42 protein-coding genes and 2 pseudogenes are annotated in these 57,671 nt (G+C 72.8%); 23 read left to right on the plus strand and 21 right to left on the minus strand.

Features of this window, described 5'->3' with window-relative positions; all coding sequences use genetic code 11:
* Positions 1-231: 231 nt before the first annotated feature.
* Positions 232-1,404 (minus strand): xylose isomerase, encoded by a 1,173-nt coding sequence (gene xylA / locus ACFXDE_RS25490; RefSeq protein ID WP_380497071.1) that lies wholly within the window; start codon positions 1,402-1,404, stop codon positions 232-234.
* Between the two features lie 95 nt (positions 1,405-1,499).
* Between xylA and xylB the strand changes: the two genes are divergently transcribed.
* Complete coding sequence (xylB, locus tag ACFXDE_RS25495) at positions 1,500-2,930, plus strand: xylulokinase (protein WP_380497072.1); 1,431 nt, start codon at positions 1,500-1,502, stop codon at positions 2,928-2,930.
* A gap of 69 nt (positions 2,931-2,999) precedes the next feature.
* Positions 3,000-4,201, plus strand: a pseudogene (locus tag ACFXDE_RS25500) (ROK family protein).
* A gap of 21 nt (positions 4,202-4,222) precedes the next feature.
* On the opposite strand, the gene ACFXDE_RS25505 reads toward ACFXDE_RS25500, so the two are convergent.
* Positions 4,223-6,226, minus strand: coding sequence for a beta-galactosidase trimerization domain-containing protein (locus tag ACFXDE_RS25505; RefSeq protein WP_380497074.1), 2,004 nt, complete (start codon positions 6,224-6,226; stop codon positions 4,223-4,225).
* Between the two features lie 272 nt (positions 6,227-6,498).
* Between ACFXDE_RS25505 and ACFXDE_RS25510 the strand changes: the two genes are divergently transcribed.
* Positions 6,499-7,539 carry a sugar ABC transporter substrate-binding protein gene (locus ACFXDE_RS25510; RefSeq protein WP_380497076.1) on the plus strand — a complete coding sequence of 347 codons (1,041 nt, stop codon included), beginning with the start codon at positions 6,499-6,501 and terminating at the stop codon, positions 7,537-7,539.
* Between the two features lie 42 nt (positions 7,540-7,581).
* Positions 7,582-9,378 carry an alpha-L-fucosidase gene (locus ACFXDE_RS25515; protein ID WP_380497077.1) on the plus strand — a complete coding sequence of 599 codons (1,797 nt, stop codon included), beginning with the start codon at positions 7,582-7,584 and terminating at the stop codon, positions 9,376-9,378.
* Positions 9,379-9,458: 80 nt separating this feature from the next.
* Here the strand turns inward: ACFXDE_RS25515 and ACFXDE_RS25520 are convergent, their stop codons facing one another.
* Positions 9,459-11,471 (minus strand): alpha-L-fucosidase, encoded by a 2,013-nt coding sequence (locus ACFXDE_RS25520; RefSeq protein ID WP_380497078.1) that lies wholly within the window; start codon positions 11,469-11,471, stop codon positions 9,459-9,461.
* Positions 11,472-11,871: 400 nt separating this feature from the next.
* Complete coding sequence (locus ACFXDE_RS25525; RefSeq protein ID WP_380497079.1) at positions 11,872-12,462, minus strand: TetR/AcrR family transcriptional regulator; 591 nt, start codon at positions 12,460-12,462, stop codon at positions 11,872-11,874.
* 154 nt (positions 12,463-12,616) lie between these two features.
* On the opposite strand from ACFXDE_RS25525, the gene ACFXDE_RS25530 reads away from it, so the two are divergent.
* Entirely contained in the window at positions 12,617-13,153 is a 537-nt protein-coding gene (locus tag ACFXDE_RS25530) for an NAD(P)H-dependent oxidoreductase (RefSeq protein ID WP_380497081.1), read from the plus strand.
* A 54-nt stretch (positions 13,154-13,207) separates the two neighbouring features.
* Here the strand turns inward: ACFXDE_RS25530 and ACFXDE_RS25535 are convergent, their stop codons facing one another.
* From ACFXDE_RS25535 to ACFXDE_RS25575, 9 genes are all read right to left on the minus strand, one after another.
* Complete coding sequence (locus tag ACFXDE_RS25535; protein WP_380449036.1) at positions 13,208-13,918, minus strand: FadR/GntR family transcriptional regulator; 711 nt, start codon at positions 13,916-13,918, stop codon at positions 13,208-13,210.
* 96 nt (positions 13,919-14,014) lie between these two features.
* A complete protein-coding gene (locus ACFXDE_RS25540; RefSeq protein WP_380446208.1) occupies positions 14,015-14,326 on the minus strand; it encodes an L-rhamnose mutarotase in 312 nt (103 codons plus the stop codon).
* Positions 14,323-15,003 (minus strand): lactate utilization protein C, encoded by a 681-nt coding sequence (locus ACFXDE_RS25545; RefSeq protein ID WP_380497082.1) that lies wholly within the window; start codon positions 15,001-15,003, stop codon positions 14,323-14,325. Before ACFXDE_RS25545 ends, ACFXDE_RS25540 begins: the two co-directional genes overlap by 4 nt.
* Entirely contained in the window at positions 15,000-16,484 is a 1,485-nt protein-coding gene (locus ACFXDE_RS25550; protein ID WP_380497083.1) for a lactate utilization protein B, read from the minus strand. Before ACFXDE_RS25550 ends, ACFXDE_RS25545 begins: the two co-directional genes overlap by 4 nt.
* A complete protein-coding gene (locus ACFXDE_RS25555) occupies positions 16,481-17,221 on the minus strand; it encodes a (Fe-S)-binding protein (protein ID WP_380497084.1) in 741 nt (246 codons plus the stop codon). The genes ACFXDE_RS25550 and ACFXDE_RS25555 overlap by 4 nt, the downstream gene beginning before the upstream one ends.
* A complete protein-coding gene (locus tag ACFXDE_RS25560; protein ID WP_380497085.1) occupies positions 17,221-18,219 on the minus strand; it encodes an aldo/keto reductase in 999 nt (332 codons plus the stop codon). Before ACFXDE_RS25560 ends, ACFXDE_RS25555 begins: the two co-directional genes overlap by 1 nt.
* Positions 18,216-18,980, minus strand: a complete 765-nt coding sequence (locus ACFXDE_RS25565) for an SDR family NAD(P)-dependent oxidoreductase (protein ID WP_380497086.1) — start codon at positions 18,978-18,980, stop codon at positions 18,216-18,218. Before ACFXDE_RS25565 ends, ACFXDE_RS25560 begins: the two co-directional genes overlap by 4 nt.
* Positions 18,977-20,314: an L-fuconate dehydratase gene (locus ACFXDE_RS25570; RefSeq protein WP_380446214.1), complete on the minus strand. Its 1,338-nt coding sequence runs from the start codon at positions 20,312-20,314 to the stop codon at positions 18,977-18,979. Before ACFXDE_RS25570 ends, ACFXDE_RS25565 begins: the two co-directional genes overlap by 4 nt.
* Before the next feature lie 11 nt (positions 20,315-20,325).
* Positions 20,326-21,177: a fumarylacetoacetate hydrolase family protein gene (locus ACFXDE_RS25575; protein WP_380497087.1), complete on the minus strand. Its 852-nt coding sequence runs from the start codon at positions 21,175-21,177 to the stop codon at positions 20,326-20,328.
* A 346-nt stretch (positions 21,178-21,523) separates the two neighbouring features.
* On the opposite strand from ACFXDE_RS25575, the gene ACFXDE_RS25580 reads away from it, so the two are divergent.
* The 3 genes from ACFXDE_RS25580 to ACFXDE_RS25590 all read left to right on the plus strand — a co-directional run bounded on the left by ACFXDE_RS25580 (position 21,524) and on the right by ACFXDE_RS25590 (position 25,249).
* The gene (locus ACFXDE_RS25580) at positions 21,524-22,576 is read left to right on the plus strand and encodes a sugar ABC transporter substrate-binding protein (protein ID WP_380497089.1); all 1,053 of its coding nucleotides are present in this window, start codon (positions 21,524-21,526) and stop codon (positions 22,574-22,576) included.
* 83 nt (positions 22,577-22,659) lie between these two features.
* On the plus strand, positions 22,660-24,234 hold the full coding sequence (locus ACFXDE_RS25585; protein WP_380497090.1) for a sugar ABC transporter ATP-binding protein: 1,575 nt from the start codon (positions 22,660-22,662) through the stop codon (positions 24,232-24,234).
* Entirely contained in the window at positions 24,218-25,249 is a 1,032-nt protein-coding gene (locus ACFXDE_RS25590; protein WP_380497091.1) for an ABC transporter permease, read from the plus strand. The genes ACFXDE_RS25585 and ACFXDE_RS25590 overlap by 17 nt, the downstream gene beginning before the upstream one ends.
* Before the next feature lie 75 nt (positions 25,250-25,324).
* Here ACFXDE_RS25590 and ACFXDE_RS25595 read toward each other — a convergent pair whose 3' ends face one another.
* Positions 25,325-27,772 (minus strand): SpoIIE family protein phosphatase, encoded by a 2,448-nt coding sequence (locus tag ACFXDE_RS25595; protein WP_380497093.1) that lies wholly within the window; start codon positions 27,770-27,772, stop codon positions 25,325-25,327.
* 112 nt (positions 27,773-27,884) lie between these two features.
* Positions 27,885-28,805: an NADP-dependent oxidoreductase gene (locus tag ACFXDE_RS25600; protein ID WP_380497094.1), complete on the minus strand. Its 921-nt coding sequence runs from the start codon at positions 28,803-28,805 to the stop codon at positions 27,885-27,887.
* 154 nt (positions 28,806-28,959) lie between these two features.
* On the opposite strand from ACFXDE_RS25600, the pseudogene ACFXDE_RS25605 reads away from it, so the two are divergent.
* Positions 28,960-29,772: pseudogene (locus ACFXDE_RS25605) on the plus strand (glycoside hydrolase family 3 N-terminal domain-containing protein); the annotation flags it as partial.
* A gap of 101 nt (positions 29,773-29,873) precedes the next feature.
* Here the strand turns inward: ACFXDE_RS25605 and ACFXDE_RS25610 are convergent.
* Complete coding sequence (locus tag ACFXDE_RS25610) at positions 29,874-31,532, minus strand: allantoin permease (protein WP_380497095.1); 1,659 nt, start codon at positions 31,530-31,532, stop codon at positions 29,874-29,876.
* Positions 31,533-31,804: 272 nt separating this feature from the next.
* On the opposite strand from ACFXDE_RS25610, the gene ACFXDE_RS25615 reads away from it, so the two are divergent.
* The 10 genes from ACFXDE_RS25615 to ACFXDE_RS25660 all read left to right on the plus strand — a co-directional run bounded on the left by ACFXDE_RS25615 (position 31,805) and on the right by ACFXDE_RS25660 (position 45,119).
* Entirely contained in the window at positions 31,805-33,685 is a 1,881-nt protein-coding gene (locus ACFXDE_RS25615) for an ABC transporter ATP-binding protein (protein ID WP_380497096.1), read from the plus strand.
* Positions 33,682-35,511, plus strand: a complete 1,830-nt coding sequence (locus ACFXDE_RS25620) for an ATP-binding cassette domain-containing protein (protein WP_380497097.1) — start codon at positions 33,682-33,684, stop codon at positions 35,509-35,511. Before ACFXDE_RS25615 ends, ACFXDE_RS25620 begins: the two co-directional genes overlap by 4 nt.
* 180 nt (positions 35,512-35,691) lie before the next feature.
* Positions 35,692-36,423 (plus strand): FadR/GntR family transcriptional regulator, encoded by a 732-nt coding sequence (locus ACFXDE_RS25625; RefSeq protein ID WP_380497098.1) that lies wholly within the window; start codon positions 35,692-35,694, stop codon positions 36,421-36,423.
* Between the two features lie 34 nt (positions 36,424-36,457).
* The gene (locus ACFXDE_RS25630; RefSeq protein WP_380497099.1) at positions 36,458-37,336 is read left to right on the plus strand and encodes an amidohydrolase family protein; all 879 of its coding nucleotides are present in this window, start codon (positions 36,458-36,460) and stop codon (positions 37,334-37,336) included.
* Complete coding sequence (gene larA, locus ACFXDE_RS25635) at positions 37,333-38,622, plus strand: nickel-dependent lactate racemase (RefSeq protein ID WP_380497100.1); 1,290 nt, start codon at positions 37,333-37,335, stop codon at positions 38,620-38,622. The genes ACFXDE_RS25630 and larA overlap by 4 nt, the downstream gene beginning before the upstream one ends.
* On the plus strand, positions 38,619-39,743 hold the full coding sequence (locus tag ACFXDE_RS25640) for a glycerate kinase (RefSeq protein WP_380497101.1): 1,125 nt from the start codon (positions 38,619-38,621) through the stop codon (positions 39,741-39,743). The genes larA and ACFXDE_RS25640 overlap by 4 nt, the downstream gene beginning before the upstream one ends.
* Before the next feature lie 28 nt (positions 39,744-39,771).
* Complete coding sequence (gene larB, locus ACFXDE_RS25645) at positions 39,772-40,452, plus strand: nickel pincer cofactor biosynthesis protein LarB (RefSeq protein WP_380445310.1); 681 nt, start codon at positions 39,772-39,774, stop codon at positions 40,450-40,452.
* Positions 40,449-41,678 carry a nickel pincer cofactor biosynthesis protein LarC gene (gene larC / locus ACFXDE_RS25650; protein ID WP_380497102.1) on the plus strand — a complete coding sequence of 410 codons (1,230 nt, stop codon included), beginning with the start codon at positions 40,449-40,451 and terminating at the stop codon, positions 41,676-41,678. Before larB ends, larC begins: the two co-directional genes overlap by 4 nt.
* Positions 41,675-42,538 carry an ATP-dependent sacrificial sulfur transferase LarE gene (larE, locus tag ACFXDE_RS25655; protein WP_380497103.1) on the plus strand — a complete coding sequence of 288 codons (864 nt, stop codon included), beginning with the start codon at positions 41,675-41,677 and terminating at the stop codon, positions 42,536-42,538. Before larC ends, larE begins: the two co-directional genes overlap by 4 nt.
* A gap of 1 nt (position 42,539) precedes the next feature.
* Complete coding sequence (locus tag ACFXDE_RS25660; protein WP_380497104.1) at positions 42,540-45,119, plus strand: glycoside hydrolase N-terminal domain-containing protein; 2,580 nt, start codon at positions 42,540-42,542, stop codon at positions 45,117-45,119.
* Here ACFXDE_RS25660 and ACFXDE_RS25665 read toward each other — a convergent pair.
* The 4 genes from ACFXDE_RS25665 to ACFXDE_RS25680 form a co-directional block, all read right to left on the minus strand.
* On the minus strand, positions 45,116-45,601 hold the full coding sequence (locus ACFXDE_RS25665; RefSeq protein WP_380497105.1) for a universal stress protein: 486 nt from the start codon (positions 45,599-45,601) through the stop codon (positions 45,116-45,118). The genes ACFXDE_RS25660 and ACFXDE_RS25665 overlap by 4 nt on opposite strands.
* Before the next feature lie 4 nt (positions 45,602-45,605).
* Entirely contained in the window at positions 45,606-46,862 is a 1,257-nt protein-coding gene (locus ACFXDE_RS25670) for an SLC13 family permease (RefSeq protein WP_380497134.1), read from the minus strand.
* A 129-nt stretch (positions 46,863-46,991) separates the two neighbouring features.
* On the minus strand, positions 46,992-47,645 hold the full coding sequence (locus ACFXDE_RS25675; RefSeq protein ID WP_380497107.1) for a hypothetical protein: 654 nt from the start codon (positions 47,643-47,645) through the stop codon (positions 46,992-46,994).
* A gap of 80 nt (positions 47,646-47,725) precedes the next feature.
* On the minus strand, positions 47,726-48,694 hold the full coding sequence (locus ACFXDE_RS25680) for an alpha/beta hydrolase family esterase (RefSeq protein WP_380497109.1): 969 nt from the start codon (positions 48,692-48,694) through the stop codon (positions 47,726-47,728).
* Between the two features lie 467 nt (positions 48,695-49,161).
* Here ACFXDE_RS25680 and ACFXDE_RS25685 point away from each other — a divergent pair, with 467 nt between their 5' ends.
* The 3 genes from ACFXDE_RS25685 (at position 49,162) to ACFXDE_RS25695 (ending at position 55,142) form a co-directional block, all read left to right on the plus strand.
* Positions 49,162-50,649, plus strand: coding sequence for an RICIN domain-containing protein (locus tag ACFXDE_RS25685; RefSeq protein ID WP_380497111.1), 1,488 nt, complete (start codon positions 49,162-49,164; stop codon positions 50,647-50,649).
* 107 nt (positions 50,650-50,756) lie between these two features.
* Positions 50,757-53,066, plus strand: a complete 2,310-nt coding sequence (locus ACFXDE_RS25690) for an alpha-L-fucosidase (RefSeq protein WP_380497112.1) — start codon at positions 50,757-50,759, stop codon at positions 53,064-53,066.
* 132 nt (positions 53,067-53,198) lie between these two features.
* Positions 53,199-55,142, plus strand: a complete 1,944-nt coding sequence (locus ACFXDE_RS25695) for a LamG-like jellyroll fold domain-containing protein (protein ID WP_380497113.1) — start codon at positions 53,199-53,201, stop codon at positions 55,140-55,142.
* Positions 55,143-55,179: 37 nt separating this feature from the next.
* Here the strand turns inward: ACFXDE_RS25695 and ACFXDE_RS25700 are convergent, their stop codons facing one another.
* Positions 55,180-56,061, minus strand: coding sequence for a LysR substrate-binding domain-containing protein (locus tag ACFXDE_RS25700; protein ID WP_380445301.1), 882 nt, complete (start codon positions 56,059-56,061; stop codon positions 55,180-55,182).
* Positions 56,062-56,186: 125 nt separating this feature from the next.
* On the opposite strand from ACFXDE_RS25700, the gene ACFXDE_RS25705 reads away from it, so the two are divergent.
* Positions 56,187-57,257, plus strand: coding sequence for a bile acid:sodium symporter family protein (locus ACFXDE_RS25705; RefSeq protein WP_380497114.1), 1,071 nt, complete (start codon positions 56,187-56,189; stop codon positions 57,255-57,257).
* Positions 57,258-57,671 lie beyond the last annotated feature (414 nt).

A 57,671-nucleotide genomic window follows, 5' to 3' on the forward strand; every position in this document is an offset into this window, starting at 1 on the left:
GGGGCCCTCCAATGCGGCCGGGCAGCCACCGGGTACGCCGACCGCCCCACCCCGGCCTGCGGCGGCCCCCCGCCGGTTGGCCCCCCACCCCACCGCACCGTGGCGTGCGGGACCTCGCCCCGTTTCCGCCCGGCCACGGCCGGAGTCGGCCATGCGGCGCCGCACCAACCGCGACCCGACGGGAGAGCCGGGCCGTGCCACCCGCACGGCCCGGCTCTCCCGTGGCCCCGGTCAGCGGGCGCCGAGGAGGTGTTCGTAGGCCAGCTGGTCCAGCTGCTCGAACGCCATGCCGCGGCGGGCGGCGGTGTCGACGTCGAAGTCCTCGAAGGCGGAGCGGTCCGCCAGGAGCCCGGCCAGGCCGTCCTGGGCCGTGGGGAGGGCGAGTTCGGGCAGGCGCGAGGCGGTGAGCGCGGCCTGGACCTCCGGGTCGGCGCGGAAGGCGTGGGAACGCTCGGCCAGCAGCAGGTAGTTGCGCATGCAGGCGGCCGCCGAGGCCCACACGCCGTCGAAGTCCTCGGTGCGCGGCGGCTTGAAGTCGAAGTGCTTGGGGCCGTCGTAGCCGGCCGACTCCAGCAGGTCGACCAGCCAGAAGGCCTGCCGCAGGTCGCCGGCGCCGAAGCGCAGGTCCTGGTCGTACTTGATGCCGGACTGGCCGTTGAGGTCGATGTGGAACAGCTTGCCGTGCCACAGGGCCTGGGCGATGCCGTGCGGGAAGTTGAGGCCGGCCATCTGCTCGTGGCCGACCTCCGGGTTGAGGCCGACCCGGTCGGGGCGCTCCAGCTCGTTGATGAACGCCAGCGCGTGGCCGACGGTCGGCAGCAGGATGTCGCCGCGCGGCTCGTTGGGCTTGGGCTCGATCGCGAAGCGCAGGTCGTAGCCCTGCTGCTCGACGTACTCGCCGAGGAGGTCGAAGGCCTCCTTCAGCCGGTCGAGGGCCGTGCGCACGTCCTTGGCCGCCCCCGACTCGGCGCCCTCGCGGCCGCCCCAGGCGACGTAGACCGAGGCGCCGAGCTCCGCCGCCAGGTCGATGTTGCGGATCGTCTTGCGCAGCGCGTAGCGCCGCACGTCGCGGTCGTTGGCGGTGAACGCGCCGTCCTTGAAGACGGGGTGGGTGAAGAGGTTGGTGGTGGCCATCGGCACCTTCAGCCCGGCCGTGTCCAGGGCGGCGCGGAAGCGCTTGACCACCTGCTCGCGCTCGGCGTCGCCGGTGCCGAAGGGGATCAGGTCGTCGTCGTGGAACGTGACGCCGTGGGCGCCGAGCCCGGCGAGCCGCTGTACGGTCTCGACCGGGTCGAGGGCGGGCCGGGTCGCGTCGCCGAAGGGGTCGCGCCCCTGCCAGCCGACGGTCCACAGGCCGAAGGTGAACTTGTGCGCGGGGGTGGGGACGAGCGGGTCGCTGGACATGGAGCGGCTCCGAATCGCGTGCGGAGGGTGTTTGTCAGGGCTCTCAACAAATTAGTATGCCGGAACGTCAAAAGGAACCCACACCGGAGGAACGCATGGCTGAGCAGCGTGTCGTGATCGGCGTCGACAGCTCGACCCAGTCCACCAAGGCCCTGGCCGTCGACATCGACACCGGCGCCGTGGTGGGCGAGGCCCGAGCTCGGCACACCGTCAGCACGGGGGCCGGCAGGGAGAGCGACCCCGAGCAGTGGTGGGCGGCGCTCGGCGAGGCCGCGGCGCGTACGGGCTGGGCGGACCGCGCGGCGGCGGTCTCCGTCGCCGGCCAGCAGCACGGCCTCGTCACCCTCGACGCGGCCGGCCGCCCGGTCCGCCCGGCGCTGCTCTGGAACGACGTCCGGTCCGCGCCGCAGGCCGCCGGCCTGCGCGACGCGCTCGGCGCGGTGGAGATCGCCCGCCGCACCGGCAGCGTCCCGACCGCCGCCTTCACCGCCCCCAAATGGGCCTGGCTGCGCGCCCACGAGCCCGCCGCGGCCGACCGCGTCGCCGCCGTCCGCCTGCCCCACGACTTCCTGACGGAACGGCTGACCGGCGAGGCCGTCACCGACCGCGGCGACGCGTCGGGCACCGGCTGGTGGGGCCCGGACGGGTACGACCGGGACGTCCTCGCCCGCATCGGCCTCGATCCCGCGCTCCTGCCCGAGGTCCTCCCGGCCGGTGTGCGGGCCGGCGTCGTCCGTCCCGGTCTGCCGCTGCGCGAGGGGGCACTGGTGGCCACCGGCACCGGCGACAACATGGCGGCGGCCCTCGGGCTCGGCCTCCGCCCCGGGCAGCCGGTGCTCAGCCTGGGCACCTCCGGCACCGTCTACGCCGTCGGCCGGACGCGGCCGGCCGATCCGAGCGGCACCGTCGCGGGCTTCGCCGACGCCCTCGGAGGCTGGCTGCCGCTGGCCTGCACGCTCAACTGCACCCTGGCCGTCGACCGCTTCGCCGCCCTGCTCGGACGCGGCCGCGAGGAGGTCGAGGACGGCGGCACCGCGGTCGTCCTGCCCTACCTGGACGGCGAGCGCACGCCCGACCTCCCGGGCGCGTCCGGCCTGATCCACGGACTCCGCCACGACACCACCCGCGGACAGCTGCTCCAGGCCGCCTACGACGGCGCCGCCCACGCCCTGCTCGCGGCCCTGGACGGCGTCCTGCGCGCCGGGGGCGAGGACCCGGACGGCGACGAACCGCTGCTGCTCATCGGCGGCGGCGCCCGCGGCACGGCGTGGCAGCGGACCGTCCTGCGGCTCTCGGGCCGGGCGGTCCAGGTGCCCGCCGCGCAGGAACTGGTGGCGCTCGGCGCTGCCGCCCAGGCCGCCGCGCTGCTCACCGGCGAGCCCGCCGACGCCGTGGCACGCCGCTGGCGGACGGCCGAGGGCCCGGTCCTGGAGGCCGTGAAGAAGGACGAGGACGCGCTGATGCGGATCGGGGATACCCTGCGTCGGGCCGGGGCCTTGCAGGGTGCCCCGGCCGAGGACCGGTAGGAGGGGCGCGTGACGGTGGTGGTCAGGGCGGGCAAGGGACCGGAGAGCGGACCCGCGTCGCAACAGGACATGCGACGGCAGAACCTCTCACTGGTCCTCGGCGCGGTCGCCGGGCACAGCCCGCTCTCCCGCGCGGACGTCGCCGGGCGCATCGGCCTGACCAGGGCGGCCGTCTCCTCCCTGGTGGACGAGCTGATCGGCCGCGGCGCCCTGACCGAGGCGGCGGCCACGGCCAGCGGACGGGTCGGCCGCCCCGGCCGGGCGCTGGCCGTGAACGACCAGGGCCCGGCGGGTCTGGGGCTGGAGATCGGCATCACCCACCTCGGCGCTTGCGTGGTGGACCTGCGCGGCGAGCCTCGGGTGTGGCGCCGGGTCGAACGGGAGAACGCGGGCCGTCCGGCCGGGGAGGTGCTGGCGGAGACCGCGGCGCTGGCGGCCGAGGCGCAGGCGGAGGCCGCCGCCCTCGGCCTGAGCGTCGAGGGCCGCGTCCTGGCCGTCCCCGGGGTGGTGCCGAACGAACCGGCCGGGCTGGTCGAGCGCGCGCCCAACCTCGGCTGGCGCGGCGTCCGCCTCGCCGACCACTGGCCCGACCCGGACACGGTGCCCGAGCCCGAGAACGAGGCCAACCTCGGTGCGCTGGCCGAGTACTGGAGCGCCGGGCAGGCCGCGGAGACCTTCGTCCACGTCTCCGCCGAAGCCGGGATCGGCGCCGCCCTGGTCATCGACGGACGGCTGTTCCGGGGCGCCCGCGGCTTCGCCGGCGAACTCGGCCACATCCCCGTCCAGCCGGACGGCGTCGGATGCGCCTGCGGTGCCCGCGGCTGCCTGGAGCAGTACGCGGGCGACGCGGCGGTGGGGGGGGGGGGCCGGCGCCCCCGCCCCCCCCCCCCCCCCCCCCGCGCGCGGGGGCCGGCCTCGCGCAGCACCGCCCGGCCGACCCGGTCGCGCTGCTCGCCGAGCGGGCGGCCGCCGGGCACGAGCCCACCCTGCGGGCGCTGGACCGGGCGGGGCAGGCCCTGGGGCTCGCCCTCGCGTCCGCCGTGGAGCTCATCGACCCGGACGGCCTCGTCCTCGGCGGTGCCTACGCCGAACTCGCCGACTGGCTGCTGCCGTCCGTGCGCGCCGAATTGGCCGCCCGGGTCACCGTGCGGCCCTGGGCCCCGGAGGCGCTGCGCCCGTCCGCGCTCGGCCGGCGCGGCCCGCTGCTGGGCGCGGCGCTGACGACGGTGCGCCGGATCATGGCGGACCCGCTGCTGCTGCCCGCCGGGTGATCCGGGGCCCGTACCCCGCGGTCAGTCGTGCTCGGCCACGATCATCGCGTGGCCGTCCCCGGTGGTGACCCGCACGTGGACGTACTCGCCGTCGTACTCCCAGGGCAGCTCCAGCCCGGCCGGCTGGAGCCGCACCGAGCGCGGGGCGGCGGCGAGCCGGACGGCGACGGGCACGTCGACCAGCGGGAACGGGTCGTGCACCAGGTCGAGCTCCGGGGTCTCCCGGGACGGGACGAAGCTGATCAGGTGCACCACGGTGCCCGCGGCGGTGCGCTTCACGGTGGTCTCCAGGTGGACCGGCCCGCCGGCGCGGACGAGCGGGTCCGGCAGGAGCCGGTCCAGGGCGGCGCCGAGCAGCCGACGGTACGTCTCCAGGCCGTGCTCGTGGAAGGCCTCCAGCAGCGACACGGTCACCGCGGCCACCCCGTCGCCGACGACGACGGCCGCCCCGTCGGTCGGGTTGGCCGGGGGAGTGTAGGAGTGGCCGCAGAACCGGTCCCAGGAGCGCGGGAAGTAGGGCGCCACCACCCGGGCCAGGACCTCGGCGCCGGGCAGTGCCCGGGCGGTCAGCCGGGAGCCGTGGCTGATGACCGGGAAGTCCTCCGGGACCCCGGGGACGCCCTGGCAGGCGAGGAACACCTCACCGGCCGGCGCCGGTGCGAGTCCCTCGACCGGGAGGTCGGGGAGGGCGGGCTCGGTGCCGTTCCTGAGCAGCGCCGGCCCGACCAGCAGCACGGCGCCGCCTGCCCGCCGGTACGCGTGCAGGCGCTCCGCCAGGGCGTCGTCGACCGCCGTGCTCTCGGGCACGACGACCGCCCGGTACCCGCTCAGGTCGGCCGTCGGCGGGACCACGTCGAACTGCGCCCGGAGCTGTTGCAGTGCCCGGACGGCGCCGATGTTGCTCGCGCCAGGGTTGTCGCCGAGGCCGGGGTCGGTGACCACGGCGACCTCGCTGACGACCCGGCCGCCGTCGAGGAAGGGCTCGCACTCCTCGATGTGCCCGTAGACCGAGCCGATGAGCTCGTACACCGCCGGAGCGGCGACGCCCCGCGGGTGCAGCACGTCGCCCACACCGCTGGTCAGACCGTGGCTCAGCATCTGGCTGGTCTCGTACAGCAGCGCCGCCCGGGGCTTGAGGGCGGCGTTGTCCCCCCAGCTCTCGTGGAACCGCCCGGTGTGGCTGAGGACGGGCAGTCCCATGGGGCGGACGAAGCGCGCCACGTACGGGAGGAACGCGTAGCCCCAGCCGCCGGTGGGCAGGCCCTCGATCTCGACGTGCCGGATGAACCGGCGCTCCTCGGGCAGCCCGGTCTTGGGCCGGCTGTTGAACCAGACGCTCTGGGCGGCGTCCGCGGGTAGGGCCTTCTCCACCATCGCGGAGTAGCGGGCCATGTAGCGCCGGGCCACGAGGTTCGCGTAGCGGTTCCGGTGGTCCGCGTCGGCCGGGTCCAGCCCCTCGCGGCGCATCCCGTCCACTGCCCAGCGGCTCGCGCTGGGCTGGTTCCAGCACATGTCGATGAAGATGCCGTCGACCGGGGCGAAGCGCCGGAGCACCTCGTCCAGTTGATCGGCGAAGTAGTCGGCGTAGGGGCTGGACATGTCGAGGATGTTCCAGGCCGCCTCGAAGGCCGAGGTGCTCCAGCGGGCGAGCTTCAGGTCCTCGCCGTGCGCGATCCACTCCGGGTGCTCCCGGGCGGCGAACTCGTCGACCTGGAGGGACAGGTAGATCGGTGCGCGGATGCCCACGGCGTGCAGGGCCTCGACCTGCTCGGCGAGCAGGTCGAGGTCGGGGGCGAGCCCGGGGTGGCGTTCCGGCCGGTCGGTCCCGTAGTAGAGGTGGCCGTGGTGGCACTTGGCGAAGACGGTCACGCTGTCGACGTGGGCGTCGCGGAAGGCCCGGGCGAAGGTCACCGGGTCGAAGTCGCGTCCCACGTCGGGGATGTCGGGGCCGGTGTGAAAGTCCAGGTGCACGGTCCGGCGGGGGAAGCGGCGGAGGGTGTGCGCGTTCACATCGCGTGGGGTCATGGGATGGATTTATAGGCCGTGGGCGCCGAGGAGTCCAGGGATCCGGGGGTGATACATCCGATGAATGGCCGTATTTCACCGGCCATACCGCGAAGATATGGCCGAAATCCCGATGTCACGTTTGGGAGTCATCGGATGCCTCTACTTGTCGTCCAGGTTTCACGCTCGTAAGGTCCTCGGTACCGCGAGCCCCCCGGACGGCGGTGGCGGCGTACGCGGGTGAGGGATCTCCCCGCGGTGGGCGGGCGTTCCAAGGCAAGGAGATCAGTGCGATGAGGCTTCGCTCTTCCGGACTCGCGGCGATGGCCGGGGCCGTGTTGGTCGTCGGCGCCACGGGGTGCGACCGCAGCACGAGCGGAGCACAGAAGCCTTCCGCCGAGGGGGCGATCGGCATCGACCTGCCGCGGGACGACTCCGACTTCTGGCGGGCGTACGAGCAGTACGTGAGGAAGGGCGTCGCCGCGCAGGCGATCCGCACCCTGCCGATCACGGCGTCCCACAACCGCGAGGACGAACTGCGGTCCAACGTCCAGGGATTCGAGCAGGCGAACGCCAAGGCGGTGGTGATCGCGCCACAGGCGACCTACGTCACCGACGTGCTGCTCGGCGAGCTCTTCAGACGCGGCGTCAGCGTGGTGAGCGTCGACACCGAACCCGAGCACGGCGAGGTGTACATGGCCGTCCGGGCGAACAACGTCGACTACGGCACCAAGGCCTGCCAGTTCCTGGGCGCGCAGCTCAAGGGAAAGGGGAAGGTCGCGGAGCTCCAGGGGGCGCTCGACTCGATCAACGCCTACGACCGGAGCCGGGGGTTCTCCACCTGCATGAAGGAGAAGTTCCCAGGCGTCCAGGTGATCGAGCTGGGCACCGACTGGAAGGGGGACGTCGCCGCGGCGAAGCTCCAGTCGACGCTGGCGGCCAACCCCGACCTCGGCGGGATCTACCTGCAGGCCGGCGGCGTCTTCCTGCGGCCGACCGTCTCCGTGCTCCAGCAGCAAGGCATGCTCAAGCCAGCCGGCCAGCCGGGGCACATCGCCGTCGTCTCCAACGACGGCATCCCGCAGGAGTTCGACGCCATCCGCAAGGGCGACATCGACGCCACCGTCTCCCAACCCGCCGACCTGTACGCCAAGTACGCGCTGTTCTACGCGCAGGCCGCCGTCGAGGGCAAGGCGTTCAAGCCGGGGCCGACCGACCATCAGTCGACCATCGTCGCTCTGCCCAACGGGCTGGAGGACCAGCTCCCCGTGACGCTGGTGACGAAGGACAACGTCGACGACAAGGCCCTGTGGGGCAACAACCTCGGCAAGTAGCCGCAGCATCGACAGCACTCCCACCCGAACGAGGAGCCTCCTATGTCAACCACCGGACTGAGCCGCCGTCAGCTGATCCGGGCCGCCGCCCTCGCCGGAGGCGCCGTGGCCTTCGGCCTGCCCCAGGTGCTCCGGCCCGGCACCGCCCAGGCCTACCAGGTGCCGTCCAAGATGGCCTGGTGGTACCAGGCCCGCTTCGGGATGTTCATCCACTTCGGCTCCTACAGCCAGCTCGGTCACGGCGAGTGGGCGTTCTCCAACGACAACTACACCAAGCCCACCTACCAGTCCCAGGTGTCGGCCCCGTTCAACCCGGTCGGCTTCAACGCGAACACCATCGCCGACCTCGCCCTGAACGCCGGCATGAAGTACCTGGTGATCACCGCGAAGCACCACGAAGGCTTCGCGATGTACAACTCCACCGTGGCGGGCTTCACCGACACCACCGGCACCAAGCGCTACACCCTGCCCGGCTACACCGCGTACCAGAACGACCTGCTGGCCGCACTCAAGAGCGCCTGCGACGTCCGCGGTATCAAGTTCGGGCTGTACTACTCGATCATGGACTGGAACCACTGGTCCCAGACCATCGACCACAACACGACCTACACCGACATGGCCTCGATGAGCGCCCGGTCCTCCTACATCAGCGACATGAAGGCCCAGCTGCAGGAACTGATCACCAAGTACGACCCGGCGATCCTGTGGTTCGACGGCGACTGGTGCGGCAACCCCGCCACCCCGACCCTCACCGACTGGTGGACCTCGGCCGACGGGATCGACCTCTACAACTACCTGATCGGTCTCAAGCCCGGCCTGATCGTCAACGAGCGGGTCAAGCGCGACCAGGGCCTCGGTGACTTCGCCTGCCCGGAGCAGACCGTGCCGGCCGTGCCGCTCGGCCGGCCCTGGGAGACCTGCGCGACCATGAACGGCGCCTGGGGCTACACCTCCTGGGCCGAGAACTCCTACCGGTCCGTGCAGACCATCATCCGGGAATTCGTCACGGTGGCCTCCCGGGACGGCAACTACCTGCTCAACATCGGTCCCAAGCCCGACGGCACGCCCACCCCGGGCTCCGTCACCGTCCTCCAGGGACTCGCGAGCTGGATGGCCGTCAACAGCGACAGCATCCACGGGACCAACGGCAGCCCGTTCACCGCCGAGCCGTCCTGGGGCACGTTCACCAGGAAGTCCGGCAAGCTCTACGCCCACGTGTTCACCTGGCCGACCAACGGCACGCTGCAGATCCCGCTGATCTCCAACACGATCAACCGGATCTACCTGATGAGCAACCAGTCGACCTCGCTCTCCTACTCGGTGAGCGGCGGGACCATCAACGTCTCGGTGCCGACCACGGCCCCCGACGCCAACGACCCGGTGGTCGTCGTCGAGGTCGACGGGATGCCGGCCGTGGTCGCCGACGGCGTCTACGAGCTGGTCTGCGCCCGTAGCGGCAAGGCCCTGGACAACGGCAACACCGCCACGGCCGGCAGCCAGGTGATGCAGTGGGCCGTGAACGGAGGGACGCCGCAGCAGTGGACCCTGACCGGCCTGGAGGCGGGTTGGTTCAAGCTGGTGTGCGCCCGAAACGGGCTGGCCCTCGACAACGGGGCCAGCACGACCGCGGGCGCCGCACTGGTCCAGCAGCCCGACAACGGGAGCGACCAGCAGCAGTGGAGCATCACCGCGCTCGGCGGCGGCGCCTACCAGCTCACCAACCGGGCGAGCGGGATGGCGCTGGACAACGGGAACGGCACGGTGGACGGCCAACCGGTGGTCCAGTGGACCGTCAACGGCGGCACGTCGCAGCAGTGGAACCTGGTCAAGGCCGGCTGAGCCGCGCCGACGACAACGTGGGTGGCGCCCGTCAGAGGACGGGCGCCACACACGCGTTGGTCAAGCGGAGGGGAAGGATCCTAGAGGGACGGGTCCAGGAAGGCGCGGTCGTAAACCTCCAGCGAGCGGATCGACGCCCACGTGTTAGCGTTCACACCACCGGTGACGGTCACCCGGACGTAGCGGGTCCAGGCCGTGAAGGTCGCGGTCTGCACCTGCACGGCGGAGGAGTTCCCGGTCAGGTCGGCGAGCGTCGACCAGGTGGACCCGTCGGCGGAACCGTCGATCCGGAACTGGTAGGCGTGCCCCGGCAGTTCCCAGGCGATCCTCGCGCCCGTGACCGGCCGCACCGAGCCGAGGTCGGCCTGCAACCAGTGGCCGGTGTTCCCGTCGGCCGCGCACCAGCGGCTGGAGGTGTCCCCGTCGAACGCGTTGGCCGGAACGTTCCCGTGCGAGGTCTCCGAACCGTCGGCCGTGGCCGGGCAGCCGCGGGCGATGTCCGTCGGCACCACCGGGCGGTCGAGCACGATCGCCACGATCGTGTCGTCGGGGTATCGGGTGCGGTCGATGCCCGTGATGGTGACGGCGTTCCCGCTCGCCGCGCCGAAGGACAGCGCGCTCTTGGAGACCACGTCGTAGACCGAGGTGACGTTCGCATCGCCCAGGGACGGCGTCGTGAAGCTGCTGCCGCCGTTGTACCCGGCCAGCAGGTGTGCGTAGACGGTCCGGTCGGCGAAGGTGAAGCCGTACTGGCCGTCCACCGGGTTCCACGGGCCGCCGCGGGTGTTGTACACGGCCTCCCGGTTGGCGTTCATGAAGCCGCCGAGCTGGCGGATCACCGCGGCCTGCGTGCTCGGGACCGTACCGGTCGCGTCCGGGCCGACGTTGACGAGCACGGACATGTCGCGGATGAAGGAGTTGACGAACAGGCCCAGCGCTTGGGAGAAGGGCATGGCGGAGTTGCCGCTGTACCCCCAGCTTCCGCCGACGCTGAACGTCTTCTGGACCAGGCGGCCGTACCGGATCGGACCGCTCGGCACGCCGGAGCCCTCGTCGAGGTCGTAGTCGCCCACCCATCCCGAGCGGGAGTTGGACACGGCGTTCGGCTGGTGCCGGCGCAGCACGCCGGTGAGGCCCAGCGGCCTGCCGGTGTCCGTCTCGGTGTCGCCGTACGCGGCGTCCACCTGCCAGCCGTTGCCGCCGTCCCGGTACTGACCGGGCTCCCAGAAGAACGACCCCGACGCGTCGGTGCCCTGCTGCGCCAGCCAGCCGCCGTCCCACCAGATGTCGTCGATCGCGCCGTAGTCGGTGACCAGCTCCTTCACGGACTGGTACACCTCGTTCTTCATGATCCGGGCGTTCTCGTGGTAGTCGAAACCCGCCGGGTCGGAGCCCTCGTAGTTCCACGGGTAGACGCTGTTCGGCAGTACGCAGTCGGAGGTGAGCGCGGGGCTCGGCGGCTTCGAGCCGCTCACGTCGTAGTAGCCGGGGTAGCGCCAGTCGATCGGCGAGTAGTAGAGCCCGACCCGCAGGCCCGCCGCGCGCACGGCGTTCACGTAGCCCTTGACGAAGTCCGTGCCGGCCGGGAAGGGGGCGGAGCCGGTGGTCCAGGCATTGGGGTGGCCGCTGGGCCACAGGGCGAACCCCTCGTGGTGACGGGTGGTCAGGACGACTTCGGCGGCGCCGAGGTCCTTGGCCAGCTGCGCCCAGGCGGCGGGGTCGTAGGACTGGGACTGGCTGGCGAACGAGCCGGCCCACTGCGCCCGGTAGGAGGTCGGCGCGGTCTTCGAGTAGAACATGTTCCACTCACCCTGGGCCGCTGCCGAGTACACGCCCCAGTGGATGAACATGGACACCTTGTTGTCGCGCATCCACTGGATCTTGCTGTCCGGCTGCTGCCAGGCCCCCTGGTCGAGCTTCGGGACGCGCAGCGGGACGAGGGGCAGCGCGGCGCCTCCGGTCGCGGTGCCTCCGGTCGCGGCGTCCCCGGTCTCGGCGGCCTCGGCCCGGCTGCCGACGGGTCCGATGACCGTGGCGGCGGTGGCAACTGCCAGGCCGGTGAGCATGCTTCTCCGGCTGATGGATCGTGGCATGGATGCTCCATATGTCCTGGAATGCTCGCAAAGGGAGTGGCCTGGCGAGTCAGGTACATGTATGGCGGCGTGCGGAGCGGCGTGTCAAGACATCTGACGGCGATATGTCGGATGAATCAAGGCCGCTCCGCGTTCATGTCGGGAGTGGGAGAACGTTCTCAAGCGGGGTGGGCAGTTTGCTCTGGATGATGGAGAATCAGCAGGTCAACGTGCCAATGTGTGACCTTGGTCGACCGGGCTTGCGGCCCTTTCCGCTTCTCTGTCGGCTCGGCCTTGCAGGTTGGGGCGGCCCGGAGGATGCTTAGTCATCGGATCAATCCGGTGCGGACGGTTCGAAAGGGCCCGCCCGCCCCGCCGGCGGCCTCAAGGGCGGGTGGTCACCCGCCGGCCCGGCACGTTCTCAGGCGGCGCCGTCCGGGGCGGGGCAGGCGCTGTGCACCAGGCGCCGGGCCAGGTCGGTGGTGCGGCGGGCGGGACCGTCGGGGCCGAGGACGGTGGCGGTGGCGTAGGCGCCGTTGAGGACCAGCAGGAGCTCGTCGGCGAGCTGTTCGGGGTCGGCGGCGCGGGCGTCGGCGGCCAGGTCGCGCAGCCAGTCGCGGAGCTGCAATTTGTGGGCCTTGGCGACCTGGTTGGCGGGGTGCTCGGGATCGGGGAACTCGGTGTTGGTGTTGAGCATCGGGCAGCCGCGGAAGCCGTCCCGCCCGGTGTGGCCGGTGACCGCCGCGAAGACCGCGACCAGCTTCTCGCGCGGCTCGGCCACCTGGTCGGCGGCCTCGCGCAGGCCGGCCAGCCAGCGCTCCGCCCGGTCCTCCACGTAGGCGGTGGCGAGGGCGTCCTTGGTGGGGAACTGGCGGTAGACGGTCGCGTTGCCGACGCCGCTCTCCTTGACCACCAGGTCCATGCCGACCGCGCGGATGCCGCGCTGGTAGTAGAGGTCGCCCGCCACGTCCAGGACGTGCCGCCGGTTCTCCTGTGCCGTCCTGCGGGCCATGGCTTCCTCCTGGGGGCTGGTGCCGGTGCCGGTGCTGCGATCCGATCCGGCCGTCCTCAGCCGCAACTTTGACAGACGGATCGTTCCGTCACAACATGGGTGACGGAACGATCCGTCACATAGACCGCCGCACCCACCGAGGGAGCACCAGGACATGAACCTCTCCGCCACGCCGCGCACCCTGGTCGTCGTCGCGCACCCCGACCCGGGCTCCTCCCGGATCACGGTCGGCCTGGCCGACGCGGTCCGGGACCTGGACCACGTCACCGTGCACGACCTGTCCGCCGCCTACCCCGACGGGCGGATCGACGTCGAGCGCGAACAGGCGCTGCTGCGCGCGCACGACCGGATCGTCTGGCAGTTCCCCTGGCACTGGTACTCGGTGCCGGCCGTGCTCAAGACCTGGATCGACGAGGTGCTGGCGTACGGGTTCGCCTACGGCACCGGCGGCACCGCGCTGCACGGCAAGACCCTCCGGCTGGTCACCTCCACCGGCGCGCCCGAGGAGGCCTACGCGCCCGACGGCCGCAACCGCTTCACCATGGCGCAGCTGATGGCCCCGCTGGACGCCACGGCCCACCTGACGGGCATGCGGCTCGCCGAGCCCCTCGTACTGTTCGGCGCCCGCCTGGTCTCCGACGTGGAACTCAAGGCCCACGCCGAGCAGTACCGCACCCTGCTCGCCGCCTGAGAACGTGCCGGGCGGGCGGGTGACCGCTCGTTCCTTCCGGCGCCGCCGGGCCGGTCACACCTCCTGGTCGGCCCAGAGGTGCGACTCCGCCTTGCCGAGGGTGTCCCGGAGCCACTGTTCGACCCCGGCGACGTGTGCGGTCGCCCAGGCGTGGGCGACCTCGGGCATGCGGCGGGCGATGGCGTCGAGGATGGCGCGGTGCTGCTGGCGGGTGCGGGCCACCGCGTCCTCCTCCGTCAGCCCGCGCCAGATCCGTGCGCGCGTGGTGGGGCCGGACAGGCCGTCGATCAGCGAGCAGAGCACGGTGTTGCCCGACCCGGCCGCGATCAGGTGGTGGAACTCCAGGTCGTTGGCGATGAGTTCGTCGAGCGACGCGTCCTCGGGCAGGCCCTCCAGCATGTCGCGCAGGGCGGCGATGTCCTCGTCGGACATGACCCGGGCGGCCATCGCGGTGGCGGCCGGCTCCAGGATGCGGCGGACCTCCAGGAACTCCAGGACCGTGTTGTCCTGGTGGAAGTCGACGACGAAGCCCAGCGCGTCCAGCAGGACTTCGGGCTCCAGGCTGGTCACGTACGTGCCGTCGCCCTGGCGCACGTCGAGCACCCGGATGAGCGAGAGGGCCTTGACCGCCTCCCGCAGGGAGTTGCGGGAGAGGCCGAGCCGGTCCGCGAGGTCCGCCTCCTTCGGCAGGCGCTCACCGGGGCGGAGCTCACCGCTCACGATCATGGCCTTGATCTTCTCGATCGCCTCGTCGGTGACTGGCACGACTACGCCCTCCTGGTCATCTGATCTTCGCAGCATACGGGTTCCGCCCGGGGCGGCCGCGGGGCCCGGAAGCACCGCGGCCGCCCCGGACGGTCGTCACAGCTCCCACACGACGGGGAGCCCGGCCGCGCCGCCCGCCTCGGAGTAGTCGTGGACGACGTCGAGGAGCTCGGCCATCCGCGCCTGCCAGGCGATGTTGACCGGGAGGTGCTCCAGCTCGGCGAGCAGCCGGGCGTAGTCCTCGCACTCCAGCAGGTGGAACAGCTCGGACCCGCTGCGCCAGATGGTCCAGGAGGTCACGCCGGCGGCCCTGATGGCGTCGGTGAGTTCGGCCGGTACCTCGCGGTGCGCGGCCTCGTACTCCTCGATCCGGTCCTCGCGGACGCGGGTGTGCAGGGCGATCCTCATGGCTGCTCCGGGTGTTCGGGGTGGGGCGGGCCGGTGGTGCCGGCGGGCTCGACGATGATCACGTCCAGGGTCCGGGGCCCGTGCACGCCCTCGACCCGGGTGAGTTCGATGTCGCTGGTCGCGGAGGGGCCGGAGACGAAGGTCAACGGCAGGCGCGGGTCCAGGCGCGCCAGCGCCGCGGGGACGTCGTCGACGATCTGCTCGGCGCGGACGACGCACAGGTGGTAGTCGGGGACGAGGGTGAGCGCGCGCCTGCCCTGGCCCGGCCCGGTGTCCAGGACGATGGTGCCGGTGACGGCGATGCCGACGGCCGCGAGGGTGACGGCGCCGTCCAGGGCGTCCAGGGCGGGGACGTCGAGGGGCTCCCGGTGCCATTCCCGGTTCCCGGGCGGCAGGAGCTCGTCGGGGAAGCCGTCGGGCACCGCCAGGCGCGTGGCCCCGCGCGCGGTGAGGGCGGCGGCGATGGCCCCCGGCAGGCCGGCCGGGTCGGTCCGGGTCACGGTGGCCCGGTAGTCGGCGACCCGCTCGGCGAAGAGCGCCGTGAGGTCCTCGCCGGGGGCGGTGTGGCCGCGCCGGTAGTCACGGGGGACGGGGACGTCGTCCGGGCCTTCGTCGGCGGGGACGTCCGCGAGGGCGGCGCGGATCCGGGCGAGGACGGCCTCGCGGGTGCTCGTCACTTCCCCTCCCGGTTCTTGCGCCACCAGGCGCGGAACGACTCCGCGGGCGGCGCGGGGGTGTCGCGGTCGGCGGACCAGGCGCCCAGGGGGCCGGGGCCGGGCAGCTTGCCGATCCGTCCGTTCCGGGCGAGGGCCCGGCCGCCGAGCGAGGCCGCCTTCTGGGCGGCGGTCAGCAGCGCGGGGGAGTCGAGGACGGTGGCGGCCGCCTTCATCGCGAGTGCCTCCGCGCCGGGTAGGCGCTTGTTGCTCCGCTTGGCCCGGACCGCCGAGGCCCGCAGGTGGACCAGCAGCTTCGGAATGTCGATCTTCACCGGGCAGGCGTCGTAGCACGCCCCGCACAGGGTGGAGGCGAACGGCAGGCTGGCAGCGCTGCTTTGAGTGTCACTGCCGACGCCGACCAGCTGCGGGGTCAGCACGGCGCCGATCGGCCCCGGGTAGACCGAGCCGTAGGCGTGTCCGCCGGTGCGCTCGAAGACCGGGCAGACGTTGAGGCAGGCGGAGCAGCGGATGCAGGCCAGGGCCTGGCGGCCGACGGTGTCGGCGAGGGTGTCGGTGCGGCCGTTGTCGAGCAGCACGAGGTGGAACGCCGACGGGCCGTCGGACTCCGTGGTGCCGGTCCAGGTGGAGGTGTACGGGTTCATCCGCTCGCCGGTGGAGGAGCGGGGCAGCAACTGGAGGAACACCTCCAGGTCGGTCCAGGTGGGCACGACCTTCTCGATGCCCATGACGGTGATCAGGGTCTCGGGCAGGGTCAGGCACATCCGGCCGTTGCCCTCGGACTCGACCACGACGACGGTGCCGGTGTCGGCGACGGCGAAGTTGGCGCCGGAGACGGCGACCTTCGCGCGGAGGAACTTCTCCCGCAGGTGCCGGCGGGCGGCCTCGGCGAGTTCGGCGGGCTCGTCGGTGAGGCCCTCGGGGGCCGGTTGCCCCCACTCGCCCATCCGCTCGGTGAACAGGTCGCGGACCTCGGTGCGGTTGCGGTGGATCGCCGGGACCAGGATGTGGGAGGGGCGGTCGTCGCCGAGCTGGACGATCAGTTCGGCGAGGTCCGTTTCGTAGGCGGCGATGCCGGCCTCGGCGAGGGCCTCGTTGAGCCCGATCTCCTGGGTGGCCATCGACTTGACCTTCACGACCTCCCGCTCGCCGGTGGCGCGCACCAGCTCGGTGACGATGCGGTTGGCGTCGGCGGCGTCGGCGGCCCAGTGCACCGTCCCGCCCGCCGCGGTGACCGACTCCTCCAGCCGGAGGAGGTGGTGGTCGAGGTGGCGCAGGGTCCGCGTCTTGACGGCGTCGGCGGCGTCGCGCAGCGCCTCCCAGTCGTCCAGCTCCGAGGCGACGGCGAGCCGCTTGTCGCGGATGACGGTCGTCGCCCGCTTCAGGTTGGCCCGCAGCCGGGTGTCGCGGAGGGCCTCGCGGGCGGCGTCGGGGAAGGACGGCGAGCCCAGCCAGACCACTCCGCGGTCGCCGGGGGCGGTCACGTTCTCACTCCTTCGGTGGCGGCGAGGATCTCGGCCAGGTGCATGGTCCGCACCGCCGCGCCCTGCCGGGACAGGCCGCCGCCGATGTGCATCAGACAGGAGTTGTCGGCCGTGCACAGGACTTCGGCGCCCGTCCCGAGGACGTCCTCGACCTTGTCGGCGAGCATCGCGGCGGAGGTCGCGGAGTTCTTGACGGCGAAGGTGCCGCCGAAGCCGCAGCACGACTCGGCGGCCGGGAGCTCGACCAGGTCGAGGTCCTCGACCGCCCGCAGCAGCCGTTGTGGGCGGTCGCCGAGGCGCAGTGCGCGCAGCGAGTGGCAGGTGGGGTGGTAGGTGACGCGGTGCGGGAAGCGGGCGCCGACGTCGGTGACGCCGAGGACGTCGGTCAGGAACTCGGTGAACTCGTGCACCCGGGGCGCCAGTTCGGCGACCTGCCGGCGCAGCCCCGGGGTTCCGTACTCCTCGGCGAGGACGGGGTGGTGGTCCCGGACCAGACCGGCGCAGGAGGCGGACGGGGTGACGACGGCGTCGTACGCGCCGAAGGTGCGCGCGAACCGGGTCACCAGCGGCGCGGCCTCCGCCGGGTAGCCGGTGTTGACGTGCATCTGCCCGCAGCAGGTCTGTTCCATGGGGAACTCGACGGTGTGGCCGAGCCGTTCGAGGACGCTCACGACGGCCCGGCCGGTGCCGGGGAACATCGTGTCGTTGAAACACGTGATGAAGAGCGCGACGCGCATCAGCCGGTGCCCTCCGGGGTCGGTACGTCCGCGGGAAGCAGCCCGCGGTCCTTGAGTTCGGTCCAGAGCGCGGCGGGCACCGGGTGGCGCAGCATCGCGGCGGAGTCCCGGACCTCGGCAGCGCTGCGGGTGCCGACCAGGGCGCTCGCCACGGCGGGGTATCCGAACGGGAAGCGCAGTGCCGCTGCGCGCAGCGGCACGCCGTGCCGCTCGCAGACGGCCTTGAGGTCGAGCGCCCGGGTGAGGAGTTCCTCGGGCGCGGCGGTGTAGTCGAAGGTGGCGCCCGGGCGCGGGTCGGCGAGCAGGCCGGAGTTGAAGACGCCGCCGATCACGACGCCGACGCCGCGTTCGGCGGCGAGCGGCAGCAGCTCGGTGAGCCCGCGCTGGTCGAGCAGGCTGTAGCGGCCGGCCAGGAGGACGGCGTCGAGGTCGGTCTCGCGGATGAAGCGGGCGAGGAGCTCGGCCTGGTTCATCCCGACCCCGATGGCGCCGACCATGCCCTCGTCGCGCAGCCGGGCCAGTTCGGGGTAGGCCTCGCCGAGCGCCTGCTCGGCGTGGTCGTCGGGGTCGTGGAGGTAGACGACGTCGATCCGGTCCAGGCCGAGCCGCTCCAGGCTGTCCTCGATCGACCGGCGGACGCCCACGGCGCTGAAGTCCCAGATCCGGCGGTGGGTGGCGGGGACGGCGAAGCCGTTGGCGAGGTCGTCGCCGGCCGGCTCCGGGGCCGGCCTCAGCAGGCGGCCGACCTTGGTGGACAGCGTGTACTCGTGCCGGGGGAGCCCGGCCAGGGCCCGACCGAGCCGACGCTCGGACAGGCCCAGGCCGTAGTGCGGGGCGGTGTCGAAGTAGCGGACACCGGACTCCCAGGCGGCGGCGACGGCCGCTTCGGCGTCGGCGTCGGACACCGGGGTGAACAGGTTGCCGATGCCCGCGGCGCCGAAGGCGAGTTCGCCCACCTCCACGGCGCTGCGGCCCAGCGGCCGGGTGCGCGGGGTCATGGCCGCGGCTCCGGCCGCAGGCGCAGGCCCGCCATGCCGCCGTCGACCTGCAGGGCCGTGCCGGTGACGCTGCCGGCGGCCGGGGAGGCCAGGTAGGCGACGGCGGCGGCGACCTCCTCGGCGGTGACCAGGCGGCCGTGCGGCTGGCGGCCGTCGAGTGCCGCGCGCTCGGCGGCCGGGTCGTCCGCGGAGTCCAGCAGCCGTCCGACCCACGGGGTGTCCACGGTGCCGGGGTTGACGCAGTTGACCCGGATGCCCTCGCGGACGTGGTCGGCGGCCATGGCCAGGGTGAGCGAGAGCACGGCGCCCTTGCTGGCCGAGTAGAGCGCGCGCTGGGGCAGGCCGGCGGTGGCGGCGATGGAGCAGGTGTTCACCACCGCGGCCCGGGTCGAGCGGCGCAGGTGCGGCAGGGCGGCCCGGGTGGTGCGCACGACGCCGAGCAGGTTGACGTCGAGGACGCGGTGCCACTGCTCGTCGAGGTTGTCCTCCACGGTTCCGATCGCGCCGATGCCCGCGTTGTTGACCAGGATGTCGATCCCGCCGAGGGCCTCGGCGGCCGACCGGACGCCGTCGCGCACGGAGGCGTCGTCGCTGACGTCGGCGGTGAAGCCCAGCAGCGGCTCCTTCACCCCCGACGGGTCGAGGTCGAGGACGGCCACGCGGGCACCGCGCTCCGCGAGCAGGGACGCGGTGGCGAGGCCGATCCCGGAGGCGCCGCCGGTGACGAGCGCCGTCAGTCCGTCGAGTTCTGCGGTCGTCATGCGCTCGCCCCCTCCGTCTGCGTCAGTTCGGCGGCCCAGAACGTACCGCGCGGGTAGTGGTAGGTGTCCAGGGCGGACTGGTGCATGGCGGCGGAGAACCCGGGCGCGGTGGGCGCGCGGTAGTGGCCGTCGGTGATCACCACGGGGTCGAGGAAGTGCTCGTGGAGGTGGTCGACGAACTCGATGACGCGGTCCTCGGTGGTGCCGGTGAGCGCCACGTAGTCGAACATGGACAGGTGCTGGACGAGTTCGCACAGGCCCACGCCGCCGGCGTGCGGGCACACCGGGACGCCGAACTTCGCGGCGAGCAGGAGGATCGCGAGGTTCTCGTTGACGCCGCCGACCCGCGCGGAGTCCAGCTGGAGGACGTCGATCGCGTCGGCCTGGAGCAGCTGCTTGAACACGATGCGGTTCTGCACGTGCTCGCCGGTGGCGACCTTGACCGGGTGGACGCCGCGGCGGACGCTGGCGTGGCCGAGGACGTCGTCGGGGCTGGTGGGCTCCTCGATCCAGTACGGGTCGAACTCGGCGAGGGCGTTGGTCCACTCGATGGCCTCGCCGACGTTCCAGCGCTGGTTGGCGTCGATGGCCATCCGGATGTCGGGTCCGACGGCGGCACGGGCGGCGCGGCAGCGGCGGATGTCGTCGGCGAGGTCGGCGCCGACCTTGAGCTTGATCTGGGTGAAGCCGTCGGCGATGGCCGCCTTGGCGAGGCGGGTGAGCTTCTCGTCGGAGTAGCCGAGCCAGCCGGGGGAGGTGGTGTAGGCGGGGTAGCCGCGCTCGAGGAGCCGGGCGGCGCGTTCGGCGGCGCCCTCCTTGCCCTTGGTCAGCAGCTCCAGGGCCTCGTCGGGGGTGATGGCGTCGGCGATGTAGCGGAAGTCGACCTGGGAGACGAGCCAGGCGGGGTCGGCGTCGGCGAGCAGCTGCCACAGCGGCTTGCCCTCCGCCTTGGCGGCGAGGTCCCAGACGGCGTTGACGACGGCGCCGATGGCCATGTGCATCACGCCCTTCTCGGGGCCGAGCCAGCGCAGCTGGCTGTCGCCGATCAGGTCGTGGTAGAGCGAGCCGGGGTCGGCGCAGAGCTCGGCGACCGGGCGCCCGAGGACGTGCGGGCGGAGCGCGTCGATGGCGGCCACCTGGACGTCGTTGCCGCGTCCGATGGTGAAGGTGAAGCCGTGGCCCTCGGGGCCGCCGTCGGAGGTCCGCAGGACGACGTAGGCGGCGGAGTAGTCGGGGTCGGGGTTCATCGCGTCGGACCCGTCCAGCTCCCGCGAGGTGGGGAAGCGGATGTCGTAGGTGTCGACGGCGGTGATCCGCGCAGTGGTTGCGGACAAGGGGTTGCCTTTCACGCGTTGGTGAACGTCTGGCGCTGGGTGCCGAGGCCGTCGATGGACAGCTCGACGGTGTCGCCCGCGCGCAGGTAGGGGGTGCCGGGCAGGCCGAGGGCCACGCCGGCCGGGGTGCCGGTGTTGATGACGTCGCCGGGGTTGAGCACCATGTACTGGCTGAGGTACCAGACCAGGTACGCGACGTCGAAGATCATGTTCTTGGTGCTGCCGTCCTGGCGCTGCTCGCCGTTGACGCTCAGCCGCAGCGCGAGGTCCTGCGGGTCGCCGGCCTCGTCCGGGGTGACCAGCCAGGGGCCGAGCGGGTTGAAGGTCTCGCAGGACTTGCCGATGTCCCACTGGGCGGAGAACTCCAGCTGGAACTCCCGCTCGGAGACGTCGTTGCTGATCGCGTAGCCCGCGATGCACTGCGCCGCCTCGCCCGGGTCGGCGAGGTAGCGGGCCCGGCGGCCGATGACGACGGCGAGCTCGACCTCCCAGTCGGTCTTCACCGAGCCGCGCGGGATCAGGACCTCGTCGAAGGGTCCGACGACCGTGGACGGGTCCTTCATGAAGACCACCGGCCGCTCGGGGACGGCGGCGCCGGTCTCCTCGGCGTGGTCGCGGTAGTTGAGGCCGATGCAGACCACCTTGCCGGGGCGGGCGACGGGGGCCGCGATCCGCAGGTCGGACGCGTCCACGACGGGCAGCGAACCCTCGGCCAGTGCGGCGCGGACCCGGCCGATCCCGCCCGAGGCGAGGAAGGCCCCGTCGATGTCCTCGGTCAGGCCCGCGAGGGCGTAGACCGTTCCGTCCTCGTCGCGGACGGCCGGCGTCTCCGCTCCCGGCTCGCCGACTCGCAGCAGCTTCATGGTGGCTCCCATCAACACATCGGATGTATCCGTGGTGCCACGACCATACGAGGCCGCCTCGGGCATCGCAAGGATTCCTCCGATGTTTGCTCGCCGGCTGTCCGGACTCGCCCTCAACTGCGCAGGTGAAACCGCGTAATTGGGCCTTGGTTGAGGTGCGGGAGGGGGTGCGGATCACGGTTGGGAATCATCCGAGGTTTCCTCTTGTCAGTCGGATTTCCGGCTCGTAAAGTCCTCGTCACCAGCAGCCATCCGATGACTGCCGCCGGATGCCCGGACGCCTCGCGATCCGCCCCCACCCGCGCCGCGGCGGCGCCGGCCTTCCCAGCCAAGGAGACCCAGCACCATGAAGCCTCGCTCCTCCAGAATCGCGGCTACGGCCGCCGCCGTGGCCCTCCTGGCGGGGTTCGCCACGGCCTGCAACCGCGGCAGCGACTCGGCCTCCTCCGCCTCCGGCGGCGGCAAGCCCGCGATCGGCATCGACCTGCCCCGCGCGGACTCCGACTTCTGGAACTCCTACGCGCAGTACATCAAGCAGGGCGCCTCCTCCCAGGGCCTGAACACCCTGCCGGTGAGCAACTCGCAGAACGACGTGACCAAGCTGGTCGCCAACGTCCAGGTCTTCCAGAACACCGGGGCCAAGGCCGTCGTCATGGCCCCGCAGGACACCGGGGCGATCGCCTCCACCCTGGACCAGCTCTCCGCCAAGAAGATCCCGGTCGTCAGCATCGACACCCGGCCCGACAAGGGCAACGTCTACATGGTCGTGCGCGCCGACAACAAGGCCTACGGCACCAAGGCCTGTGAATTCCTCGGCAAGCAGCTCGGCGGCAAGGGCAAGGTCGCCGAACTCCAGGGCGCGCTCAGCTCCATCAACGGCCGCGACCGCTCCGAGGCCTTCGCCGCCTGCATGAAGGAGAAGTTCCCCGACATCCAGGTGATCGAGCTCGCCACCGACTGGAAGGGCGACGTCGCCTCCGCGAAGCTCCAGTCCACGCTCGCCGCCAACGCCGACCTCGGCGGGATCTACCTGCAGGCCGGCGGCGTCTTCCTGCAGCCGACCCTCGCCCTGCTCCAGCAGAAGGACCTGCTCAAGCCGGCGGGCCGGCCGGGCCACATCGCCATCGTCTCCAACGACGGCATCCCGCAGGAGTTCGACGCCATCCGCAAGGGCGACATCGACGCCACCGTCTCCCAGCCCGCCGACCTGTACGCCAAGTACGCGCTCTTCTACGCGCAGGCGGGTGCCGAGGGCAAGACCTTCCAGCCCGGCGCGACCGACCACGACTCCACCATCATCCAGCTGCCCAACGGCCTGGAGGACCAGCTCCCCGCGCCCCTGGTCACCAAGGACAACGTCGACGACAAGGCCCTGTGGGGCAACAACGTCAGCAAGTGACCAAGCCCCCGCGGGCAGGCGGAGCACGGCACCCGGGCCGATGGCCCGCCCGCCCGCGGGACCCACGGAGAGGACACCCCGCCATGGCGGATCCCAGCCCCGTACGGGGCCCCGTCGTCGAGGCCGACGGGATCAGCAAGCGCTTCGGCGCCACCGTCGCCCTCAGCGACGCCCGCATCTCGGTCGCCCCCGGTGAATCGCACGCCCTGGTCGGGCGCAACGGCGCGGGCAAATCCACCCTCGTCTCGGTCCTCACCGGGCTGCAGAACCCCGACACCGGCACCCTGCGGTACAACGGCGAACCCGCCCCCGCCCCGGGCGACAGCGACGCCTGGCGCTCGCGCGTCGCCTGCGTCTACCAGCGCTCCACGATCATCCCCGCGCTGACCGTCGCGGAGAACCTCTTCTTGAACAGGCACAGTCCGGGCCGGCAGAGCACCGGCGCGCTGCGCCCGATCAGCTGGAAGCGACTGCGGCACCGGGCGAGCGAGTTGCTCGCCGAGTACGGCGTGGACGTCGATCCGACGGCCCGCGCCGAGGACCTGACCGTCGAGCAGCGCCAGTTCGTCGAGATCGCCCGCGCACTGTCCTTCGGCGCCCGGTTCATCATCCTGGACGAGCCCACCGCCAAGCTCGACGCCCGCGGCATCGAGAAGCTCTTCGCCAAACTGCGCGGACTCCAGGAACAGGGCGTCGCGTTCCTGTTCATCTCGCACCACCTGCAAGAGGTCTACGAGCTCTGCAGCACCGTCACGGTCTACCGCGACGCCCGGCACATCGTCACCGCCCCGGTCGCCGGCCTCGACCAGCACGCCCTGGTGGAGGCGATGACCGGCGAGTCCTCCCGCGGCGTGGAGCCCAGCTGGTCGGCGACCGGCCGAGTGCTCCCGGACGACGCGCCGCCGCTGCTCGACGTCACGGGCCTGAGCCTGGCCGGCCACTACGGGGACGTCGACCTGACCGCCCGGCCCGGCGAGGTGGTCGGCCTGGCCGGCGCCGCCGCCAGCGGCAACGTCCAGCTCGGCGAGACCCTCGCGGGACTGCACCGGCCCGTCGCCGGGACCGTCACCGTCGCCGGACGACCGGTGCGCACCGGAAAGGTCCCCGCCGCGCTCGCCGCCGGCATCGGGTTCGTCCCCGAGGACCGGCACATCCAGGGACTGATCCCGCAGCGCAGCGTCGCCGAGAACGCGACCCTCACCGTCACCGACCAGCTCGGCCCGTACGGCACCGTCCTGCCCTCGCGCACGCGCGGCTTCGCCCAGCGCATGATCGGCGACCTCGACATCAAGACCCCCGGCCCCGGCACCCCGGTGTCCGCGCTGTCGGGAGGCAACCAGCAGAAGGTCGTCATCGCCCGCGCGCTGGCCACCGAGCCGCACGTCCTGGTCGCCATCCGCCCGACCAACGGCGTCGACATCAAGTCCAAGGAATCCCTGCTCGGCACCATCCGCCAGGTCGCCGACGACGGGAGGACCGCCCTGATCGTCTCCGACGAACTCGACGACCTGCGCGTCTGCGACCGCGTCCTGGCCATGTTCCAGGGGCGCGTGGTCGCCGAGTTCGAATCCGGCTGGAGCGACGAAGAACTGGTCGCGGCCATGGAGGGCATGTCCGGCCCGACCGACACGAAGGAAAGCAATGTCTCCCACCACTGAGCTCCCCGAGCTCCCCGGCGCGGCGGCCGACGTCCCCGCGGGCCGCCGCCTCGACCTCGCCCGCTACCGCGACCTGTCGCTCGTCCCGGTCCTGTTCGTGCTGGGCGTCATCGGCTTCATCGTGTCGCCGGCGTTCCTCACCTCCGACAACCTCCTCGGCGTCGGCCAGCAGGCCACCGAACTGAGCCTGCTGGTCCTCGCCGAGGCGCTCATCCTGATCGCCGGGCGGATGGACCTCTCCCTGGAATCCACCATCGGCGTCGCCCCGGTGATCGCCGTCTGGCTCGTCCTGCCCGACCACGGCGCCCGCTTCAACGGCCTCGGGCTCTTCCCCACCTGGACCGCCATCCCCCTGTGCCTGCTGGTCGGCGCCCTCATCGGCGCGATCAACGGCTTCCTCATCCTGAAGCTGCGCCTCAACGGCTTCATCGTCACCCTCGGCGCGCTCACGCTGCTCCGCGGCCTCCAAGTCGCCATCTCCCAGGGCCAGTCCATCGTCAACGTGCCGGACTCCTTCCGCTACCTCGGCAGCGCGAGCTGGCTCGGCGTCCCGGCCGCGATCTGGATCTGCGCCCTGCTCTTCCTGATCGGCGGCAGCGCCCTCGCCTGGCTGCGGCACGGCCGTGCGCTGTACGCGATCGGCGGAAACGCCGAGGCCGCCCGGGCCGCGGGCATCCGCGTCGACCGGATCACCTGGGCCGTGCTGATCCTCGGCGGCCTGCTCGCCGCCTTCGCCGGCGTCCTCTACACCGGCCACTACGGCTCGATCTCCGCCGATCAGGGCAACGGCTGGATCTTCCAGGTCTTCGCCGCCACCGTCATCGGGGGCGTCAGCCTCAACGGCGGCCGCGGCACGCTCTTCGGCGCCCTCACCGGTGTCCTGACGCTCCAGCTCGTGGTCAACGTCATGACCCTGGCCGGTGTCCCGCCCCTGTGGAACCAGTTCCTCAACGGCGCGATCATCATCATCGCGCTGATCATCTCCCGCTACGCCTCCGGCGAGAAGCAGGAGTAGTCCGAGGGCCGTCACCCGACCGTGCCGGACCGTCCCGTCCGGCACGGCCGCGTCGTGGGCCGGCGGCGTCCGGGATCACGTCGGGCCGAGGCTCTGGGCGCACCAGATGGTCTTGCCGCTGGTGCTGTGCCGGGTGCCCCAGCCCTGGGTGAGCTGGGCGACGAGCATCAGGCCCCGGCCGCCCTCGTCGAAGGTGCGCGCCCGGCGCAGGTGCGGGGAGGTGTCACTGCCGTCGGAGACCTCGCAGATCAGCGAGGTGTTCCGGATCAGCCGCAGCCTGATGGGCGGTTGGCCGTACTTGATCGCGTTGGTGACGAGCTCGCTGACGACCAGTTCGGTGACGAACGCCGTCTCCTCCAGGCCCCAGACGGCCAGTTGGTCGGCGGCCAGCCGCCTGGCGTGCGCCACCTGCGCGAAGTCGGACTCGATGTCCCAGTCGGCGACGTGGTCGGGGTCCAGCGCGCGGGTGCGGGCGAGCAGCAGGGCCGCGTCGTCGGTGCGGTGCTCCGCCAGCATGGCCTTCATCGCCGTGTCGCAGAGCGCCTCCAGCGACGCGGCCGGCCCGCTGAGGACCCGCAGCAGATCGGCGGTCCCCTGCTCGGCGCCGCGCTCGCGGCTCTCCACCAGGCCGTCGGTGTAGAGGGCGAGCAGACTGCCTTCGGGCAGCTCGATCTCGATCGCCTCGAACGGCAGCCCACCGACGCCGAGCGGGGGCCCCGGCTGCGCTTCGACGGCGGTGCCGGTGCCGTCCGGCGAGACGACCAGGGGCAGCGGATGGCCCGCGCTCGCCATCGCGCAGCGGCGGGAGACCGGGTCGTACACGGCGTACAGGCAGGTGGCGCCGGTCTCGCCGGTCGGCTCGTAGCCGCCGTCGGGCCGGGGGTCGTCGGGGAGGTGGAGGACCAGGTCGTCCAGGTGGGTGAGCAGCTCGTCGGGCGGCAGGTCCACGTCGGCCAGGGTGCGGACCGCCGTGCGCAGCCTTCCCATGCTGGCCGAGGCGTGCACGCCGTGGCCGACGACGTCGCCGACGACCAGGGCGACCCGGGCGCCGGACAGCGCGATGACGTCGAACCAGTCACCGCCCACGCCGGCGCCGGCTCCCGCGGGCAGGTAGCCGGAGGCCACGTCGATCGCTCCGTGGTCCGGCAGCCGCTGGGGCAGCAGGCTGCGTTGCAGGGTCAGCGCGAGGGCGTGCTCGCGCGTGTAGCGGCGGGCGTTGTCGATGGCGACGGCGGCCTTGGCGGCCAGTTCCTCGGCCAGGATCAGGTCGTCGGCGGTGAAGGCCTCGGGCCGGTCGCGGCGGGCGAAGGCGACGACGCCGAGCACGGCGCCGCGTGCCAGCAGCGGCACGGTGATCTTTCCGGTCAGCCCCTTCGCGGCGATGGACCGGTCGATCAGCGGGGTGCCCGGCGGCCAGTGGGCGGGATCGGCGGCGAGACCGGGGCCGAAGGCCCATTCGCCGCCCTGGTTGGGTTCGGCGGCGAGCTGCACCACGGACCTGCCGGCGGACATGCAGCGGGCGGCGACGGAACCGGGGGCGTAGCTGACCCGCGCGGACGGTCCGGGCGGCAGGTCGGGGTCCTCCTTCGCGCTGTGCCGGGCGGCGCGGCCGAGCGTGATGGTGCCGCCGGCGGCGACCGCGGCGGAGGCGGGCGGTTCCTCCCCGCGCAGCACCTCGTCGAAGAGGTCGACGGTGACGAGGTCGGCGAAGCCCGGCACCGGGGTCTCGGCCAGTTCCCGGGCGGTGCTGGTCACGTCCAGGGTCCGGCCGATGCCCCGGGTGGCCTCGTTGAGGATGAGCAGGCGCTGGCGGGCCCAGTACTCGGCGCTCATGTCGAAGCCCCAGTTGGCGACCGCGCGCACCGTGCCCCCGGCGTCCCGGACGGGCCAGATGCTGGTGGCCCAGGCGTTCGCGTAGGCGCTGCCCAGCGGCTTGAAGATCGTGATGAGCCGCGCGGGCACGCCCGTCCTGGCCACCTCGGAGAGCTTGTCGGTGTACGGGACGCCCTGCAGCTCGGGGAACAGCTCGCGGTACTTCTCACCGCGGATCTGCTCCTCCGTGTGCGCGATCACCCGGCACGCGGCGGCGTTCACCCACAGGAACCGCAGGTCGGGGTCGTAGACGCCGAGGGCGAAGGGGCACTGCTCGAAGGCCCGGTCGGCGATCACGGGGCGGCGCGCCCAGCGCTGCACGGTCACCACACGGCCCACCGCCAGGCCGTCGGCGCCGTGCAGGGGGTGGGCCGTCACCACGGCGTCCACCGTGGAGCCGTCCCGGTGGCGCACGGCCATCAATCCCGTCGGGTCCGGGCCGTCACGCCCGGGGCTGTCACTCCCGGGGCTGTCATTCCCAGGGAAACCCGGCGGGGGATCGACCAGGAAGTCCGCCACCGGGCGACCGACGGTCTCCTCGGCCGTCCAGCCGAGTAGCAGGAGTGCGCCCTCGCTCCAGCCGCTCACCACGCCGTCCGGGTCGACCACGACAACGGCGGTGGGTGCGTCCTTCTCGCCAGTCGTCTCCACGCGCGCCTCCGTCCGGGCAGCCGTGCACGCCGGAAGGGGAATTCCCGCGCCAGGCTCCAGCCTAGGTCCGGCCCCCGCCATACGCTCTCCCACCGACGAGGACGGGGAGCGGTCACGGCACGACGACCAGCTTCCCGCGGGTGCGGCCGGTGCGGCTGGCGTCGAAGGCCTCACCCGTCCGGTCCAACGGGAAGGTCCGGGCGACCTCCACCGTCAGGGCGCCGCGGTCGACGGCCGCGGCCAGTTCGGCGAGCTTCGCGCCGTCCGGGCGGACCCAGATCCAGTGGCCGCCGTGCTGCGACACCCCCGGGTCGGCGATGGAGACGTGCCGCCCGCCGCCGGCGAGCACGGCCAGGGTCGTCTCCAGCTGGCCGCCGACGAAGTCCGCGACGGCCGAGACACCGTCGGGCGCCAGCGCGCGCACCCGGTCGGTGAGGCCGTCCCCGTACGTCACCGGTTCGGCGCCGAGCCCGCGGAGATACGCGTGGTTGCGCTCCGAGGCGGTGCCGATCACCCGGGCCCCGCGGTCGCGGCCGAGCTGCACCGCGAGGCTGCCCACGCCGCCGGCCGCGCCGTGCACCAGGAGCACGTCCCCGGGCCCGACCGCGAGCCCTTCCAGGCAGCGCAGCGCGGTGAGGCCGGCCAACGGGAGTCCGGCCGCCTGCGCCCAGTCGAGCCCGGCCGGCTTGCGCGCCACCGCGGGCGCGGCGACCGCGACGTACTCCGCGAAGGTGCCGGCCTGGACCACGTCCTTGCGGGCGTAGGCCATCACCTCGTCCCCGGGCGCGAACTCGGGTGTGTCGGGGCCGGTCCGGGTGACCACGCCGGCCACGTCCCAGCCGGGGACGACGGGGAAGACGGTGTCCATCATGCCGTCCAGGCCGCCCGCCATGACCTTCCAGTCGACCGGGTTGACGGAGGCCGCCCGGACCTCGATCAGGACCTGGCCGGGACCGACCTTGGGGTCGGGCACCTCGCCGTACCGCAGCCGCGAGTTGTCCGGGGCGTACGAGTCGTAGGTCACCGCGCGCATGAACGGACCTCCAGGGAAGCGGTGTTGCAGCCGGGCGGGCAGGGCGCTGTGGGCCACGCTATGCCGGGGGCGGGCGGTCGGCATCCGGGGCGGGTGCCGAGCGCCGCCGAGGCCGACACGGGTGGCGTGCCGCTGCCGACTGCGGCCCGCCGTGGTTGTCCCACCCCTGGATGTGGTCGCCCGGACCGGAAAGGTCGCCACCGTCGCCACCGCCTACGTCCAGGGCCTGGAGTCGGCCGGCGTCGTCGCCACCCTCAAGCACTTCGCCGGGTACTCGGCCTCCCGCGCCGGACGCAACCTCGCCCCCGTCTCGATGGGCCCGCGCGAACGCGCCGACGTCATCCTGCCGCCCTTCGAGATGGCCGTCCGGGAAGGCCGTCCGCGCTCGGTCATGCACGCCTACACCGACACCGACGGCGTCCCCTCCGCCGCCGACGAAGCCCTGCTCACCGGACTGCTCCGGCACACCTGGGGATTCACCGGCACGGTCGTCGCCGACTACTTCGGCATCGCCTTCCTCAAGACGCTGCACGGCGTCGCCGAGGACTGGTCCGACGCCGCCGCCCTGGCCCTGGCCGGCGGGGTCGACGTCGAGCTGCCGACCGTGCTCCGCAACACCGGCGCGCGGGCGGGTGCGGAGGTGGTGCAGTTCTATCTCCACGACCCGGTGGCATGCGTGGTGCAGCCGGTGCAGCGGCTGGTCGGCTACCGGAGGATCCGGCTCGAAGCCGGAGCCGGCTGCCGGGTGGAGCTGACCCTGCCCGCCGACCTGGCGTCCTTCACCGGCCGCGACGGCACGCGGATCGTCGAACCCGGCGCGTTGGAACTGCGGATCTCCGCCTCCAGCACCGACCACCCCCTGACCGTCCCGCTGCGCCTCACCGGCCCGCCGCGCCCGCTCGACCACACCCGCCGACTGCACCCGACCGTCGCCGTCCACGACCTCCCACAAGCCGCCACCCCGTAACGGAGGAGGCCCCTCGAACCCGACGGGCCGTGGCTCATTCGACCGCAGCCACGGGCGCGGGTGCTCTCCGCTCAGGGTGGGCGGCCGCCGGTGTCCCGGAGTCAGCCGGTGATCGGCTGTGCGGGCAGCACGTGGTCGCCGCCCTTGTCGGTGCTCAGGCACAGCGAGCAGACGGCCGCTCCGTGGGTGGCGCAGGCAGCCAGGTCGGGGCGCTCGTAGGGCTGGTGGCAGACGTGGCAGTCGAGGGTGACGGCGCTGGGGTTGCCCCCGGCGTCGAGCAGGGGCTCGTCGATTCCGTCGTCGGTGCGGCGCAGGTAGTACCGGCCCTTGGTGACGATCGCCATCAGCGGGGTGAGGGCGAAGGCGATGACGGCGGCGGCCACGGGCGAGTACGGCTGGAGGGTGTCGCCGAGGGCGTGGAAGTACATGGCGATCGACAGGCCCGAGGCGGCGACGAAGGCCACCGTGCCGACCGGGTTGACGGCGTACAGCATCCCGCGCCGGAACTCGGGCTGGAGCGGGGAGAGCTTCAGCAGGTACTTGTTGACGCCGATGTCGGTGGCGACGGTGACGACCCAGGCGATCGCGCAGTTCGAGTAGAAGCCCAGGATGCTGTTCAGGAAGCTGAACATGTCGGCTTCCATCAGGGCGAGCGCGAAGCCGAGGTTGACCAGGACGAAGACCATCCGGCCGGGGTAGTGCCTGGTGACGCGGGTGAAGGAGTTCGTCCAGGCCAGCGAGCCGGAGTAGGCGTTGGTGACATTGATCTTGATCTGGCTGATCACGACGAGCGCCACCGCGAGCGGGATGACCAGCCAGGACGGCATCATCGCGTCGAAGGCGCCCTTGAACTGCCGGATCGGCTCCGGGGCGGCGGTGGCACCGACCCCGGCGATGACGTAGACGGCGAGGAAGACGCCGATGGCCTGCTTCAGGGCGCCGAGGACCACCCAGCCGGGACCGGCCATGATCACGGCGGTCCACCAACCGCGCTTGTTGGCCCCGGTCTTGGGCGGCATGAAGCGCAGGTAGTCGATCTGCTCGCCGATCTGCGCGATCAGGGACAGACAGACACCGGCGCCGAGCAGTACGGAGGCGGGGTTGACGCCCCCCTCGCCGTCGGTGCCGGCGTAGGAGAGGAAGCGGTCGACGGTGCCGGGGTCGTCGGCGATCAGGTAGACCAGTGGGGCGACCATCAGCACCAGCCAGACCGGCGTCGTCCACACCTGGAGCTTGCTGAGCGCCTTCATGCCGAAGATCACCAGGGGGATCACCATCAGCGTGGAGACCGCGTAGCCCAGCCACAGCGGCAGCCCGAGGCCGAGCTTGAGGCCCTGGGCCATGATCGAACCTTCGAGGGCGAAGAAGATGAAGGTGAAGCTCGCGAAGATGACGCTGGTCAGCACCGAACCGTAGTAGCCGAAGCCGGAGCCGCGGGTGATCAGGTCGAGGTCGATGTTGTAGCGGGCTCCGTAGTAGGCGAGTGGGAAGCCGGTGACGAAGATGACCGCTGCGGCCACCGCGATCGCGACGAGCGCGTTGCCGGTGCCGTGGGCCAGGCCGATGCCGGCACCGATGGAGAAGTCGGCCATGTACGCGATGCCGCCGAGCGCGGTGGTCGCCACGACCACCGGGGTCCAGCGGCGGTAGCTGCGGGGCGCGAACCGGAGGGTGTAGTCCTCCAGGGTCTCCTTCGTCGCCTGGCTCTTCTCGGCGTCGGGTGGTGTGGTCGTCGTCGGACGCGACTCGGTGGTGGTCATGGCCCGCCTTTCCGGGGTGCGGTGTGAGCGGACACGCTAGGAACCGGTTGTTTCCCCACGGGCCCGCGCGGTGTGAACGGCGCGTAACCGGATGCTCACCCGCGACGCCGAGCCGCGGCCCGCCGACCGCTTCGAACTCTCCCAGAGTCACCCGGGTGCCGTAATCGCCTTCAGTTCATCGGGTATTCGACGATGCTTCGATGAATTCAACGGAATTCCGCCAGCTCATATACGAATTGACACATGGTCAGGAGTCCTGCCAGATTTGGCGAATGTTCGAGTCGAAGCGCTTCGACGGTGCCATTCGATCGAGGGCGTCCCGCATCGCCCTGCTCCTGCGTCCACTGCGTGACGCGCGGCCGCCGCTCCTGGCCGCACTGGTCGGGCTCCTCGTCGTCCAGGCGGCCCTCCCGGCCGCCACCGCCCTGGCCACCGCGGTCCTGGTGGCCAGGGTGCAGGGCCATCCGGGTGCGGACCTCTTCGACGCCGCCCTCGTCCCGCTCGCGGTCTTCGGTGCCGTCCTGCTGCTCGGGCACGTGATCGAGGCGCTGACCGCGCCGCTGGGGCAGCTCGCCGCCCTCCGAATCGACGGGGCCCACCGGGCCAGGGTCCTGCGCCTCACCACGGCGAGCCCCACGATCGAGGCGCTGGAGACGCCCGAGGTGCAGCAGCTGATCCGCCGCGCCCGCGCCCAGCCGGCCAACTGGACCGAGCGCACCCCCGCCGACGGCGCGCTGGGGCGCCTGCGCCGCCTCGCCTCGCTCCTCGGCCTGGCCGGCGCCTGCGCGGTGCTGGCGCAGTACGTGTGGTGGGCGGTGCCCGCCCTGCTGGTGCCCGGCGCGGTCAACCAGTACCTGCGCAACCGTCAGGCGGACGTCTTCACGACGGTGTGGCGCAAGGGAATCCCGCACGGCATGCGCGCCGAGGCCTGGCAGGACGCGCTCACCGCCGTCGGCCCCAGCATGGAGGTACGGGTCTTCGGCTTCGGCGACTGGATGGTCGAGCGCATCCAGCGGCACGTGCGGGCGATGTTCGACCCCGTCTGGGAGCTCTCCCGCAGACTGCTGCGCAACGAGTGGAGCCAGTTCGTGCTGGTCGGCGTTCCCCTGGTCGTCGTGTACCTCGCGGTGACCCGGGACGCGGCCCGCGGCGCGGTCGGCATCTCGGCCCTCACCGCGGTGCTGACCGCCTCCTGGTCGCTCGTGCAGTCGCTGGGCTACAGCGAGGACGTCCGCAACATCCGCGCCGCGACGGAGGGCATGCTGGCCTACCGCGAGTTGCGCGAGGCCCTCGGCCCGCAGGCCGTCGGTGCGGACGCCCTCCCCGTGCCCCGTACCGAGCGGCGCACCGCGCCACCACTGGTCGCCTTCGAGGACGTGTCCTTCGCGTACCCGGGCACCGGGCGCACCGTGCTCGACGGCCTCAGTCTGGAGATCAGGCCCGGCGAACTGCTGGCCGTGGTCGGGCTCAACGGCGCGGGCAAGTCGACCATGATCAAGCTGCTGTCCGGCCTCTACCGGCCCACCCGGGGCCGGATCACGGCCGACGGGATCGACATCGCCGAGCTGGGCGCCGCCGGCTGGCGCGAGCACGTCTCGGTCGTCTTCCAGGACTTCGTCAAGTACCAGCTGTCGGCCGCCGACAACGTCGCGCTCGGCCACGCCACCGTGCCCGTCGACCGGGCCGCCCTGGACGCCGCCGCGAAGGATTCCGGCTTCGACGCGGTGCTGGAACGGCTCCCCGACGGCTGGGACACCCCGCTCGCCCGCACCCGGACCGGCGGGGTCGACCTCTCCGGAGGCCAGTGGCAGCAGGCCGTCCTGGCACGCGCCCTGTACGCCGTGCACACCGGCGCCGACCTTTTGGTCCTCGACGAACCCACCGCGCACCTCGACGTCCGCACCGAGTTCGACGTCTTCCACCGCCTCGCCGAGCACCGTGGCGGCGCCAGTGTGGTGCTGATCTCCCACCGGCTGTCCACCGTCCGGCAGGCCGACCGGATCGTGCTCCTCGACGGCGGCCGGATCACCGAGTCCGGCACCCACGACGAACTGATGGCCCTCGGCGGCCGGTACGCCGGTCTCTTCGCCATCCAGGCCGAGCGGTTCCGCCTCGGCTACGACGACCGCACGGACGAAAGCGAGCCCTCATGACCCTGGACCCGCAGGCCGAGTTCCGGGCGACCGCGCGCGACTACGCGGGGCTGGCCCGCGAACTGTTCGCCCTTTCCCACCGCCGCTCGCCGGGGCTGACGATCGCCGTCCTGCTCACCCAGGCGCTCTCCCTGGTGACGGTCGCCGCCACGGCGCTGACCCTGCGCGCGGCCATCAACGGCGCGATCGACCACGACACCGGCACCGCCGTCGCCGGGGCGGTCGGTGCCGCCGTCGTCTACGCCGCCACCGCCGCGCTCACCGACCTGGGCTACAACGTCAAGGGACAGTTGGTGGACCGGGTGGCCGTGCTGGACCTGCCGGCCTCGATCCACCGGGACATCGCGCTGCTGGACGGACTGGAGCACGTCGAGCGCAGCGACTTCCTGGACCGGGTGACGATCGTCCTCGGCGCTCCCTGGGCCATCGTCAACGGCTTCTGGTCGGCGGTCACCGCCGTCTTCGGCGTGCTCCAACTCGGCGTCTCCCTGGTGCTGCTGGGCACGGTGAGCCCCTGGCTGCTGCTCCTGGTCCTGTTCGCCGCCGCCCCGCTCTGGTTCGACCGCCGGGGCCGGCGCCGCGTCAGCCGGGCCGAGACCGAGACGGCGGAGGCGGTCAGGCTCCAGAAGCACCTGTTCGACACCGCGTCGGAGGCGGCGGCCGCCAAGGAGATCCGGGTCGCGGGGGCCGGCGGCGAGCTGGCCCGCCGTCAGGCCGCCCTCTGGGAGGAAGCCGCCGACCACCGGTTCCGGGCGCAACTCCATGCCGCTGCCTGGCGGGTGAGCGGCTGGACGCTCTTCACGGCCGCTTTCGTGGCCGCCCTCGCCGTCGTCATCCACCGCACCGCCCGCGGACACGGCTCACCCGGCGACGTCGTCCTCGCCATCACCGTCGCCTCCACCCTGAGGGGATCGGTCGAGGCCGCCGTCGGCCGGACGACCGACTCCGTGGCCGCCCAGCGCTTCGTCGACCCCTACCTGTGGCTGCGCCGCTTCGTCGCCGACCGGCGCACGCACGGCTCCGGCGAACTCGCGACCCCGCCCCGGCTCACCGAGGGCATCGTCCTCGACCGGGTCAGCTACCGGTACCCCGGGACCGACCGGTTCGCCCTGGAGGACGTGAGCCTCACCATCCCGGCCGGGACGGTCGTCGCCGTCGTCGGCGAGTACGGCTCCGGCAAGACCACCCTGGTCAAGCTGCTCAACCGGTTCTACCGGCCGGACTCGGGCCGCATCACGGTCGACGGGGTGGACCTCGCCCGGTACGACGGCGCGGGCTGGCACGCCCGCACCAGCGCGGCGTTCCAGGACTTCGGCCGCTACCGCACCGTGTTCTCCGAGACCGTCGGCCTGGGCGACCTCCCGCACCTGGACGACCACGAGCGCGTCGCCGAGGCGCTTCAGGAGGCGGAGGCCGCCGCCTTCGTCAGCCGGTTGCCCCAGGGCGTGAACACCCTGCTCGGCCGGGCCCTCGGCGGCGTGGACCTCTCCGAGGGGCAGTGGCAGAAGACCGCCCTGGCGCGGGCGACCATGCGCCGCGAGCCGCTGCTGTTCGTCCTGGACGAGCCCACGGCCTCCCTGGACGCCCCCAGCGAACAGGAGATCTTCCAGCGTCAGATGGCCCGGGCCCGGGAGCTCGCCGCACGCACCGGGGCGATCACGGTCATCGTCTCGCACCGGTTCTCGACCGTCACCGGCGCGGACCTCATCCTGGTACTCGACCGGGGACGCCTCGAAGAGATCGGCTCGCACCAGGAACTCCTGGCGCGGCAGGGGCGCTACGCCGAGCTCTACGGCATCCAGGCAACGGCCTACGCCGGATCGTGAGCTACCACGAGCGGCTCCTCCTTCGACTCGATACATGGGATGAATCTCGGGTGAAAGGCCACCCGAGGCGGCCAGAGGAAGGGCCGACGCGCGGCATACTGCCAGGCAGTATGCCGAGTTCAACGAAGGGAAGGCATTTGATCTCTTCCGAGACATGGGATCACCTGATACGTTGGCGCCGTGTCCCTGACTGACAAAGCCATCGCCCGCATCCGTCGGATGATCCGGGAGGGCGAGTTGGCCCCGGGTTCGAAGCTGCCCCCGGAGCAGCAGCTCGCGGCCGAGCTCGGCCTGTCCCGGAACCTGATGCGCGAGGCGGTCAAGTCGCTCGTCGTCGCCCGGGTCCTGGAGATCAGGCGCGGCGACGGCACCTACGTGACCAGCCTGGCGCCCGGTCTGCTGCTGGAAGGGCTCGGCGGCGCGGTGGAGCTGCTCCAGGGGGACACCGTCCTCGAACTCACCGAGGTGCGCAGGCTCTTCGAGCCGGTCGCCACCGCGCTGGCCGCCACCCGCATCACCGACGAGGACCTCGCCGAGGTGGAGCGTCACCTGGCGGCCATGCGGGACGCACGGGACGACGTCGAGCTGCTGACCCGGCACGACGCCGCCTTCCACCGGGCGGTGATCCGCGCCACCGGGAACGAGACCCTGGCCACCCTGCTGGAGCACATCTCCGGGCGCACGCTGCGGGCCCGGGTCTGGCGCGGGCTGGCCGACGCCGACGCGGCCGGGCGGACCATCGCCGAGCACGAGGCGATCCTCGACGCCCTCGTCGCCCGCGACCCGAACCTCGCCCAGGCCGCCGCCCTGATGCACGTCAACACCACCGAACGCTGGCTGCGCGAGCACCTGGCCGAGGGGGAGGAGATTCCGGCGGCGACGAGACCGCAGCCGGACCCCCTCCGCACCTGACCGACCGTCAACCACCGACCGAGGAGCGATGCGCGTGAGAGTCGACGCGCACCACCACATATGGGAGTCGGGCCGGCGCCCGCACTCCTGGCTCGACGCGCCGGAGCTGGCCTCCATCCGGCGCGACTTCGGGCCGGCCGACCTGGCCCCCCGGGCCCGGGCGACCGGCATCGACCGCACCGTGCTGGTGCAGGTCCTGCCGGACGCCGCGGAGACCCGGGAGTTCCTCGCCCTGGCCGCCGCCGAACCGCTGATCGCGGGCGTCGTCGGCTGGGCCGACCTCACCGCGCCCGGGATCGCCGACACCCTCGCCGAACTGCGGCGAGGGCCGGGCGGCGACCGGCTCGTCGGCATCCGGCACCTGGTCCAGGGCGAACCCGACCCGGCCTGGCTCGCCCGCCCCGACGTCCGGCGCGGACTGCGCGCGGTCGGCGACGCCGGGCTCTGCTACGACCTGCTCGTCCGGGCCCACCAACTGCCCGCCGCCATCGACACGGTGCGCGCCCTGCCGGAGCAGCCGTTCGTCCTCGACCACCTCGCCAAACCGCCGATCGCGCGCGGAGAGTTGGAACCCTGGGCCGGCCGCCTGCGCGAACTGGCGCGTGAACCCAACGTCTCCTGCAAGCTCTCCGGCCTGGTGACGGAGGCCGACCCGGCCGGCTGGACCGTCGCCGACCTGCGTCCCTACGCCGAGACCGCCCTCGACGCCTTCGGACCCGAGCGGGTCATGTTCGGCTCGGACTGGCCGGTCTGCCTGGTGGCCGCCTCCTACGAACAAGTCGTCCACACCGCCCACGAGTTGGCGGAAGGCCTGGAAGCGCACGAGCGTGCGCAGGTCTTCGGCGGCACCGCGGCCCGGATCTATGGGCTGGACGGACCGGCGCGGCCCGGCGACGGGGAGCCGCCGGCATGAAGGTCCGACTTGCCTACGGTGAGACCGGGCTCGACATCGACGTCGACCCGGCCGTCACCACCGTCGTGGAGCCGCTGCACCACCCCGGCGCCGCCGACGAGACGGCCGCGCTCCGCGCCGCGCTGCGCCGACCGGTCACCGGCCCGCCGCTGCGCGAGCGGGTCAGGCCCGGCCAGACGGTCGCCATCTCCGCCTGCGACGGCACCAGGCCCCAGCCGCGCCACCTGATGATCCCGGCCGTCCTGGCCGAACTCGACGGGATCATCAGGCCCGAGGACGTGGTGATCCTGGTGGCCACCGGCACCCACCGCGGCAACGACCCGCACGAGCTGCGGCGGATGTTCGGCGACGAGGTGGTCGACCGGATCCGGATCGTCAACCACGACGCCCGCGACGACGCGGCGCTCGCGTGGGTGGGCCGCTGGGGCGACGACGTCCCGGTCCGGCTCAACCGCGAGTGGGTGGAGGCCGACGTCCGGATCACCACCGGGTTCGTCGAGCCGCACTTCTTCGCCGGCTTCTCCGGCGGCCCCAAACTGGTCGCCCCGGGCCTCGCGGGCCTGGAGACCGTGTTGGTCCTGCACGACGCCAAGCGCATCGGCGACCCCCGCGCGACCTGGGGCGTCACCCACGGCAACCCCGTCCACGACGACGTCCGCGCCATCGCGGCGGGCACCGGCGTCGACTTCGCGCTCGACGTCGTCCTCAACCGCGACCACCGCATCGTCGAAGCCTTCGGCGGCGACCTGCTGCCCATGCACGCGGCGGCCACCGCCGCCGCCCGCCGCATCGCGATGCGTCCGGTCGACCACCTCTTCGACGTCGTGGTCACCACCAACGCGGGACACCCGCTCGACCAGAACCTGTACCAGTCCGTCAAGGGCATGTCGGCCGCCCACACGGTGGTCAGGCCCGGCGGCCTCATCGTCTGCGCGGCCGAGTGCCGCGACGGCTTCCCCGACCACGGCTCCTACCGGGAGGTGCTCGCCTCGGCCCCCTCCCCGCAGGCCCTGCTCGCGGACATCGGGGCCAGGCCGCGGACCGTGCCCGACCAGTGGCAGGTGCAGGTCCAGGCCCGGATCCAGTCCTCCTGCCGGGTGGTGATGCACACCTCCCACCTCAGCGACGCCGACCTCGCGACCGCCCACCTGGAACAGACCGCCGACATCTCCGCGACGGTCGCCGAGGCACTCGCCGCCGCCGGCCCGGGCGCCCGCGCGTGCGTCCTGCCGGAAGGGCCCATGACGATCCCGTACCTGCGCAGCGGCGGAGCGTCGGCGCCATGACGCGAGGACAGGTCCTGCTGTGCCTGGACAAGTTCCGCGGCTCGGCCACCGCCGTGGAAGCGTGCCGCTGGCTCGCCGAGGGGATCCGGCAGGCGGCACCGGAGCTGAGCGTCCGCGAGGCACCGGTCGCCGACGGGGGCGAGGGGACGGCGGAGGCGTTCCTCGCGGCCGGCTTCGACGCGGTGGCGGTCCGGGTGAGCGGCCCGACGGGCGAGCCGGTCGACGCCCACCTGGCCGTCCGCGGCGACCGGGCGGTCGTCGAACTGGCCCAGGCCTCCGGCCTGCACCTGCTGCCCGAGGACGGGCACGCGCCGCTGACCGCGTCCACCTACGGCACGGGCGAACTGCTGCGCGCCGCACTGGACCTGGGCTGCCGGGAGATCGTCCTCGCCGTGGGCGGCAGCGCCACCACCGACGGCGGCGCAGGTCTGCTCCAGGCCCTGGGCGCGCGCGTCGTCGACGCCCGCGGCGCCGAACTCCCGCCCGGCGGCGCGGCCCTGGCCCACGCGGACCGGGTCGACCTCTCCGGCCTGGACCCCCGCCTCCGCGGCGTCCGGCTCGTCCTGGCCTCCGACGTCGACAACCCGCTGCTCGGCGCCGACGGCGCGGCCGCCGTCTTCGCCCCGCAGAAGGGCGCCGATCCGGGCCAGGTCGCGGTACTCGAAGCCGGGCTCGCCCGCTTCGCACGACTCGTCGCGGCGCGACTGGGAACGGACTCGTCCGACCGGCCGGGAGCCGGGGCGGCCGGCGGCGCCGGGTTCGCGGCGCTGGTCCTCGGCGCGAGCCGGCGCCCGGGCGTCGACGTGCTGCTGTCCGAGCTCGGCCTGGACGCCGCGCTGGCCTCGGCGAGCCTCGTCGTGGTGGGCGAGGGCTGCCTCGACGCGCAGAGCCTGCGCGGCAAGGCGCCGATCGGCGTGGCCGACCGGGCCCGCCGGGCCGGCGTCCCGGTCACCGCCGTCGCCGGACGCGTGGAGGTGTCGCCCGCCGAGCTCGCCGCCCACGGCATCACGTCGGCCCACTCCCTCACCGACCGGGCCGGCAGCCCCGCGACCGCGATGGCCGAGACGCGACGCCTGCTCCGGGAGACCGGCGCCGAGCTCGCCCGTCGGCACTCTTCCTGACCACAGCCCCCCCGAGGAGCAGAGCCGCATGCACCCCACCCGCGTCCACGACCTCGGCTTCGCCCAGGTGGACATCGGCCGCGAACAGCGCCAGGGACTGCCCGAGGTCGTCTACGGGCCCGGCAAGACGCCCGGCCAGATCCGCGCGATCGTCGCCGAACTGCTGCGCGACAACTCCGGCCCGGTCCTCGTCACCCGGGTGGACCCCGGGACCGCCGGGGAGGTCCTCGACCACCTGCCCGCGGGTTCGTACGACGCCACGGCCGGCCTGCTGGTCTGGCGCCCGGCCGGGACGAACGGCTTCGCGCTGACCGTCGTCTCCGCCGGGACCTCCGACTGGCCGGTGGCCGCGGAGGCCGCCGCCGTGGCCGAAGCCGTCGGACTGGCCGTCACCACCGTGCAGGACGTGGGCGTCGCGGGCCTCCAGCGCGTGCTCCGCGTCCAGGAGCAGCTACGGGCGAGCGACGCGGTCGTCGTGGTGGCCGGCATGGAGGGCGCCCTCGCCAGCGTCGTGGGCGGCCTCGTCGGCTGCCCGGTGATCGCCGTGCCCGTCTCGACGGGCTACGGCGCGTCCCTCGCCGGTGTCACGGCCCTGCTGGCCATGCACGCCTCCTGCGCCGCCGGCATCACCGTGGTCAACATCGACTCGGGCTTCGGCGCGGCGATGGCCGCGCACCGGCTCGCCTGGGCGGGGAGCAGGCGCGCATGATCTGCTGGATCAACCCGTTCACCGGCCTCGCCGGCGACATGCTCCTCGGCGCCCTGCTCGACGCCGGGGCACCGCTGGAGCAGGTGCGGGCCTCGGTCGCCGCCACCGGCCTCACGGGCTGGGAGCTCCACGCCGACCGGGTGACCGTGCACGGGCTCACCGCCACCAGCGCCCGGGTGCGGGTGACGGACACCGCCACCGAGCGGCGCGCCGCCGAACTGCTGGTGCTGACCGCCGCCGCGCGGCCCGAGCCGGTGGCCGCGCTCGCCACCGCGGCACTCGCCGCGATCGCCCACGCCGAGGGCCGCCTGCACGGCACCGATCCCGGCGAGGTCCACCTGCACGAACTCGGCGGCCACGACGCCCTCGTGGACATCGTCGGCGTCGCCGCGGCCCTCCACGCCCTGGGCGTGACGGAGGTGGTCTGCGCGCCGCTCCCGCTCGGCGTCGGCAGCGTCCACGCGGCGCACGGACTGCTGCCCTGCCCCGCCCCCGCCACGCTGGAGCTGCTGTCCGGCGCGGCGGTGACCGGCACCGACCTGCGCGGGGAGACCGTCACACCGACCGGGGCCGCCCTGCTCCGCGCCGCCGGCGCCCGCTACGGCCCGCCGCCCACGATGACACCGGTGGCGACCGGCTACGGCGCCGGCACCCGTGTCCTCGCCGACCGGCCGAACGTCGTCGCCGTCACGCTGGGCCGCCCGCTGCCACCGTCCGGCGCGGAACCGGCGGGCGCGGTCGGGGCGGGCGGCGCCGCCGCCGAGGCGGTCGAGACCGTGGTGACCCTGGAGACCAACCTCGACGACGTCACGGGCGAGACCCTCGCCCACACCATCGCGCGGGCCCTGGCCGGGGGCGCGCTCGACGCGTGGACGACGACGGCCGTGATGAAGAAGGGCCGCCCGGCGCACGTGCTCCACGTCCTCGCCCGGCCCGAGAGCGCCCCGCACCTCCGGGAGCTGGTGCTCGCCGAGACGGGAACGCTCGGCGTCCGCCAGACCGTCCAGACCCGCGTCGCGGCCCCCCGGCGGACCGGCACCGTCGAGGTCGACGGCATGCCCGTCCGGGTCAAACAGGGCCCGTACGGGGCCAAGGCGGAGTACGACGACGCCGCGGCCGCCGCGCGGCGAACCGGCCTCCCGCTGCGCACCGTCGCCGACCGGGCGCGGCGGCTGGCCGAGCAGGACCACCCGGATCGATGGACGCAGGAGGACGGAACGCCGTGACCAGTGAATCCAGGGGCGGTGACGCCGTCGAGGAGAAGGCCGCCGCGCTGCTGTCGGCGGTGCGCGAAGCGGGGCCCGTCGCCGTCGCGTACTCCGGCGGCGTCGACTCCGCCCTCGTCCTCGCGGCCGCCGCCCGCGCGCTGGGGCGGGGCGGCGTGCTCGCCGTGACGGCCGTCTCGGAGAGCCTCGCCTCCGGCGAGCTCGCCGCGGCCCGAACGCTGGCCGACACCCTCGGCGTGACACACCTGTCCCCCCGAACCGAGGAGCTGAACCGCCCCGGCTACCGCGCCAACGGGCAGGACCGCTGCTACTTCTGCAAGTCCGAGGTGCTCGACGTCATCGCCGCCGTGGCGAGCGAGCACGGCTTCGACCAGGTCGCCACCGGCACCAACGCCGACGACGCGGCCGACCCCTTCCGGCCCGGCATCCGAGCAGGGCGGGAGCGCGGGATCCGCACGCCCCTGCTGGACGCCGGCCTCGGCAAGGCGGACGTACGCGCCGTCAGCCGCCTGTGGTCCCTCCCGACCTGGGACAAGCCGGCCACCCCCTGCCTGGCCAGCCGCATCCGCTACGGCATCCCCGTCACCGGCCACCGCCTGGCCCGCGTCGACCGCGCCGAACGGGCGGTGCGCGAGGCGCTCGCCGGCGCCGGACTGCGGTCCGGGCAACTGCGCGTGCGCGACCTCGGCGACACCGTCCGGGTCGAACTCGACGCCGAAGTGGTCCCCGCTGCAGCGCGGTTGACCTCCCTGGCCGACGTGCTGGCCGCCGCCGGCTTCGGTGCGGCGCCGGTCGTGATCGACGGCTTCGCCTCCGGCCGGCTCAACCACGAGCGGCCGCCCGTCACCGAGGAGCCCTGAGATGCCCACCGGCCCGTCCGGAAACCGGCCGCCGCAGAGCCGTCGCTACCGTCCCCTGAACACCTTCTTCCGCCCCGTCCACCCGGACGACGGCCCCCGCCCCGCCCACGACCGGAAGGACGCCGCGCCGATGGACACCGCGCCCACGGACACGCAGCACCCCGCCACGGACTCGCTCTGGTACCGGCGCCCCGCCGACGGCCTCCTGGAAGCACTGCCGCTCGGCAACGGCCGCCTCGGCGCCATGATCTACGGAGGCGTGCGCACCGAGCGGATCGAGCTCAACGCGGACACCCTGTGGTCCGGCGGCCCCGGCCCCCGCGACCGGGCCGGCGCCGCCGACCACCTGCCCGCCCTGCGGGAGGCGGTGCGCGACCGCGACCACGCCGGCGCCCACGCGATCGCCACCGCCCACTTCCAGGGCCCCGACACCGAGGCCTACCAGCCGCTGGGCACCCTCCTGCTGACCTTCCCGTCGCTCGGCGAGGACGGCGAGGACGGCGAGGACGGCGAGGACGACGCGGCCGACTACCGGCGCGCCCTGGACCTCGACGAGGCCGTGCACACCGTGTCGTTCACGGCAGGAGGAGTCCGGTACCGGCGGGAGAGCTTCGTCTCCGCCCCGGCGGGCGTCCTGGCCGTCCGCCTCAGCGCGGACGCCCCCGGCGCCCTGACCTTCCGTACGAGCCTGACGACGCCCCACCCGGCCACGGCCACCTCCGCCGATGCGGCGGCCCTGTCGGTCCACGGGCGCGCCCCGGCGAGCGTCGCGAGCTGGCTCGGCGGCACGGACACCGTCTACCGGGACGACGAGGGCACGGGCTTCGCCGCCGAGATACGCGTGCGGACGGTGAACGGAACCGCCCGCACCGCGGACGGCGGGATCGAGGTCACCGGTGCCGACGAGGCCGTGCTCCTGGTCTCCGTCGGCACCGGGTACCACGACTGGCGGCAGCGGCCCGACGGGCCCGAGGCGGCGCTCGCCGAGGCCCGCAACTGGCTCGACGACGCCGGGGGACAGGACTTCCACACGCTGCGCGCTGCCCACGTGGCCGACCACCGGAGGCTCTTCGCCGCGGCCTCCCTCCGGCTCCCCGGCACGGGGCCGGCGGCGGAGCTGCCGACCGACGAGCGCCTCGCCGCCGCCAACGCGGGCACCGCCGACCCGGGCCTCGCCGCCCAGTTGTTCGCCTACGGCCGCTACCTGCTCATCGCCTCCTCCCGGCCCGGGACCCAGCCCGCCAACCTCCAGGGCATCTGGAACACCTTCGTCACGCCGCCGTGGAACTGCGACTGGACGTCGAACATCAACCTCCAGATGAATTACTGGCCCGCCGAGACGACGGGTCTGTCCGAGTGCCACGAGCCGCTGTTCGACCTCGTCACGGACCTCGCCGAGTCCGGGCGTTCCACCGCGCGGGCGTACTACGACGCGCCGGGCTGGTGCTGCCACCACAACGTCGACATCTGGCGCGCCACCAACCCCGTGCTGGGGGAGCCGATGTGGTTCCACTGGCCCATGGCCGGGCCGTGGCTGGCCGCCCACCTGTGGGACCACCACCTCTTCCACGGGGACCGCGCCTTCCTCGCCGACCGCGCCTACCCCGTCATGCGGGAGGCCGCGCGCTTCCTCACCCACCTCCTCGTCGAGGACGCGGACGGCACGCTGGTGACCAGCCCGTCCACGTCGCCCGAGCACAGCTTCCGGCTCCCTGACGGCACCCTGGCCGCCGTCTCCGCCGGCTCCACGATGGACCACTGGCTCGCCGCCGAACTGCTCGACAACACCGTCGCCGCCGCCCGCGAACTCGGCGTCGACCACGACCTGGCGGAGGAACTGGCCCGGACCCGCGCCCGCCTGCGGCCCCCGTCCGTCGCCGCCGACGGCCGCCTCCTGGAATGGCGGGACGACCTCCCCGACGAGGACCCGGGGCACCGGCACCTCTCCCACCTGTACGGCCTCTACCCGGGCAGTGCCGTCGACCCGCTCGCCGACGCCTCCCTGGTGGACGCGACGCGCCGCGCCCTGGACCGCCGGCTGGAACACGGCGGAGGCGGCACCGGCTGGAGCCTCGCCTGGGTGGCCGCGCTGGCCGCCCGCCTCGGCGACGGCCCCCTGGCCGGCCACGCCGTCGACCGCCTGCTCGCGACCTCCGTCGCGGCCAACCTCTTCGACCTGCACCCGCCGCAGCTGTTCCAGATCGACGGCAACTTCGGCATCACCGCCGCCATCGCCGAGACGCTCCTGCAGAGCCACAACGGCATCGTGCGGCTGCTGCCCGCCCTGCCGCCGTCCTGGCCGGACGGCGACGTCCACGGCCTGTGCGCGCGGGGCGGCATCACGGTCGGCCTGAGCTGGCGCCGGGGCGCGCTGACCGGCGCCGAGCTGCACGCCGTCCGGGACGCGACGGTCGACCTGTACCTGCCCGAGCGGACGGGCCGTCCGGTGGCGACCGATCAGGACGGCCGCGACGCCGCACTCGTCCCGGTTCCCGGAGACCCCCGGCGCTTCCGGCTCCACCTCCCGGCCGGCGGCCGGTGCCGGCTCGCCTTCTCCGGCCCGGCGGGCAGCCAGGGTTAGTGGTGGGGCGGGGGAGGGAGGGTGTCGGCGCTCGGGGCCGGCTCCGGCCAGACCAGCAGGACGGGACAGGGGGCGTGGTCGACGACGAAGCGGGTGGCGGGCCCGAGGCTGTGGGGTCCGAGGCGCGTGCGGTCGCCGTCCCGGGCGAGGACGAGCAGCTCGGCCCCCTCCGCCGCGGCGACGACCTCGCGCTCGGTGCGGCCGCTGCGCTCCACCGGGGTGCAGGGCCGTCCCAGCCGCTCGGCCGCCGCATCGAGGAGCTGCCGCCCCGAGGCGGCTGCCAGACCCTCCACCCGGGTGCCGGGATCACGCTCGGGGTGCCCGCGCCCGAGCAGCCCGGCGAAGGCGCCGTGCGCGGCGCCGGGCACCTCCCGGCCGCTGACGTGGAGCAGGACGATCCCGGCGTCCCGCGGCGCGTGCGTCCGCGCGGCGTCGACGCAGGCGGGCCAGGTGCCTTCGGTGATCCAGACGACGACGGTCACGGTGTCAACCTCCGATGGTCTGCAACGACCCCCACAGTGCCACCACGGCCAGCAGCAGCGCAGCGGGCACGACGAGCAGCCCGAGCCGGGTGAACTCGCCCAGGCCGATGTCGGTGTCGTGCTCGCGGACGATGCGCCGCCACAGCAGCGTGGCGAGGGACCCGGCGTAGGTGAGGTTGGGGCCGATGTTCACCCCGAGCAGCACGGCCAGCACCGCGCCGGGCCCTGCCGGGGCCGCCAGCGGCAACAGGACGAGGGTGGCGGGCAGGTTGTTGATGACGTTCGCCAGGACCGCCGCCAGCGCCGCGGTGCCGAGCAGTGCGGGCAGCGCGGTGCCCTGCGGGACGAGGTGCCCGAGCGCGGAGGCGAGCCCGTTGTCGACCACGGCCCGCACCACGACGCCGAGCGCCAGCACGAAGGCCAGGAACGGCACCGCGGCCGAGCGCACGACCGCGACCGGGGTGGTGCGCCGCCGGACCAGCGCGCGGACGGCGAGCACGAGGGCACCGGCCAGGGCCGCCCACGCCGGGTCGAGCCCGAGTACGGAGGTGAGGATGAACCCGCTCAGCGTGCCGACGACGGTGAGGAGGGCGAACAGCGGCATCTCCGGCGGCGCGAGGTCGGCCGGGGCCGGGGCGCCCGCGTCCAGGTCGGCGGCGAAGAACCGGCGCAGCACCGCGTACTCGACGGCGATGGCCGCCAGCCACGGCAGCGTCATCAGGGCGGCGAAGCGGGTGAAGCTCAGCCCGCTGGCGGCGAAGGCCAGCAGGTTGGTCAGGTTGGACACCGGCAGCAGGAGCGAGGCGGTGTTCGACAGGTGCGTGCAGGCGTAGACGTGCGGCTTGGGCCGGGCGCCGAGCCGCGCCGCGGTGGCGAACACCACCGGGGTGAGCAGCACCACGGTGGCGTCCAGGCTGAGCACGGCCGTGATCACCGAGGCGACCACGAACACCTGCGCCAGCAGCCGGCGCGGCCGCCCGGCGGCGGTGCGGGCCATCCAGGCCCCGCAGGCGTGGAACAGGCCCTCGTCGTCGCAGAGCTGGGCCAGCACGAGCACGGCCGCCAGGAAGCCGACCACCGGCCCGAGCCGCTGCACCTCGGCCAGGGCGTCCGACGGCGAGATCGCGCCGACGGCGACCACCAGCCCCGCCGCCGGCACGGCGACCACCGCCTCCGGCCACCCCCAGGGCCGCACCACCGCGCAGACCAGGACCAGGACCAGCAGGCCGACGGACAATGCCTCGGCGAACGACGTACTCAGGGTCTTGCTCCCATTCGGGCGGTGGTGACGATCGACGGCCCCATCGAATCAGACACCTCGGGACCGCTGCGCACCAGCTCGGACCCCGTGTCGACCGGGACCGCACCGGCAGAGTCGTCGAGTCGACCGTCAACTGTCGACTCGCGCCAGGTGACCGCGGACGGCGTCCAGGGTGGTCGCGATGAGGAGCGACTGCGCGACCGGGACGAGGCGGGCCGCGGTGTCGCCCTGCACGGCGGAGTCGACCGACTCGACCATGAGGCGGTAGGGATCCTGGGCCGGGTAGTCGCGGAGGTCTCCGCCGGTGGTGGTGAGCGTGCTGGGGGCGGAGCCGGCGCAGAACGCCGGTGGGGTGAGGGTGATCGAGCCGCCCGTGCCGGTGGTGGTGAACGTCTCGGCCGTGCGGCCGACGAGTGAGCAGTCGACCTCGGCCATTCCCCGGCCGGGGAACTCCGGCAGGAACCGGGTGACGGAGTCGGCGGAGCCGGGGCCCCAGCGCTCCTGTTCGGCCCGCAGGACCGTCGGCGCGCGCCAGCCGAACGCGGCGAGCGCGGCGGAGACGGCGTAGTAGCCGACGTCGTAGAGGGCCCCTCCGCCGAGGGCGGCGTCGAGGCGGTAGTTGCCGGGGGCGGGGGCGCGACCGTCGAACCGGGCGGTGACGGTGTGGACGGTGCCGACCGCGCCGCGGGCGATCAGGTCTTCGAGGTCCCGGGTGCGCGGGTGCCAGCGGTTCCAGGCGGCCTCGACGAGCAGCCGTCCGGCGGCGCGGGCCGTGGCGGTCATGGCGCAGACGCCGCCGGCGCATCCCGCCCGATCGGCGACCGGGCGGGATCTCCTTGATCTGGAGGGCAGCCGGAGAGCGACTACCCGAGGGTCCGCTGGTGCTTGCCGCCGCCGTCCAGCCCCATGAAGTGGATGGCGTAGGCGGCCATCTGCGTGCCCTGGATGGGCAGTTGGTGCCCGGCGCCGGCGATGCTGTACGTCTCGACCTGGGTGATGCCGGAGCCGTTGGCGTACCGGGCCCGGTTCCAGTCGGCGGCCGGGGTGTCGGACGACGACGGGCTCTGCCTCACCCCGAGGACGTTCGTCCACTGCTTGGTCTCTTCACCGAGATCGTTGTGGTTCAGGATGGGGTCGGCGGTGCCGTGCCACAGCTGCACGCGGGGGCGCGGCCCGGTGTAGCCGGGATCGGCACCGCGCACCAGGTCGCCCCACCGCTGCGCGGTCATGGAGACCCGGCCCCCGGCGCAAGGACCGTTCCAGCCGCGCACGGTGCCCGTGTAGAAGCAGTGGTAGGGCACGCCCATGAACGCCGAGCCGGCCTTGAACACGTCCGGGTAGTCCGCGAGCATGACGTTGGTCATCATCCCTCCCGACGACTCGCCGGTGACGTACACGGCGTTGCGGTTCCCGCCGTAGCGCTGCTCGACGTACGTGATCATCGACATCAGCCCGACCGGGTCACTGCCGCCGTTGCGCGTCAGCGCCTGGTCGGACGAGACGTCCCAGCAGCTGCCGCCGGGGCTGGTCGAGGGGTAGATGACGATGAACCCGTACCGGTCGGCCAGCGCGGCGAAATCGGTGCTGGAGTACAGGTAGGGGCCCGAGCCCTGGCAACCGTGCAGTGCCAGCAGGATCGGCGGGTCGGCCTTGGCGCTGTTCGGGACGTACAGGTACATCTGCAGGTCGGTCGGGTTGGTGCCGAAGCCCGTGATCCGGGTCAACGAGGCGGCGCCGGCCCGGGGCGCGTTGGACACGTTCACACCGAGTGCGGCGCCGACCGCCAGGAGTACGGCGAGCAGGCGGGTCGTCAGGTGCCGGGAACGCAGCATGGAACCTCTTCCTCCGCGGGTGGATGACAGCGGTGGGCGGTGAGCAGGTCACGCATGTGAGCGCTCACATCGGTGCTCGCGCTCACGGCGTCGCCCTTGCTCTTGTTTCCGGAGCGTTTCGGACTGTTGACGCTGCATCAGGGGCCGCGGCCTCGTCAAGGAGTGGCTGGGCTTCTCCCTGGCTTCCAGGCGAAACGGCCGATCGGTGCGATCCCACTGGTGAAAGTTTCACGGTGGCGCCGGTGTGGACGGTCTTCGGGGCCCGGCGCGGGTGGAGCGGCCCGGATCGAGTCAGGGATCGCCTGACATCCCATGTCTGTTGCCGTGAGGTCAGATGAATCACGCCACTGTTGGGCGGCTGCTCGGCAGAAGCTGTCGAAACTCTGGACAAGCACCCGACCTTTGAGCCTTAATCCATCCCATGTCATGGACGTTTCCGACGCATGTCCTTTGGGAGAGGTGACCCCTTGTTCCGCAGTCCTTCAGGCGACACCCGGCCGGTCGGCCGGTGGCGGACCGCACTCGCCGGACTTCTCGCCCTGCTCGGCGCCTTCGCGGCGGTCCTGCTGCCGGCCGCACAGGCCCAGGCGGCCTCGGCCCCGGTGCAGTTCACCCTGGGCGGCGCCCGCACCGACCAGAACGGCAACGCGCTGCAGCTGCACGGACTGGGCATCGTCAAGGTGGGGAGCACCTGGTACGGCTTCGGCGAGGACAAGACCGGTGAGACGTCGGCGAACACCTCGTTCCAGGACATCCCCTGCTACACCTCCGGCGACCTCGGCACCTGGACCTACCAGGGCGTGGCACTGGCCAAGCAGAGCAGTGGAGATCTGGGGCCGAACCGGGTCGTCGAGCGGCCGAAGGTCATCTACAACGCGTCGACCAGCACGTACGTGATGTACGTTCACATCGACAGCGGCGACTACTCCGAGGCGAAGGCCGGTGTTGCCACCAGCAGCACCCCGTGCGGCCCGTACGTCTACCGGGGCAGCTTCCGGCCGCTGGGCAACGTCAGCCGTGACCTGGGCCTGTTCCAGGAGTCCGACGGCACGGGCTACCTGCTGACCGAGGACCGCAACAACGGCGGCCTGCGGATCGACAAGCTCTCCGCCGACTACCTCTCGGTCGACAGCCCGGTCGCGCTCCTGGGCGGCGGCAGCATCGAGTCCCCGGCCATGGTGAAGGTGGGCGGCACCTACTACCTGCTGGGGTCGCACCTGTCGGGCTGGTACCTCAACGACAACGTCTACGCCACCGCGACGTCCCCGAGCGGACCGTGGTCGGCCTGGAAGGATCTGGCCGCTCCCGGCACCAATACCTACGGGAGCCAGACGGCCAACGTCATCACCGTTCAGGGCACTTCGGGCACCGCGTACATCTACGCGGGGGACCGCTGGGACACCGGTGACCTGGGCGGATCCAGGCTGATCTGGCTCCCGCTGACCATCCGGGGGACGACGCTGAACCTCGGCCAGTACCCCACTTGGTCCCTCGACACGTCCGTGGGCACCTGGTCGGCCGGCAGCGGCCTCCCCTCCGCCGGTACCTACGCCCTGACCAACGCGGCCAGTTCGATGCTGCTGGACGTGTCCGGCGCCTCCACCTCCGCCGGAGGCGGGGTCATCCAATGGCCGTCGACCGGCGGTGCCAACCAGAAATGGACGCTCACCAGGGTCGCGGACAACGTCTACACCCTGACGAGCGCCAACAGCGGACTGTGCCTGGACGTCCCCGGCTACTCGACCGCCACCGGCGTGCAGTTGCAGCAGTGGACCTGCAACGGCGGCACCAACCAGCAGTGGGCGCTGGACCTCGCCGGCGGCAAGTACGTGCTGGTCGGCATCGCCAGCGGCCTGACCATCGGCACCGGCGGCTCGACCACGCAGGGCGGGGCCGTGGACCAGGAGCCGGGCGGCAGTTCGAGCGCCACCAGCGAGAGCTGGACCCTTTCCTGACGGGCGGCTGACGGCAGCGGGCCCGTCTGGCAACCGGGCCCGGCCGGCAGCCGGGCCCGTCCGGGGGCTCCAACATCACCGTTCAAACGCGAACTGGAGGAACAACAGTGCCGGATCCCATCTCGCGCAGGTCGCTCCTCGTCGGCATGGCGGCCATGACGGTTGCCGCGACGGTGTGCTCGGTCGCCGTGACGGCGCCCGCGTACGCCGGGACGGCGGCCGACCCGCTGCCGCTGCCTCCCCTGCGGATCCCGCAGACCGACCTGGGCCTCGAACAGCAGCCGGACTCCAAGATCCAGTGGCTGATGGACGCCAAGCTGGGGATGTTCATCCACTGGGGCGTGTACGCGGGCCCGGCGAAGGGCGAGTGGTACATGCACAGCGCCGCGGTCACCCCGGCGGACTACCGCAAGTACGTCACCGACGCGACGAGCGAGCAGTTCACCGCCGATGCCTACGACCCGGCGGCGTGGGCCCGACTGGCCGAGGACTTCGGGGCGAGGTACACGACGCTCACGACCCGCCACCACGACGGCTTCGCGCTGTGGCCGCTGAACCACCCCGACAGCTGGAACTCCGGGCAGGCGCCGCTCAGCCGTGACTTCGTGAAGGACTACGTCGCGGCGGTGCGGGCGGCCGGCCTGAGGGTGGGCCTCTACTACTCGCCGATCGACTGGCGCTACCCCGGTTACTACGATGTGAGCGGTACCAACTGCGCAGCGAACCCTTGGGGCTACACCACCGATCCCGCGCACAAGGAGAACGCGCGGATCATGAAGACCGAGGTGTACGAGTCGGTCAAGGAACTCGTCACCCGGTACGGCGTGATCGACGACCTGTGGTGGGACGGCGGCTGGATCGCCGAGCAGGGCACCGACGCGGCCGGCGCCTTCTTCTGGGAACCCGGCCGGTTCCGCGACACCGCCAACCAGTGGCCGGTGGACGCCGCCTACGGCGAGACGGACGCCGACGGCAGGCCGCTGGGGCTGATGGGCATGGTCCGCAAGCACCAGCCCGACATCGTCGCGACCTCGCGCTCCGGCTGGAAGGGCGACTACGACAGTGACGAGGGCCCGGGGGTCCCGACCGGGGCGATCCGCACGGGCAGGCTCGTCGAGAAGGTCTTCAGCGTCATCGGCACGTGGGGCTACTCCAACTCCTCCGTCATGGGCTACGGCACCGCGATGGACATCCTGGTCAACTGCTGGGTGCGGAACATGACCGTGATGGTCAACGTCGGCCCGGACCGGCACGGCACCGTCTCCGACGCCCAGGCCGCCCTGCTGCGGCAGATCGGCACCTTCATGACGGCCTGCGGTCAGTCCGTCTACGGCACCCGCGGCGGGCCGTGGAATCCGGTCGACGGCCAGTACGGCTACACGTACAAGGACGACACCTTCTACGTCCACCTGCTGCCCGGCTACAGCGGAACCACCTTCACCACCCCGCCGATCGGCGACCCGCAGGTCACCCGCGTGTTCGACGTGCGCTCGGGTGGCGACCTCAGCTACACCGTCAGCGCCGACGGCCGGGTCGCCGTCGCCGGCATCGACCGCACCACCCACCCCCAGGACAGCGTCGTCGGCGTTGTCCTCGACCGCAGCGTGCAGCCCGCCGACAGCGAGGAGAGCTCCAAGGGCAACATCGCGGCCAAGGCCGTCGACGGCGCCACCTCCACCCGCTGGTGCGCGAACGACGGCGGCACCGGCCACTGGCTGAAGGTCGACCTGGGCTCGATCCGTTCCCTGACCGGCACCCGGATCGCCTGGGAGCTGGACCGGACCAACTACCGGTACACGATCGAGGGCTCCACCGACGACGCAGGATGGACCACGCTGGCCGACCTCACCGCGACGACCGGCACCAGCCAGGTCCAGGTCGCCCAGTTCCGCACCCGCGCACGGTACGTGCGCGTCACCGTCACCGGGCTGCCGGACGGCGTCTGGGCGTCCATCCGCACCCTGGAGCTCTACGACCGGCCCTTCGGCGCGGACCTGGGCACGTTCAAGCTGGTCAACCGCCGCAGCGGCAAGGTGCTGGACGTCAGTGACGCCTCCACCGCCGACGGCGCCGGCCTCGTCCAACGGCCCTGGACCGGCGGCGCCGACCAGCAGTGGAAGCTCCTGCCCAACGCGGACGGGTCCTACCGGCTGGCCAACGCCAAGAGCGGCAAGGTGCTCGACAGCCCCGGCAACTCCGTCCAGGGCGCGAGCCTCGACCAGTGGACCGGCGACGGCGGCGACAACCAGTCGTGGCAGCTCGTCCCCTCCGCGACCGGCGGCTACTACCGGCTCGTCAACGTCCGCAACGGGTGGTGCGCCGACGTCAAGGACGCCTCCACCGCCGACAGCGCCCAGGTCATCCAGTGGACCATCACCGGAGGTGACAACCAGGACTGGCAGATCGTCGCCCTTTGACGGGGGCCGCTGTCGTGATCGCGGCATTCGGCCGCTGTTCAGCGCGGCGTGGCCACGTGGATGACCTGCGACAAGGTTCGGTCCCTAACGTCCGGTGAACCGTCCGGGGCCACACCACTCCTTGGAGCGATCATGCACGATTCCCATCCGTCCGACGCGTGCGCCTGCCCCCGGACCGCGGAACTCGACGGGGGCGGGGCAGCGGCGGCGAGCCGGCGGCGGTTCCTGCGCGGGGCCGGGCTGCTGGGGGCGGGGGTCGGCTCGGCGGGGCTCGGGGTGTTCGGTGCCGCCGCCCCCGCCGAGGCCGACGTCAAGCCCCGTACCCGCCCCGAGGGTTGGGAGCCCGACCCGGACAGCCGGCAGTTCACCTTCGTCGTCATGCCGGACACGCAGTACCTGTTCGACGAGGACCGGATCCACCCCGCCCCGCTGGAGACGTCGTTCCGCTACGTCCTCGACGGCGGGACGAACCGCGAGGGTGGCGGGGACGACAACATCGTCTTCCTCGCCCACCTCGGCGATGTGACCGAGCACGGGCTGCCCTCCGAGTACGCCGCCGTGACGAAGTCCTTCGCGCTGCTCGACGACGCCGGCGTCGCCTACGGCGTGCTCGCGGGCAACCACGACGTCCGGTCCTCGACCGACGACCAGCGCGGCAGGACCCCGTACCTGGACACGTTCACCCCGGCGAGGGCCGCCCGCACGCCCGGCTACCGGGCCTCCAGCCCCGACGGGTACAACACCTGCCACGTCTTCAGGGCGGCCGGCCGCGAGTGGATGGTCCTCTCCCTGGACTGGCGCCTGTCGGACGCGGGCTTCGTCTGGGCGAACAGGATGATCGCCGAGAATCCGAAGCTGCCGGTCATCCTCACCACCCACGAGCTGGCCTACGCGGACGAGAGCGGCAAGGCGAACCTGTCCGACTACGGGAAGCGCCTGTGGGACAAGCTCGTCAGCGGCAACGACCAGGTGTTCCTCACCGTGAACGGGCACTACTGGCCGCCCGGCCGCACCGTCCTGCGGAACAAGGCCGGGAACGATGTGCACGTTCACATCACCAATTACCAGGACCGCTACTACGGCGGCGCCGCGATGATCCGCACATACCGCTTCGACGTCGACCGGAACACGATCGACGTGTCGACGTTCTCGCCCTGGATCCAGGAGACGGCCGCGGAGGAGCGCAACGCCCTGGCCGCCCGGGAGGCCGAACTGACCTCCGACGTCGACCGGTTCTCGGTCCCGATCGACTTCGAACGCCGCTTCGCCGGCTTCGCCCCCGTCCCGCCGCGTCCGGCTCGCCCCGCGAGCGAGCTGCTCGTCCGCGACACCCTCGCCTACTGGCGCTTCGACAACGGGGGCAAGGACGGCACCGGCGTCCTGCAGACCGTCCGGGACCTGACCGGTCAGGGCAACGACCTGGTATGCCAGGCCACCCCGGGCGCGCCCGACACCGCACTCACGTGGTCGTCCGACCACCACCCGGACCAGCCCGGGCACGGCAGCCTGCTGTTCGACAGCCGCAACAAGCCGCCGATCGGCGCGTACCTCCAGACCGTGCCCACCGCGCCGGTCAACCGCGAGACGTTCGAGCACGGTTACACGATCGAGGCCTTCTTCAAGCTGCCTGCGGACTGGGCCCCGGGGGAGAACGCGTGGTCGGGGATCCTGAGCCGCTGGGGCATGAGCGGCGAGGCGGGCAAGAGCGGGGACGCGACGGATCCGCAGGAGCCGGTCGTCACGCTCAGCCTGTCCGAGGCGCCCGCGCTGCAGTGGTGCGTCTACCCGCTCGACCAGACCGGCGCGTCGACCTGTTGGGGCCATCAGCTGCCGCTGGACCACTGGTGGCACGTCGCGGTCGTCAACGACGGCCGGCTCAACCGGATGTACGTGGACGGCTGCGAGGTGGCCCGCAATCCGTCGACCCCGGCCGTCGGCCTGACCACCCTCGGGCGGCCGTGGATGCTCGGCGGGTACGAGTATGCGGGCGTGCTCGACAAGATCTTCCACGGCTGGATCGGCGACGTGCGGATCGTGAAGCGTGCGCTGTCGACGGGGGAGTTCATGATCTCGTGACGCCGTAGGCGCGCAGGCGGGCTGCTTCGCTCCCAGGTCAGGGCTGCGCCCGCTCCGGGGCGCGTTGCAGCCGGAACGCGTCCGCGAGTACGGCCTGGGCCAGGACCCGGGCCGGGCCGCGGGCCGTGGTGCGTCCCGTGGTGAGGGCGAAGTCCGTCGTGCCCAGGTCCGGCAGGCCCGGCTGGTCGGGCAGCGGCCGCAGGCCCGACGGGATCAGGCTCCGGGCGTGCGGCACCACCCCGAGACCGGCCAGCGCGGCGGCCCGGACCCCGGACAGGCTGGTGCTGGTGCAGGCGATCCGCCAGGGCCGGCCGTCGCGTTCGCAGGCCTCCAGGGCGCGCGCCCGGGTGAAGCTCGGTGGCGGGTAGACGATGAGCGGCAGCGGCTCCGCCGGGTGCTCCAGCCGGAAGTCCTCCGCCGCGACCCACACCAGCCGGTCCTGCCAGACCAGTTGGCCCTGGGCGTCGCCGCCCGGCGGGCGCTTGCCGAGCACCAGGTCGAGCCGGCCGTCGGCCAGTTGCTCGTAGAGCACGGCGCTGAGCCCGACGGTGAGTTCGAGGTCGACCTGGGGGTTGCGCCGCCGGAAGCCCCGCAGGATCTGCGGCAGTTCGGTGTCGACGAAGTCCTCCGACGCACCGAACCGCACCCGCCCGCGCACCTGCGTCCGCGCGAAGTAGCCGAGCGCCTGCTCGTGCGCCTCCAGGATCGTCCGGGCGAACCCGAGCATCGCCTCGCCTTCGCCGGTGAGCTGCACCGAGTGGGTGTCGCGCAGGAAGAGGCGCCGGCCGGCGGTCTCCTCCAGCCTCCGCACGTGCTGGCTGACCGTCGACTGCCGCAGCCCCAGCCGTTGGGCGGCCCGGGTGAAACCGCCGGTCTGGGCCACCGCGAGGAAGGACCTCAACTGCACCGGATCGAACATCCAGCCACTCTATCGGCTGATATCACGAACCATGATGACAGTGAGTGCAGCCAGCGGGATTCACAATCACCCGAACGAGCGAAAGGCTGAGACCGTCCCACCCGAAACCACCCGCGCGGAGAACCATGCCCCGCCCGCACACCCCAACCCGCTCCCGCCGCTTTCCCACCCGGCCAGTGCTACGCCGCCGCGCCCGTCTCCGCGTCGACCCGTTCATCGCCTCCCTGCTCGGCACCGTGCTCCTCGCCGCCGTACTGCCGGCCCGTGGCGACGCCGCACCGGTCGTCTCGGACGCCGCCACCGGCGGGGTCGCCGTGCTGTTCTTCCTCTACGGTGCTCGGCTCTCCGCCCGTGAGGCCTGGAACGGGCTCAAGCAGTGGCGACTGCACGGCACCGTGCTCGCGGTGACCTTCCTCCTCTTCCCCCTGCTCGGGACGGCCGCCCATCTGCTGGTGCCGACCGTCCTGTCACCGCAGCTCTACCAGGGCCTGCTGTTCCTGACCCTGCTGCCCTCCACCGTGCAGTCCTCGATCGCCTTCACCTCCATCGCCCGCGGCAACACCGCCGCTGCGGTCTGCAGCGCGACCTTCTCCAGCCTCTTCGGCATCCTCCTCACCTCACTGCTCGCCGCCGTGCTACTGCACACCAAGGGCGGCATCTCGCCGGGCACCGTGCTGGAGATCGCCGGACAACTCCTCCTGCCCTTCGCCGCCGGCCAGTTGCTGCGCCGCTGGATCGCCGCCTGGACGGCCCGCCACCGCGCCGTCCTCGCCCTGGTCGACCGCGGCTCGATCCTGCTGGTCGTCTACAGCGCCTTCGGCGCCGCCGTCGTCGGCGGGATGTGGGACACGCTCTCGCTGCCCCGGCTGGCCGCCCTGCTGGTGGCCGAGTCGGTGTTGCTGGCGCTGGTCCTGACCATCACCCTGCTGGCCGGCCGCCGGCTCGGATTCGACCGGGGCGCTCTGATCGCCATCGTCTTCTGCGGCTCGAAGAAGAGCCTGGCCAGCGGCGTCCCCATGGCCGCCGTTCTCTTCCCCGGCCCGGCCGCCGGCCTGATGGTGCTGCCCCTGATGCTCTTCCACCAGCTGCAGCTGATGGTCTGCGCCGTCCTCGCCCGCCGCTGGGGCGCGGAGGCCCAGGCCGCCGAGGCCGCGGCACGGGCGAAGCCCGTACCGGTGCTCGACCACTCGGTGTGACCTCGCTGCTCCTATCCGTGCTGGGTGGGGTGATTGGCATCTGAGTATCAACGCATTTGCTTTACGCGGCAGAAGTGTTGGCGCGGGTTCAGTACGTGCTGCGATTGGTTCGCGCTTGGCGTCGGATAGTCCCGTAGAACGCCACAATGACAACTAACTCGCTCTGGCGGCCGTCTACTGTCGGATGTCGTTCGGCAGTGCGAATGGCCCGGCAAGCGGCAGTGGCAATGTGCCTCTGATGTGTCAACTGCCTTGTCGCGTAGCGGGCGTGTCGCTGGTCGGGGAGGTGCGCCCGACGTCATGCTGAACCGGCTGATCTGCCAGGACAGCGTATCGTCTTCGACCAGACTTGAGGTGTCAGGACTTGGCCGATCGTGATTCTCGTACCGAGCGGACAGTCACGCGTGAGGACGC

This window comes from Kitasatospora sp. NPDC059408, assembly GCF_042751525.1.
GTDB lineage: Bacteria > Actinomycetota > Actinomycetes > Streptomycetales > Streptomycetaceae > Kitasatospora.

Excerpts from the sequence above, each read along its gene's own strand:
- xylA (WP_380497071.1), bottom strand. The coding sequence starts at position 1,404 with ATGTCCAGCGACCCGCTCGTCCCCACCCCCGCGCACAAGTTCACCTTC.
- xylB (WP_380497072.1), top strand. The coding sequence starts at position 1,500 with ATGGCTGAGCAGCGTGTCGTGATCGGCGTCGACAGCTCGACCCAGTCC.
- ACFXDE_RS25505 (WP_380497074.1), bottom strand. The coding sequence starts at position 6,226 with ATGACCCCACGCGATGTGAACGCGCACACCCTCCGCCGCTTCCCCCGC.
- ACFXDE_RS25510 (WP_380497076.1), top strand. The coding sequence starts at position 6,499 with ATGAGGCTTCGCTCTTCCGGACTCGCGGCGATGGCCGGGGCCGTGTTG.
- ACFXDE_RS25515 (WP_380497077.1), top strand. The coding sequence starts at position 7,582 with ATGTCAACCACCGGACTGAGCCGCCGTCAGCTGATCCGGGCCGCCGCC.
- ACFXDE_RS25520 (WP_380497078.1), bottom strand. The coding sequence starts at position 11,471 with ATGCCACGATCCATCAGCCGGAGAAGCATGCTCACCGGCCTGGCAGTT.
- ACFXDE_RS25525 (WP_380497079.1), bottom strand. The coding sequence starts at position 12,462 with ATGGCCCGCAGGACGGCACAGGAGAACCGGCGGCACGTCCTGGACGTG.
- ACFXDE_RS25530 (WP_380497081.1), top strand. The coding sequence starts at position 12,617 with ATGAACCTCTCCGCCACGCCGCGCACCCTGGTCGTCGTCGCGCACCCC.
- ACFXDE_RS25540 (WP_380446208.1), bottom strand. The coding sequence starts at position 14,326 with ATGAGGATCGCCCTGCACACCCGCGTCCGCGAGGACCGGATCGAGGAG.
- ACFXDE_RS25555 (WP_380497084.1), bottom strand. The coding sequence starts at position 17,221 with ATGCGCGTCGCGCTCTTCATCACGTGTTTCAACGACACGATGTTCCCC.
- ACFXDE_RS25560 (WP_380497085.1), bottom strand. The coding sequence starts at position 18,219 with ATGACCCCGCGCACCCGGCCGCTGGGCCGCAGCGCCGTGGAGGTGGGC.
- ACFXDE_RS25565 (WP_380497086.1), bottom strand. The coding sequence starts at position 18,980 with ATGACGACCGCAGAACTCGACGGACTGACGGCGCTCGTCACCGGCGGC.
- ACFXDE_RS25575 (WP_380497087.1), bottom strand. The coding sequence starts at position 21,177 with ATGAAGCTGCTGCGAGTCGGCGAGCCGGGAGCGGAGACGCCGGCCGTC.
- ACFXDE_RS25580 (WP_380497089.1), top strand. The coding sequence starts at position 21,524 with ATGAAGCCTCGCTCCTCCAGAATCGCGGCTACGGCCGCCGCCGTGGCC.
- ACFXDE_RS25585 (WP_380497090.1), top strand. The coding sequence starts at position 22,660 with ATGGCGGATCCCAGCCCCGTACGGGGCCCCGTCGTCGAGGCCGACGGG.
- ACFXDE_RS25590 (WP_380497091.1), top strand. The coding sequence starts at position 24,218 with ATGTCTCCCACCACTGAGCTCCCCGAGCTCCCCGGCGCGGCGGCCGAC.
- ACFXDE_RS25600 (WP_380497094.1), bottom strand. The coding sequence starts at position 28,805 with ATGCGCGCGGTGACCTACGACTCGTACGCCCCGGACAACTCGCGGCTG.
- ACFXDE_RS25610 (WP_380497095.1), bottom strand. The coding sequence starts at position 31,532 with ATGACCACCACCGAGTCGCGTCCGACGACGACCACACCACCCGACGCC.
- ACFXDE_RS25615 (WP_380497096.1), top strand. The coding sequence starts at position 31,805 with ATGTTCGAGTCGAAGCGCTTCGACGGTGCCATTCGATCGAGGGCGTCC.
- ACFXDE_RS25620 (WP_380497097.1), top strand. The coding sequence starts at position 33,682 with ATGACCCTGGACCCGCAGGCCGAGTTCCGGGCGACCGCGCGCGACTAC.
- larA (WP_380497100.1), top strand. The coding sequence starts at position 37,333 with ATGAAGGTCCGACTTGCCTACGGTGAGACCGGGCTCGACATCGACGTC.
- ACFXDE_RS25640 (WP_380497101.1), top strand. The coding sequence starts at position 38,619 with ATGACGCGAGGACAGGTCCTGCTGTGCCTGGACAAGTTCCGCGGCTCG.
- larB (WP_380445310.1), top strand. The coding sequence starts at position 39,772 with ATGCACCCCACCCGCGTCCACGACCTCGGCTTCGCCCAGGTGGACATC.
- larC (WP_380497102.1), top strand. The coding sequence starts at position 40,449 with ATGATCTGCTGGATCAACCCGTTCACCGGCCTCGCCGGCGACATGCTC.
- ACFXDE_RS25660 (WP_380497104.1), top strand. The coding sequence starts at position 42,540 with ATGCCCACCGGCCCGTCCGGAAACCGGCCGCCGCAGAGCCGTCGCTAC.
- ACFXDE_RS25675 (WP_380497107.1), bottom strand. The coding sequence starts at position 47,645 with ATGACCGCCACGGCCCGCGCCGCCGGACGGCTGCTCGTCGAGGCCGCC.
- ACFXDE_RS25680 (WP_380497109.1), bottom strand. The coding sequence starts at position 48,694 with ATGCTGCGTTCCCGGCACCTGACGACCCGCCTGCTCGCCGTACTCCTG.
- ACFXDE_RS25695 (WP_380497113.1), top strand. The coding sequence starts at position 53,199 with ATGCACGATTCCCATCCGTCCGACGCGTGCGCCTGCCCCCGGACCGCG.
- ACFXDE_RS25700 (WP_380445301.1), bottom strand. The coding sequence starts at position 56,061 with ATGTTCGATCCGGTGCAGTTGAGGTCCTTCCTCGCGGTGGCCCAGACC.
- ACFXDE_RS25705 (WP_380497114.1), top strand. The coding sequence starts at position 56,187 with ATGCCCCGCCCGCACACCCCAACCCGCTCCCGCCGCTTTCCCACCCGG.